General features: G+C 59.1%; 52 protein-coding genes (1 of these 52 running past the window's edge). 18 read left to right on the forward strand and 34 right to left on the reverse strand.

Annotated elements, in window-relative coordinates; translation table 11 throughout:
- The 4 genes from EJP67_RS29635 to EJP67_RS29650 all read left to right on the forward strand — a co-directional run.
- Positions 1-255: substrate-binding domain-containing protein (locus tag EJP67_RS29635; RefSeq protein ID WP_165909740.1), on the forward strand; the 255-nt coding region annotated here is incomplete at its 5' end.
- 22 nt (positions 256-277) lie between these two features.
- Entirely contained in the window at positions 278-1555 is a 1278-nt protein-coding gene (locus tag EJP67_RS29640) for an L-fuconate dehydratase (protein ID WP_126025299.1), read from the forward strand.
- A gap of 35 nt (positions 1556-1590) precedes the next feature.
- Positions 1591-2367: an SDR family oxidoreductase gene (locus EJP67_RS29645; RefSeq protein WP_126025300.1), complete on the forward strand. Its 777-nt coding sequence runs from the start codon at positions 1591-1593 to the stop codon at positions 2365-2367.
- 314 nt (positions 2368-2681) lie between these two features.
- Positions 2682-4220: an IS3 family transposase gene (locus EJP67_RS29650; protein WP_126025301.1), complete on the forward strand. Its 1539-nt coding sequence runs from the start codon at positions 2682-2684 to the stop codon at positions 4218-4220.
- A gap of 35 nt (positions 4221-4255) precedes the next feature.
- Here EJP67_RS29650 and EJP67_RS33755 read toward each other — a convergent pair whose 3' ends face one another.
- Positions 4256-4483, reverse strand: a complete 228-nt coding sequence (locus EJP67_RS33755) for a hypothetical protein (protein WP_165909741.1) — start codon at positions 4481-4483, stop codon at positions 4256-4258.
- 867 nt (positions 4484-5350) lie between these two features.
- Between EJP67_RS33755 and EJP67_RS29660 the strand changes: the two genes are divergently transcribed.
- Together EJP67_RS29660 and EJP67_RS29665 are read left to right on the forward strand one after the other, a co-directional pair.
- Entirely contained in the window at positions 5351-5566 is a 216-nt protein-coding gene (locus EJP67_RS29660) for a hypothetical protein (protein WP_126025302.1), read from the forward strand.
- A 202-nt stretch (positions 5567-5768) separates the two neighbouring features.
- Entirely contained in the window at positions 5769-6671 is a 903-nt protein-coding gene (locus tag EJP67_RS29665; RefSeq protein WP_126025303.1) for an OST-HTH/LOTUS domain-containing protein, read from the forward strand.
- A gap of 139 nt (positions 6672-6810) precedes the next feature.
- On the opposite strand, the gene EJP67_RS29670 is transcribed toward EJP67_RS29665, so the two are convergent.
- Positions 6811-7743: a LysR family transcriptional regulator gene (locus EJP67_RS29670; protein WP_126025304.1), complete on the reverse strand. Its 933-nt coding sequence runs from the start codon at positions 7741-7743 to the stop codon at positions 6811-6813.
- Between the two features lie 79 nt (positions 7744-7822).
- Between EJP67_RS29670 and EJP67_RS29675 the strand changes: the two genes are divergently transcribed.
- The 3 genes from EJP67_RS29675 to EJP67_RS29685 are packed head-to-tail and all read left to right on the forward strand — an operon-like array spanning position 7823 to position 9809.
- The gene (locus tag EJP67_RS29675; protein ID WP_126025305.1) at positions 7823-8461 is read left to right on the forward strand and encodes a DsbA family protein; all 639 of its coding nucleotides are present in this window, start codon (positions 7823-7825) and stop codon (positions 8459-8461) included.
- Between the two features lie 44 nt (positions 8462-8505).
- On the forward strand, positions 8506-9405 hold the full coding sequence (locus tag EJP67_RS29680) for an MBL fold metallo-hydrolase (RefSeq protein WP_126025306.1): 900 nt from the start codon (positions 8506-8508) through the stop codon (positions 9403-9405).
- An 11-nt stretch (positions 9406-9416) separates the two neighbouring features.
- Positions 9417-9809 (forward strand): nuclear transport factor 2 family protein, encoded by a 393-nt coding sequence (locus tag EJP67_RS29685; protein WP_126025307.1) that lies wholly within the window; start codon positions 9417-9419, stop codon positions 9807-9809.
- A gap of 104 nt (positions 9810-9913) precedes the next feature.
- Here EJP67_RS29685 and EJP67_RS29690 read toward each other — a convergent pair whose 3' ends face one another.
- Genes EJP67_RS29690 through EJP67_RS29720 form a run of 7 tightly spaced genes read right to left on the reverse strand, consistent with a single transcriptional unit; the run spans position 9914 to position 18248 of the window.
- Complete coding sequence (locus EJP67_RS29690) at positions 9914-10480, reverse strand: MarR family winged helix-turn-helix transcriptional regulator (RefSeq protein WP_126025308.1); 567 nt, start codon at positions 10478-10480, stop codon at positions 9914-9916.
- 55 nt (positions 10481-10535) lie between these two features.
- Positions 10536-14270 (reverse strand): molybdopterin cofactor-binding domain-containing protein, encoded by a 3735-nt coding sequence (locus EJP67_RS29695; protein ID WP_126025309.1) that lies wholly within the window; start codon positions 14268-14270, stop codon positions 10536-10538.
- Positions 14267-14794 (reverse strand): (2Fe-2S)-binding protein, encoded by a 528-nt coding sequence (locus EJP67_RS29700; protein WP_126025310.1) that lies wholly within the window; start codon positions 14792-14794, stop codon positions 14267-14269. Before EJP67_RS29700 ends, EJP67_RS29695 begins: the two co-directional genes overlap by 4 nt.
- Positions 14795-14828: 34 nt before the next feature.
- Positions 14829-15515, reverse strand: a complete 687-nt coding sequence (locus tag EJP67_RS29705) for an isochorismatase family protein (RefSeq protein ID WP_126025311.1) — start codon at positions 15513-15515, stop codon at positions 14829-14831.
- Positions 15512-16585 (reverse strand): 2,5-dihydroxypyridine 5,6-dioxygenase NicX family protein, encoded by a 1074-nt coding sequence (locus EJP67_RS29710; protein ID WP_126025312.1) that lies wholly within the window; start codon positions 16583-16585, stop codon positions 15512-15514. Before EJP67_RS29710 ends, EJP67_RS29705 begins: the two co-directional genes overlap by 4 nt.
- A gap of 44 nt (positions 16586-16629) precedes the next feature.
- Complete coding sequence (locus EJP67_RS29715; RefSeq protein WP_206169580.1) at positions 16630-17457, reverse strand: alpha/beta fold hydrolase; 828 nt, start codon at positions 17455-17457, stop codon at positions 16630-16632.
- A 23-nt stretch (positions 17458-17480) separates the two neighbouring features.
- Entirely contained in the window at positions 17481-18248 is a 768-nt protein-coding gene (locus EJP67_RS29720; protein WP_126025314.1) for a maleate cis-trans isomerase family protein, read from the reverse strand.
- A 210-nt stretch (positions 18249-18458) separates the two neighbouring features.
- Between EJP67_RS29720 and EJP67_RS29725 the strand changes: the two genes are divergently transcribed.
- On the forward strand, positions 18459-19613 hold the full coding sequence (locus EJP67_RS29725) for an FAD-dependent monooxygenase (RefSeq protein ID WP_126025315.1): 1155 nt from the start codon (positions 18459-18461) through the stop codon (positions 19611-19613).
- A gap of 176 nt (positions 19614-19789) precedes the next feature.
- A complete protein-coding gene (locus EJP67_RS29730; RefSeq protein ID WP_126025316.1) occupies positions 19790-21175 on the forward strand; it encodes an MFS transporter in 1386 nt (461 codons plus the stop codon).
- 424 nt (positions 21176-21599) lie between these two features.
- On the opposite strand, the gene EJP67_RS29735 is transcribed toward EJP67_RS29730, so the two are convergent.
- On the reverse strand, positions 21600-22154 hold the full coding sequence (locus tag EJP67_RS29735; protein ID WP_165909742.1) for a TetR/AcrR family transcriptional regulator: 555 nt from the start codon (positions 22152-22154) through the stop codon (positions 21600-21602).
- An 825-nt stretch (positions 22155-22979) separates the two neighbouring features.
- Here EJP67_RS29735 and EJP67_RS29740 point away from each other — a divergent pair.
- The 5 genes from EJP67_RS29740 (at position 22980) to EJP67_RS29760 (ending at position 26063) form a co-directional block, all read left to right on the forward strand.
- Entirely contained in the window at positions 22980-23666 is a 687-nt protein-coding gene (locus EJP67_RS29740; RefSeq protein ID WP_126025318.1) for a hypothetical protein, read from the forward strand.
- Positions 23663-24205: a GTP-binding protein gene (locus EJP67_RS29745; RefSeq protein ID WP_126025319.1), complete on the forward strand. Its 543-nt coding sequence runs from the start codon at positions 23663-23665 to the stop codon at positions 24203-24205. The genes EJP67_RS29740 and EJP67_RS29745 overlap by 4 nt, the downstream gene beginning before the upstream one ends.
- Positions 24202-24594 carry a roadblock/LC7 domain-containing protein gene (locus EJP67_RS29750; RefSeq protein ID WP_240650824.1) on the forward strand — a complete coding sequence of 131 codons (393 nt, stop codon included), beginning with the start codon at positions 24202-24204 and terminating at the stop codon, positions 24592-24594. Before EJP67_RS29745 ends, EJP67_RS29750 begins: the two co-directional genes overlap by 4 nt.
- Before the next feature lie 85 nt (positions 24595-24679).
- Complete coding sequence (locus tag EJP67_RS29755) at positions 24680-25039, forward strand: hypothetical protein (protein WP_126025320.1); 360 nt, start codon at positions 24680-24682, stop codon at positions 25037-25039.
- Positions 25040-25136: 97 nt separating this feature from the next.
- Positions 25137-26063: a LysR family transcriptional regulator gene (locus EJP67_RS29760; RefSeq protein WP_126025321.1), complete on the forward strand. Its 927-nt coding sequence runs from the start codon at positions 25137-25139 to the stop codon at positions 26061-26063.
- Between the two features lie 251 nt (positions 26064-26314).
- Here EJP67_RS29760 and EJP67_RS29765 read toward each other — a convergent pair whose 3' ends face one another.
- Positions 26315-27250 carry a TAXI family TRAP transporter solute-binding subunit gene (locus EJP67_RS29765; protein ID WP_126025322.1) on the reverse strand — a complete coding sequence of 312 codons (936 nt, stop codon included), beginning with the start codon at positions 27248-27250 and terminating at the stop codon, positions 26315-26317.
- 717 nt (positions 27251-27967) lie between these two features.
- Here EJP67_RS29765 and EJP67_RS29770 point away from each other — a divergent pair.
- Positions 27968-31150 carry a DUF1349 domain-containing protein gene (locus EJP67_RS29770; RefSeq protein WP_126025323.1) on the forward strand — a complete coding sequence of 1061 codons (3183 nt, stop codon included), beginning with the start codon at positions 27968-27970 and terminating at the stop codon, positions 31148-31150.
- A 285-nt stretch (positions 31151-31435) separates the two neighbouring features.
- Here EJP67_RS29770 and EJP67_RS29775 read toward each other — a convergent pair whose 3' ends face one another.
- The 16 genes from EJP67_RS29775 to EJP67_RS29850 all read right to left on the reverse strand — a co-directional run bounded on the left by EJP67_RS29775 (position 31436) and on the right by EJP67_RS29850 (position 47998).
- On the reverse strand, positions 31436-32194 hold the full coding sequence (locus EJP67_RS29775; protein WP_126025324.1) for a response regulator: 759 nt from the start codon (positions 32192-32194) through the stop codon (positions 31436-31438).
- 133 nt (positions 32195-32327) lie between these two features.
- Positions 32328-32987, reverse strand: a complete 660-nt coding sequence (locus EJP67_RS29780; protein ID WP_126025325.1) for a DUF2621 family protein — start codon at positions 32985-32987, stop codon at positions 32328-32330.
- Positions 32984-33412, reverse strand: a complete 429-nt coding sequence (locus EJP67_RS29785; RefSeq protein ID WP_126025326.1) for a roadblock/LC7 domain-containing protein — start codon at positions 33410-33412, stop codon at positions 32984-32986. Before EJP67_RS29785 ends, EJP67_RS29780 begins: the two co-directional genes overlap by 4 nt.
- A gap of 4 nt (positions 33413-33416) precedes the next feature.
- Entirely contained in the window at positions 33417-33968 is a 552-nt protein-coding gene (locus EJP67_RS29790; RefSeq protein ID WP_126025327.1) for a hypothetical protein, read from the reverse strand.
- Entirely contained in the window at positions 33965-34372 is a 408-nt protein-coding gene (locus tag EJP67_RS34250; protein WP_126025328.1) for a roadblock/LC7 domain-containing protein, read from the reverse strand. Before EJP67_RS34250 ends, EJP67_RS29790 begins: the two co-directional genes overlap by 4 nt.
- 18 nt (positions 34373-34390) lie before the next feature.
- Positions 34391-34795 (reverse strand): hypothetical protein, encoded by a 405-nt coding sequence (locus EJP67_RS29800; protein ID WP_126025329.1) that lies wholly within the window; start codon positions 34793-34795, stop codon positions 34391-34393.
- A gap of 40 nt (positions 34796-34835) precedes the next feature.
- Positions 34836-36173 (reverse strand): phosphatase domain-containing putative toxin, encoded by a 1338-nt coding sequence (locus EJP67_RS29805; RefSeq protein WP_206169573.1) that lies wholly within the window; start codon positions 36171-36173, stop codon positions 34836-34838.
- Between the two features lie 11 nt (positions 36174-36184).
- On the reverse strand, positions 36185-36763 hold the full coding sequence (locus EJP67_RS29810) for a GTP-binding protein (RefSeq protein ID WP_126025331.1): 579 nt from the start codon (positions 36761-36763) through the stop codon (positions 36185-36187).
- A gap of 943 nt (positions 36764-37706) precedes the next feature.
- Entirely contained in the window at positions 37707-39527 is a 1821-nt protein-coding gene (locus EJP67_RS29815; RefSeq protein WP_206169574.1) for a hypothetical protein, read from the reverse strand.
- A 74-nt stretch (positions 39528-39601) separates the two neighbouring features.
- The gene (locus EJP67_RS29820; protein WP_126025333.1) at positions 39602-40345 is read right to left on the reverse strand and encodes a hypothetical protein; all 744 of its coding nucleotides are present in this window, start codon (positions 40343-40345) and stop codon (positions 39602-39604) included.
- Positions 40342-40716 carry a hypothetical protein gene (locus EJP67_RS29825; RefSeq protein WP_126025334.1) on the reverse strand — a complete coding sequence of 125 codons (375 nt, stop codon included), beginning with the start codon at positions 40714-40716 and terminating at the stop codon, positions 40342-40344. Before EJP67_RS29825 ends, EJP67_RS29820 begins: the two co-directional genes overlap by 4 nt.
- A 37-nt stretch (positions 40717-40753) precedes the next feature.
- The gene (locus EJP67_RS29830; RefSeq protein WP_126025335.1) at positions 40754-41233 is read right to left on the reverse strand and encodes a pilus assembly FimT family protein; all 480 of its coding nucleotides are present in this window, start codon (positions 41231-41233) and stop codon (positions 40754-40756) included.
- Entirely contained in the window at positions 41227-41718 is a 492-nt protein-coding gene (locus tag EJP67_RS34160) for a type IV pilin protein (RefSeq protein ID WP_126025336.1), read from the reverse strand. Before EJP67_RS34160 ends, EJP67_RS29830 begins: the two co-directional genes overlap by 7 nt.
- 620 nt (positions 41719-42338) lie before the next feature.
- Positions 42339-43820: a TolC family protein gene (locus tag EJP67_RS29840; RefSeq protein ID WP_126025337.1), complete on the reverse strand. Its 1482-nt coding sequence runs from the start codon at positions 43818-43820 to the stop codon at positions 42339-42341.
- Between the two features lie 11 nt (positions 43821-43831).
- Positions 43832-46885 (reverse strand): efflux RND transporter permease subunit, encoded by a 3054-nt coding sequence (locus EJP67_RS29845; RefSeq protein WP_126025338.1) that lies wholly within the window; start codon positions 46883-46885, stop codon positions 43832-43834.
- Between the two features lie 9 nt (positions 46886-46894).
- Complete coding sequence (locus EJP67_RS29850; RefSeq protein ID WP_338067738.1) at positions 46895-47998, reverse strand: efflux RND transporter periplasmic adaptor subunit; 1104 nt, start codon at positions 47996-47998, stop codon at positions 46895-46897.
- Between the two features lie 543 nt (positions 47999-48541).
- Between EJP67_RS29850 and EJP67_RS29855 the strand changes: the two genes are divergently transcribed.
- Positions 48542-49594, forward strand: a complete 1053-nt coding sequence (locus EJP67_RS29855) for an AraC family transcriptional regulator (protein ID WP_126025339.1) — start codon at positions 48542-48544, stop codon at positions 49592-49594.
- A gap of 778 nt (positions 49595-50372) precedes the next feature.
- Here the strand turns inward: EJP67_RS29855 and EJP67_RS29860 are convergent.
- The 7 genes from EJP67_RS29860 to EJP67_RS29890 all read right to left on the reverse strand — a co-directional run.
- On the reverse strand, positions 50373-51131 hold the full coding sequence (locus EJP67_RS29860) for a response regulator (protein WP_126025340.1): 759 nt from the start codon (positions 51129-51131) through the stop codon (positions 50373-50375).
- A gap of 117 nt (positions 51132-51248) precedes the next feature.
- Positions 51249-52241 (reverse strand): LysR family transcriptional regulator, encoded by a 993-nt coding sequence (locus EJP67_RS29865; RefSeq protein ID WP_126025341.1) that lies wholly within the window; start codon positions 52239-52241, stop codon positions 51249-51251.
- Positions 52242-52402: 161 nt separating this feature from the next.
- Positions 52403-53911, reverse strand: a complete 1509-nt coding sequence (locus EJP67_RS29870; RefSeq protein ID WP_240650825.1) for a glycoside hydrolase family 28 protein — start codon at positions 53909-53911, stop codon at positions 52403-52405.
- Between the two features lie 732 nt (positions 53912-54643).
- A complete protein-coding gene (locus tag EJP67_RS29875) occupies positions 54644-55609 on the reverse strand; it encodes a Bug family tripartite tricarboxylate transporter substrate binding protein (protein WP_126025343.1) in 966 nt (321 codons plus the stop codon).
- On the reverse strand, positions 55606-56655 hold the full coding sequence (locus EJP67_RS29880) for an ABC transporter substrate-binding protein (protein ID WP_126025344.1): 1050 nt from the start codon (positions 56653-56655) through the stop codon (positions 55606-55608). The genes EJP67_RS29875 and EJP67_RS29880 overlap by 4 nt, the downstream gene beginning before the upstream one ends.
- A 41-nt stretch (positions 56656-56696) precedes the next feature.
- Entirely contained in the window at positions 56697-57509 is an 813-nt protein-coding gene (locus tag EJP67_RS29885; protein ID WP_240650831.1) for an ABC transporter permease, read from the reverse strand.
- Positions 57509-57671, reverse strand: partial view of an ABC transporter permease gene (locus EJP67_RS29890; RefSeq protein WP_126025346.1) — the end only. It continues 701 nt past the right edge of the window; only the last 163 of its 864 coding nucleotides appear in the window; its start codon lies beyond the right edge, outside the window — the gene reads right to left on this strand; its stop codon occupies positions 57509-57511. The genes EJP67_RS29885 and EJP67_RS29890 overlap by 1 nt, the downstream gene beginning before the upstream one ends.

The following is a 57671-nucleotide window of genomic DNA, read 5'->3' on the forward strand; positions in this document are numbered from 1 at the left end:
CGCGAGATGAAGCGCACCGGCAAGGTGGTGGTCATCGGCTACGACTCGGGCAAGCAGCAGAAGAACGCCATCATGGACGGCAGCATGGCCGGGGCCATCACGCAGAACCCGGTGGGCATGGGCTACAAGACCGTCGAGATGGCGGTGAAGGCCGTCAAGGGCGAGAAGCTGCCGAAGATCGTGGACACGGGCTTCTACTGGTACGACAAGACCAACATCGCCGATCCGAAGATCGCCGCTGTGCTGTACGACTGATCCGCTGGCGAAGAAGGAACCCATGACCATCGTCCGCTCCATGCGCGTGCTCGACGTGCGCTTTCCCACTTCGCAGCATCTGGACGGCTCGGATGCGATGAACCCCGATCCGGACTACTCGGCGGCGTACGTCGTGCTCGAGACCGATCAGCCGGGGCTGGAGGGCCATGGGCTCACCTTCACCATCGGGCGCGGCAACGAGATCTGCTGCGCGGCCATCGAGGCGATGCGGCACCTGGTTGTGGGGCTGGACCTTGCATGGGTGGCCGAGGACATGGGGCGCTTCTGGCGGCACGTGACCTCCGACAGCCAGCTGCGCTGGATCGGCCCCGACAAGGGCGCGATCCATCTTGCTACGGGGGCGATCGTCAACGCGATGTGGGACCTGTGGGCCAAGGCCGAGGGCAAGCCCGTGTGGCAACTGGTAGCCGACATGTCGCCCGAAGAGCTGGTGCGCTGCATCGACTTCCGTTACATCACCGACTGCATTGCGCCCGACGAAGCGCTCGCGCTGCTGCGGGAGGCATCGAAGGGCAAGGAAGAACGCATCGCCACGCTCAAGGCCGAGGGCTACCCTTGCTACACCACTTCGGCGGGCTGGCTGGGCTATTCCGACGAGAAGCTGCGACGCCTTGCGCAGGAAGCGATAGACGCAGGTTTCAGCCACATCAAGCTCAAGGTGGGGCGCGACCTGCAGGACGACATCCGCCGCCTGAAGGTGGCGCGCGAGGTGCTCGGGCCCGACAGGCATTTGATGATCGACGCCAACCAAGTGTGGGAAGTGGGGCAGGCCATCGACTGGGTGCGGCAGCTCGCGTTCGCGAAGCCGTGGTTCATCGAGGAGCCCACCAGCCCCGACGACGTGGAAGGCCACCGCAGGATCCGCGAAGGCATCTCGCCGGTGAAGGTGGCCACGGGCGAGATGTGCCAGAACCGCATCATGTTCAAACAGTTCATCATGCGCGGCGGCATCGACGTGGTGCAGATCGACGCCTGCCGGCTGGGGGGCGTGAACGAGATCCTGGCGGTGATGCTGATGGCCGCGAAGTACAGGTTGCCCGTGTGTCCGCACGCGGGCGGCGTGGGGCTGTGCGAGTACGTGCAGCACCTGTCGATGATCGACTACCTCTGCATCTCGGGCACGCGCGAGGGCCGGGTGGCCGAGTATGTCGACCATCTGCACGAACATTTCGTGGAGCCCTGCGAGGTTCGCAACGCGGCCTACATGCCGCCGAAGGGCGCGGGCTTCTCAATCACGATGAAGCCCGAATCGCTCGAGCGTTATCGCTTTCACGGGTAGATCGAAGAAGAGAAAAGGAAAGGCATCGCGCAGTCATGGATCTGAATTTGAAAGACAAGGTGGTGCTAGTCACCGGTGGTGGCAGCGGCATCGGCGCGGCCATCTCGCTCACGCTCGCGCGCGAAGGGGCGGTACCAGTGATCTGTGGGAAGAATCCGCTGGATGCGGCGTTCGAGGAAGAACTGCACTGGCTGCAGCCGCGGGCTCGGTTTCAGCAGTTCGAACTGATGGAGGAGGCGGCTTGCGGCAAGGCCATCGCAAGCACTGTCGCTGAGTTAGGGCGCATCGACGGGTTAGTCAACAACGCGGGCGTGAACGACAGCGTGGGGCTCGAAGCGGGGCGTGAGGCGTTCATTGCGTCGCTGGACCGGAATCTCATTCACTACTACGTGATGGCTCATTTCTGCCTGCCGCATTTGAAGGCGAGCCGCGGGGCCGTCGTGAACATCTCGTCGAAGACTGCGCTGACGGGACAGGGCCATACCAGCGGCTATACCGCTGCCAAGGGCGCGCAGTTGTCGCTGACGCGGGAATGGGCGGCTTCGTTACTGGAGGACGGTGTGCGCGTCAACGCGGTGATTCCCTCCGAGGTGATGACGCCGCTATACCAACGCTGGATCTCAGCCTTCGACGAGCCCGACCGCAAGCTCGCCGCCATTACCGGCAAGATACCCTTGGAACGGCGGATGACGACACCGCAGGAGATTGCGAACACCGTGGTGTTCCTGCTTTCCGAGCGGGCCTCGCACACGACGGGGCAGTGGGTGTTCGTAGACGGCGGGTATACGCATCTGGATCGGGCGTTGACTTGATTTCTTGTTTTTTCATCGCCCGGAGATCAAGCGACCAGGCAATGCTGATAGCCCTCCAGTTACGCGCGCTGAACTTCTGCGCACCGGTGCAGCCCCAAGACCCATCAGCCGGCCACTTGCATGGACCCGCAAGCCTGTCGCGGAAGGGGCCCCCCACGGCTCTCAGTAGCCGAGTAGCGCCTCTCGCTAAAGGCGGTCTCGCACGCACTTGGCCGCACACGCAGCTCCAGTATTAGGGGTAAGGGTGTTGATTTCCATGGAATCCTGACCCACGGGGGCTGCGGACGAAAACTTGGACTACCAGGAGGTAGTTCGTGTATTCCTACGAAGATCGGATTCGAGCCGTTGAGCTCTACATCAAGCTTGGCAAACGCGTCAGACCCACCATCCGCCAGCTGGGTTATCCAACAAAGAATTCTCTGAAAGGCTGGTACAGCGAATACCAGCAGAAGCTCGACTTGCCAGCGGGCTATGCGGGCCGGAGACCCAAGTTCTCGCAGGAACAAAAAGCGGCAGCTATCGAGCACTACCTCACTCACGACCGCTGCATTGCGGCCACCATGAGGGCATTGGGCTACCCCGGCAGGGGGACGCTAACTGCCTGGATTCGCGAGGCCCTTCCTGAGGCCAGAAGGGCTGTCGTCGGCAGTACGGGGCGACGAAGATATTCCGGGGAGCTGATGCAAGCGGGAGTCATGGAGCTTTGCACGCGTGAGGCAAGTGCGCAAGCTGTGGCCGACAAGTTCGGTGTGTGCCGGCCAACACTGTACAACTGGAAGAATCAACTTCTGGGACGTGAGGCACCCGCATCCATGAAACGCACCAATCAATCTCCGTCCTCGCAAGAGCGCGACGAGCTCGAGCGCCAGGTCGAGGCGCTGCGCCGCGAAGTCAGGCAACTTCGCCTTGAGCAGGACCTCTTGAACAAGGCCAATGAACTGTTAAAAAAAGGCCTGGGCGTCGACCTGCAGCTCCTGTCCAACCGGGAGAAGACACTGCTGATTGACGCCCTCAGGGAGCACTATGGTCTGCCAGAGCTCCTTGCACAGTTGGATCTTGCGCGTAGTTCGTACTTCTACCATCGAGCCCGTGCAGCGGTGGGCGACAAGTACCTGAAGGTACGGCAATCCATCATCGACATCTTTGAGGCGAACCACCGCTGCTATGGCTACCGCAGGCTGCAAGCTTCGCTCACCAGGCAGGACGTCACGATCTCCGAGAAGGTCGTGCAGCGGTTGATGAAGCAGGAAAGCCTGGTTGTTCCAAAGCCCAGGAAGCGCAGATATGCGTCATACCTTGGCGAGATCAGTCCAGCACCTGAAAACCTCATCAACCGCGACTTCCAGGCCGCGGTCCCCAACGCGAAATGGCTCACGGACATCACGGAGTTCCAGATCCCGGCTGGCAAGGTGTACCTCTCGCCGATCATCGACTGCTTCGACGGAATGGTCGTCAGTTGGACCATTGGGACCAGTCCGGACGCCGAGTTGGTCAACACCATGTTGGATGCAGCCATTGAGACTGTGGCCGAAACGACTGACCGGCCCGTGGTCCACTCCGATCGGGGCGGCCACTACCGCTGGCCAGGTTGGCTATCAAGGATGAACGACGCGAACCTCACACGCTCGATGTCTCGCAAAGCGTGCTCACCTGATAACGCCGCTTGCGAAGGCTTCTTCGGGCGGCTGAAGAACGAGCTGTTCTATCCTCGGGATTGGAAGAACGCCACCATTGAGCAATTCATCGCGGCGGTCGACTCGTACATCCGCTGGTACAACGAGAAGCGGATCAAGATCTCCCTTGGCTCTCTCAGCCCTATCGAATACCGGGTGAGCCTTGGACTTGCGGCATAGAAACAGTCCAAGTTTTTATCCGCACCCCCAGTGGGTCACTTCTGGATGGAAATCAACAGTGCACAGCGCTGCCAGCGCTGCCAGCGCTGCCAGCGCAGCAAGCACTCTGCTTTCCGTCGCGACTGCACTCGCTGCTGCGGTTTCCCGCGCAACAGCGCTTTTTTCTGCATCTCCCACTCCTCATCCCCCGGGTGTTGTTGTTTCTCTTTAAAGGGAGCCCTCCAACTGTTGAACTCTCCGTCCCAACAGTAGGTAAAAGACATAGTGCGCGGGAGATGTGACAAAAACATTACAAACCAGGTCCGAACTGCTGAAGTGATCAGTGAAGCAAAAGCATGCCGAGAAGGATCCGGGAAATCACGAATCCAAGCGTGATTTCCATTTGGCGGTAGCAAACTTGAGTCCGTCCGCGTTTTTCGACACCGCCTACAGCCGGTGGGACGCAGGGAGCTCGCTAGATGGCGCGCAATCCGTGGCTCCAGTGTCTTCCGACTGCGACCTGGACGTCTCCCGTACGACTGCGCGCGAGGATGGGGATGCTACGTTTCCCCGTATCCCGACTGTCTGAGGTGTTAGGAATGTTCGAGCCCAGCGGCGGCGAAATTGCAGGCCAGACCCGCGACAATAGGGCAGAAAATCCTCGAAAGGTTAGCCCGACGCTTGCCCCACCTCGCAGGCAAACCATCGAAAGATGTTGGTCCGGCTTCGTCCTCCATCGCCAAGCCGTACAAACAGAAATCCCTGCTCCGCTTGGCCCAATGCGTCGACGGGAATGCCGGCGGCCCGCAGGGCATCGACCTCTGCGCCAGCGGCAATGTCGGACGGCAGCTTCAATGTGATGGTCGCGTTGTGTATCGTCCGCTTGGGCATTACTGTGCTTTCACCATGCTTGATGTCCGTGCAGTGGACTCCAAGATGGGATGTTTTCAGAATCCCGCATTCATAGGAGGTCGCCAAATTGCTGCTCGGTCAACCTCATGCGGAACGCGGCCCCTCATCCCATGAACAAGGGATTGGCACCGAGCTTTCTTTTGGTGAGCCTATCCGCGAGCGGAGACCTCTGCGCGAAAACCAAATGCCAATGCACAGTCTTGCTGCACACCACGGCATTTCCACCACGAGGAAACATCATGAAGAAGGCCATCCTGTTTGGAGTTTTGTGCATTGCTGTGTTTGCCTCGCCGCTGGCTATTGCCAAGGGCGGTGGAGGGGGGCGCATCGCGTATGGAGGGGGGCATCACTCCGCGAGCCACGGAGGCTCCTATTCCGGCGGGCAAGGCAGCTCGCATCGCGGTGGAACCTACCGGAACAGCAGGACCGGCAACCAATACGGGACCCACAAGTAGCCGTAGTCAGGAGCAGCGCGACGAATAGCCGCTCGCGAAAGATCAATCTGGAAAAGGCGCAATGCTGATGATGGATGCCTTGCCTCACTGAACTCGAAAGATCCATCAACCAAATGCGTCGCGGGGCGCGCGAAGTGAGACGCCGAGCGAAATTTCATTCACAACACAGCAAGAAATTGATTCGTGTCAGCATGGGTAGAGCATGAGCAACGAGTCCCAGATCCAAGAAGCAGGCTTCGCGCCAGAACAGGTGCCAGACGAACCCGTCGCGAGCTTGCAGCGGGAAGTCCAACGCAAGCTCGGGCGCTGCATGATTCGGCTGCAGCAGTATGAGCGCCTGATCAAGGCGTTGGCGGTCGACTTCGAGATCGCGGGGCCGTCCGATGAACTTGAGCAAATCCGGCGCAAGCGTGGTGAAGCCGTGTCCAAGCTGACGCTCGGGCAGTTGGTCAACGAACTCACGGGTACCTACTTGCAGCCACATCAGGCTGAAATGACACAGGCCGAATGGGATCCAGGTGACTCCAGCCGCATCTGGTTTCGGATGCAAACACGCATGACGCTGGACCAGGCGGACTACGATCAGGTCGTCAATGGCCTGAAAGAATTGGTCGGGCTCCGCAATGAACTCGTACACCATTTCATCGAGCGCTTTGACGTCTGGTCGATCCCTGGATGCCAGGACGCCGACGCATACCTGGAGACCAGCATGGTCAAGGTAGATGGTCACTATGCCCGATTGCGCCATTGGGCACTGTCGATGAATGAAGCGCGCCGAAGGATGGGGGCCTTCCTTGCGAGCCCGGCCGGCACCGACTTTCTGTTCGATGGAATCCACCCGGATGGCTCCGTCGACTGGCCCAATAGCGGCATCGTGCGCAGCCTGCGTGCGACCGCTGCGGAGGTAGCAGTTGATGGCTGGGCCAGTCTCGACCAGGTCATCGCAAAGATGAACCTCGATCATCCTGAGCAGACCCTCAAGCGCTACGGCTGCACGTCATGGCGCCACGTGCTGCACGAATCCAAGCAGTTCAAGGTCCGCCGCGAGCCAGGATCTGCCCAACACTTGGGCCGAACGGAGTTTCAGAGCTTTCCGACCCCTTGAAAAGCTGGTTGTGAACTCAGTATCAAGCAAGTCCTGCTGGTACCTCCGCCTTTCGTCTAGACGCAGAGAACGCTGATCCAAGCTCGCAATAGATCCGTGCGATTTAGTAAACGCACAGTGTTTGGAACGTTGCCGCGGTCTACACGGAGCCCACTCGCGCCTCTAATAGATCGACGAAAGCGCGTACTTTCGCGGGCCGGAAACGCGCCGCAGGGAACACCGCATGAACGCCGCCTGACGGCAGCCCCCAGTGCGGCAAGACCCGGATGAGTTGGCCGCCGTCCAAATCTTTCGCGACGGCATAGTCCGGGAGCACCGACAACCCTGCGCCTTGAAGGACGGCCTCTCGGACAGCCAGTGTGGCATCCAGCGAAATCGCCGGCCGCACCACAACGCTCTGTCGCTCAAGTTCGTTGCGGGAGAAACTCCAGCGGGTGGGATCGCGCAGCGCGGTGTTTGCCACGAAGGGCAAAGCTTCAATGTCTCTCGGCTCCTTCAGTCGCGCCACCTGCCGATGCCACGAAGAGACCGCCACCAGCAGTTGCCTGAACGCCCCGATCTGCCGCGCCTGCACATTCAGATCCGTCAGCCAGCCCACACGGATCGCCAGTTCCACCTGTCCCGACATCAGGTCGATCGACTGATCGCTCAATATCGCGTCCACCTTGCATTGCGGGTATCGTTGTGTGAACTCGGTGATGGCGGGGACAACGACGCTGATGCCGTAGTCCAGCGGCGCTGTCAGTCGAAGCGTGCCAGAAGGCTCTATTGCCACCTCGCCTAACTCGGCGAACGCACCCTCGGCCTCCTTGAGGATCAAGGCGCAGCGTCCATAGAAAGCTTTTCCGGCGTCCGTGGGCACGACCTTGCGGGTCGTTCGCGTCAGCAACGTCGTGCGGAACTCCCGCTCTAGCCGTGCCACCTGCTGGCTGACCACAGCCTTGGTGATACCCATTCGATCGGCGGCGGCCGTGAAACTGCCAGTCTCCACCACCGCCGCGAAGTACGCCATGCGCTTGAGATTCGCCAAATGGCTTGAGCCCGACTCACCTTGATTGTTTGCCATTGACATACAGACTATCTATTTCATCTCCCTTTATCTGTCAATTCTTGATTCTTACCATCCCCAATCAAACAAGCCCAACCCCTCAATGCACAAAACCCTGTACTACGTGTTTGACCCGTTTTGCGGCTGGTGTTACGGTGCCGGCGATACGGTCGTGGCCCTCGCCGGCATGCCCGGCGTCGAGCTGCAGTTGCTGCCCAGCGGTCTTTTCGCCGGCGAGGGCGCACGTCCGATGGACGACGACTTCGCCGACTACGCGTGGAGCAACGACCAGCGCATCGAGCGGCTGACGAAGCAACGTTTCAGCGAACGCTATCGCAGCGAGGTTCTGGCCGACCGCCAACAGATGTTCGACAGCGGCCCGGCCACTGTGGCACTGACGGCTGTCGCACTGACGGAGCCGAGCCGTGAACTGAACGCGCTCAAGGCCATCCAGCAGGCTCGCTATGTTGACGGGCAAGACATCACGCGACGAAACACACTGGTCGCCGTGCTGCAGACGCGTGGTCTTGAGCGGGCGGCCGCACGTCTGACCCATCCCGATGCTGAGTTGCTCGCGGCCAACCGTGCCCGCATGGACAAGGCTCATGCCCTCTTGAAGCAGTTTGGCGCGCGCGGCGTACCCACCTTCGTCTTGGAGAAGCACGGGCAACGCGAACTGCTGCATTCCAGCGATGTTTTCTCCAACCCACAGGCCTTTGTCGACCAAGTGGCAGCGGCCTGAATCCTCCGTTTTCCTCACGTCAGTTTTTCCACACAAGGACCATCATGATGACTCGCCGAGATTTCGTTCAGACCGCTACCGCTGCCGGTGCAGCCTCCGCCCTGGCTGGTTGCGCAGCCGTCGCCAGTCCCTCCGCTCCACTGCAGTGGAAGCACTTTCCTGCAGGCGACAAGGGGTTTTTCCGCGCCCCAGTGCTGCTTTCCGGCACCAAGGAAGCCATCCTCATCGACGGAGGTTTCTCGCTGCCCGATGGTCGAGCCGTGGCCGAGGCGATCAAGACTTCGGGCAAGACGCTGAGCACGATCTACATCAGCCAAAGCGACCCCGACTACTACTTCAGCTTGGGCCCGATCAAGGCCGCCTTCCCACAGGCGAAAGTGATCGCGTCCGCCGAAACCATCGCAGCCATTCGCGCCAACGCGCAAAAGAAGATCGACACCTGGGCCCCTCAACTCAAGGAGAACGGACCTCAAAAGCTGTCCGATATCGTCTTTCCCGAAGCCTTCGACGGTCCTTCACTGAGCCTGGAAGGCCACACGATCGAGATCGTGAAGGCGCAGGGCCTGGATAACCGCCGCTACCTGTGGGTACCGTCGCTCAACGCCGTGTTCGGCGGCGTGCTGATCTTCTCGGGCCTGCACGTGTGGACAGCGGACACCCCCACTGCTGCGTCGCGCGCAGCATGGATCAAGAACCTGGAAGCAATTGCCGCGCGCAAGCCGGCTGTGGTGATCCCGGGTCACCTGGCTGCCGACGGTGCACTGGACGTCTCGGCCGTGAACTACACCCGCGACTACCTGCTGGCTTTCGAGCAGGAAGTGGCCAAGGCTGCCAACAGCGATGCGCTGATTGCGGCCATGAACAAGCGCTACCCGAACGCCGGCCTGGCTCCTGCCCTGCAAATCGGCGCCAAGGTGGCCAAGGGCGAGATGAAGTGGGGCTAAAAGGCACCGCCGTGAGCACACCAAGCAACCTGGAGATCATCCGCGCTACTTACGAGGGGCCTTCGGAGGAAAATGGCAAGAATCTTCTCGCTGTGCTGGCGCCCGACGCCGCATGGACGGAAGCTGCAGGCTTCCCCTATGCCGGCACCTACGTCGGCCCCGAGCAGATCGTTGCCGGCGTATTCCATCGACTCGGGACGGAGTGGGAGAGTTACCAGGCCAAAGTCCACACGTACCTGGCCGACGGTGACAACGTGGCTGCCTTCGGCGTCTACTCGGGAATCTACCGCCGGACCGGCAAGGCCATGACCGCAACCTTCGCACACCTCTATCGCCTTAAGGAAGGCAAGATCGTGAGCATGGAGCAGTTCGTGGACAGCCATATGGTTCAGCAAGCACTGTAGACTGCTTGAACCAGCGGGGGGCATCGATACGGTGTCATTCGATCGCTCTGACATCGTCTCGATCTGGATTCGCTATCGATATGCCATGAGGCACGATATCGAGGCTACGTTGAGGCGCACATCTTCTCAAGCAGATAAACCAGCGCGATACGCTCAGCCTCATTGAGGGAGCCGAGCGTTTGTTCGGTGATATCTTGTGCCACGCCTATAACCTGTTCGAGCAACTGCGCTCCCGCGGGAGTGAGCGAGACAGCCAGTTTTCGCCTGTCCGAAGGATCTTCCCCAACATCGATCAGCTTCCTCGATGACAGGCGATCGACCACGCCCCGTATCGTTGCCTGGTCAATGAAAGTTTGCGCCACGATCTCATTGAGCGAGCATGAGCCCAAATCCCGGATGGTGCAAAGGGCGACAAACTGAGGCATGGTCAGTTGAGAATCGGGAATGCCCTGCTGGAAGATCGATACGTGGCGCTGATAAGCGCGGCGCAGTTGGTGGCCGACTTGTTGCGTCACCTGGTAGCCCGCAGAAGGCGGATTTCCGGCTGTGCCGGCCGGCTTCACGGAAAGATTGGCTGCAACCTCAGAGGAACTGTCCTCGACGTGAACACGGCTTTTCTGCGACGGCTTGGTAGAGCGTGGCCGCGCGGTCTTTACTTGAATCGAGCGCATGCGTTGGATTTTATTGCCTCGGGCTTTTTCGAGCCGAGGCCGTCCAATTCCTCGTCTAGCGACCATGCGTTGGCGCACCATGTGCAGGTGCAGCTCTCACGCGCGCCGCCTGCGCCTCAAGGTTCTCCCATTGCGGCCTCTGGGGCGCAAAGCGTTGGCGCATGTAGCCGGCTAGCTCTGCAATCTGAGTGTCGTCGAGTGCGTCGCGAAAAGCTGGCATGAAGCCCAACTCCTGGGTCGCTGGATGACGCACGCCATCCAAAATGGTCCGCAGCAGGTTGTCTGGCCGATCGCTGGTCAATTGGCTGTTGAGCGCCAAGGGAGAATTGACGCCCAGAAGCGTGGGGCCGTTGCCATCGTGATGGCAGGAGCCACAGGCCGTTTCAAACATGCGCTGAGGCTGACCGAGGAGGCGCTGCCTGCTCTGGGAGGCAGTCTTGATCGCTTCTGCCGCAACCCTATCCAAGTCGACTTGCGGGGGCGTATATGAAGCCAGATAGGTTGCCATCGCACGAATGTCTTCATCAGGGAGATGCCGCATCTCCATCACGACCTCCGCCATAGGCCCGCCAGCCACACCATGCCGCGGCGAATGGCCTCGGCGAAGATACTTGTAGAGTGCATCTGCGTCCCAAGGTACGGCAGACTTCGAAAGCGCAGTAAGTGCGGGAGCTTCCCATCCATCAATCATTGCGCCAGACAGGAATGCACTTCCGGTCTTTTCCGCGCCCAGCGTGTTCCGTGGGGTATGGCATGCACCGCAGTGACCAAGGCCGTTGACGAGGTATGCGCCGCGGTTCCACTCTGCACTACGGGCCGGATCTTCGCGATAAGGTTGGCTCTCGTGAAATAAAGCGTTCCATCCTGCGAGCAGCGGCCGTAGATTGAACGGGAAGCGCAGATCGTTGGAGGGCGTCGGCGCCTTCACTGCGGGAAGCGACATGAAATAGGCATAGAGTGCCTGCAGGTCGTCATCGCTGGTCTTCGCAAATGCCGTGTAAGGGAAGGCTGGGTACAAGTGACGGCCATCCCTGGAAAGACCCTCTCTCATCGCGCGTTGAAATGCACTGAAGGACCAGCGTCCCAAGCCTGTTTCGGGCTCAGGCGTGAGGTTCGTGGTGTGGATGGTCCCGAAAGGCGTTTCCATGGCACGGCCACCCGTGTTCGGCTTGCCACCTGGCGCGGTATGACAGACGGCGCAATCACCAGCGGCAGCCAGAATTCGACCACGTTCGATGGTGGCCGCGCTGTACACGGGGGCACTGAAGTTCACCGGTGCGATGGCGGATCGCGAACCAAGCAGTCCTGCAAAGACACCTACAGCTCCTACGACCACTGCGACTGCTCCTGCCCACAGACCTTTGCGACGAGGAAGTTGAGCGTCAGCGGGCAACTCGACTGAAACCGTGCGGGTCGTCGCCGACATTGGTTCAGCGGCTGGATCATGCGGCAGCGCGCTTATGGCAGCCAGCACCTTTTCAGGCGTGAAAGGCGGCTCACGCAGTCGCACGCCGGTAGCATCGAATATTGCATTTGCAATTGCCGCCGTACCCGGCACCGAAGCAGACTCGCCGGCGCCCAAAGGCGGCTCGCCAGGGCGAGGCATCTGGAGCACCTCGATGACCGGCACCTCGCGGAAATTGATAATGGGATAACTGCCCCACTCTCGACTGGCGACGACACCCGTCGGCAGCACACCCGGCAACCTCTCGCTCGCCGATGAATGAGACGAAACCGGTGCGAAACGCAGTTCCTCCTTCAATGCTCGGCTTGTGGCCTGGATGACGTTCCCATGAATCTGGTGTTCCACACCCGCCGGGTTGATGGTCAGCCCCGCGTCGTGTCCAACCACGACGCGGCGCACATGGACCTCGCCCGTCTTTCGATTGACCTCCACATCCGCAACCCAAGCTGCCCAGGCAGCGCCGAAGCCTGGCCATGCGCTGTGGATGTAGCGCGCATAGGCAAAGCCTTGACCAAAAAGGATATCGCCACCAGCCCCCAAACCGCCGTCGGCGTTTTCTTGCGGTCCTGTACGCCAACGCCAACCCGCTTTTTGCGCAGTGGCTCGAATCAGATCTGTCGCTCGCGGGTCGCGTAGATGGCGCAGGCGGAATTGCACGGGATCCACACCTGCAGCCGTCGCCAGCTCATCGATGAAGCTCTCGTGCGCGAAGGAATTGGGTAGCGCCGATACTCCGCGCAGCCACGAAGCTCGCACGATAGGGGCCATATCGTTGACCTTCACGCGCAGGTTCTCGTACGCGTACGGGGGACTTGCAGTTCGGTCCCCCATCTCGTAGGCCTGTGCCCTGGGCTCGACAGCTCGGGTAAGCAGCAGGGCCAATGTTGGGGCGCCGTTGCTGGGGTAGGAGGTCTCAAAGTCATAGGCAGCGATGCCACCTTCGGGCGACAATCCACCCGCGACCTCCATCAGCTGTGCCGTTCCTTTGGGCTCCCACTGGTGCTCCTGTTCTCGGGTAAGCTGAACCCGTACAGGCGCACCGGCCCCACGTGCGAGCAGCGCGGCGTCGGCCGCCACGTCGTCTGCACCATTGCGCCCATAGCAGCCAGCAGCCTCCATGCGCACGACATCCACCTCGGTGTCCTGCAGGGCCATCAACTTCGCTAAATCAGCGCGCAAGATATGTGGGTTCTGCGTGCCGGCCCATACACGAAGCCTCGATCGGCCGTCTTCCGGCTCCCACTGAGCAACCGCGCACGAAGGACCGATGGATGCATGGAGTTGGTAGGGCCACAGGTAGGTACGCCGCATCGTTTCACTGGTTGCCAGCGCTGTTTCGATGTCGCCCTCATCCACCAATACGCGCTGCGTGGCTGGATTGGCACGGATGGCGTCGGCAATCCGTTCATTGCCGTTCAAATCGGGCATCGATGGCCAGGATTTCCATGCCACGCGCAGTTCGCGTGCCGCTTGCTCGGCATGTTCTTCACGCTCTGCCACCACGCCAACGAAGTCGCGGATCACCACCACTGCACGAATGCCTGGAATATGGGAAATGGAGGATTCGTCAACCGACTCCAGTGTGTTGCCAATGAAGTCGCCGTGGTCCGCGCCAGCATAGGGTGGGCGTACCACGCGACCATGCAGCATGCCTGGCAGCCGCATGTCGTGCACAAAGGTAAGTTCGCCCGCGAGCTTGGCCGGAATGTCGACGCGCGATTGAGCGGTCCCGACGATCCGGTAGTCCTCCGGAGATTTGGTCTTTGCACCCGAATCCAGTTTCAGCACGGTGCGTTGACCAGCTACCAGCGCTCCGAACGTCAAATGATGCGTTGATTTCTCGCGCACACGCACCACGCCCAAACGAGCCTCAAGTGCCTCCGGAGCCTCATCCAGCAGTTCACTTGCACGTTGGATCAGCCACGCTCGTGCCTGGGCTGCCGCCAATCGCAACGGCTGCGCATGAATCTGGATGGAAGAACTGGCGATCGTCGCCCCCTGGTTAGGCACTAAAGCCGTGCTGCCCAGCACCATGTGCACGCAGTTCAACGCCAGGTCCAGTTCCTCAGCCACGATCTGCGCCAGCGCGGTCTGGATGCCCGTTCCCAGGTCCACATGCCCGTTCAGCGCGCTGACACTGCCGTCGTCCCACACGACCAGGAGTACCTCGTCTCCCTCAGCAGGATTGCCCGGTACCGCCGCAGGTTGACCTCTGACCGGCGCGGGCGCTGCCGGCGTCTCTCGCGCGATAACAAGCACGCCTGCGGCTTGCAGGTAGTCCGCCCGACTGCGCGGCGTACAGGCGCGAAGCGTTGTATCCGTCACTGCTCTGCTCCGTCTGTCATCCGCATTGTTGCGATCTCCACCGCGCGCAGGATCTCAAGATGTGTGCCACAACGACACAGATTCCCAGATAGCTCGGCTCGGATCTTTTCCGGACTGGGTCGCTTCTCTCGCTGCAGAAGCGCAGCTGCCTGCATCACCATTCCATTCAGGCAGTAGCCGCACTGGGCGGCCTGAGCTTCTTCGAATGCCCGCTGCACGGGGTGAAAGTTCTGCCGTCCGCCAAGCCCCTCCAGTGTTGTGACTTTGCGTCCAGACACGCCGTGCGCCGGTATCACGCAAGCACGTGCGGCGACGCCATCTACATGCACGGTGCATGCGCCACACTGTCCCAGCCCGCAACCGTACTTCGGCCCGTTCAATCCGAACTCATTGCGCAGCAAATGAAGCAATGTCGCTTGGGCCGACACCTTCGCTTCAACGGCTCGACCATTCACGATCAACGACAGCACTTCAGATGCTCCTTGGAATTGGCCGAGATTTGTGCCCAGTATTGCCGCGTGCATTTCTTAGAAAGCCAGGTCAAACCCAGCTTCCATTTCAACTTGCAGCACCTGTCGCGCAGGCCGCAGCGATTGCCGCGACCGCGTCTTCCAACGGCATGACCGCGGCATACTTCTGCGCCATGTCGAACAGGTTGGCCTGATGCGGCCCGATCGCCCGATCGCCGACGCAATCCGAGACCACCAAGGGGCGAAAGCCCGCTTGCATGGCATCCACAACACTGGCGCGCACGCAACCGCTGGTGGTAGTACCCGCGATCACCAGCGTCTGGACACCTCGCTGACTCAGCCACGGAGCGAGCATCGTGCCGTAGAAGGCGGAAGGCGTGCTTTTTCGCACCACATACTCGCCATGCTTCGGAGCGAGTTCCGGAACGATCGCGCTGTCATGGCTATGCTCCTTGAGCGCGAGCATGCCAGGCACCTTCAGACAGAAGATGTTCGTATCGGCATCGTCGTCGGAGAATACGATCCGGCTGTGCGCGATCGGCCAACTTTGCTCTCGAGCATGAGACAGCAACTGCTTCGTTTGCGCAATCGCCTCGGGAATATTCCCCCCACCAAAGACCAAGGGGTCGGCGAACCCGTTCACGAAGTCGATGATCAGAAGTCCAAACGGCGGCTTCAACGGCAACGGGGCACCAAAGCCTTGGCGGGCATACGCGGAGACGTCGCCCGAAACACCTTCTGCCGCCACGGTTTGCTGGAAAGGAGCCGAACTCATATGGCCTCCTTGAGCATCTTCCCGCGAGCCAATCCTTCGGTGTCCTGAACCACCCCGTCCACAACCACAGGCTCTCCGTCCAGCTTGACCGTGCACCGACGCATCGGAATATCGATGTGACAGGCCGTTGTGCGCGAGCCGCCTGCCTCATTGTTCGGGCCCAGCGAGAACAGAAAATTTCCCTCAAAGGCGCGCCCATCCATCCCAATAGTGGCCTCGCGGTTGTACTGAGCGAGCGTGGACCAGTGAGCACGTGGCTGTAGTCCCCAGCCGATGTGTGACATGGCGTAAGCCTCGGGGTCGTTGAAAGATGCCATGTATTCAGACAGCAGATCCGCGTGCAAACCGCCCGTGATCGAACGCGCATACCCCTCGCGGACGATGATCTCGATCGGGTCAGTGATATAGCACTTCATCGGCAGCAGGATGTCGCCTCGATCGAGGACGATGCGCCCCTCCGTGCCACCTTCGTTCGGCCACGTCAGGGCGAAGCCGCTAGGCCAGTGGTCCCAGCGTCCAGGTTCGTCGACAAACCCATACTCCGCGATGGCTGGAAACTCGCCCATCGTGCATCGCAACTCAGTGCCCGCTTTGGAAGAGATCCTCATTTCTCGTGCCTGCCGGATGCGATCGGTGGCCCGGAGCACGCGCGTTCGGTCGGCTTCCGTCGGGACGATGCGGCAAAGAACTTCCGGCGGCTCGACCGCCAACAGGATCTTTGTACCGGTCTGGAGGATCTCATGCTGCTCAGGAGAAAACAGCAAGGTCATGAGGTCCAGAACCAGGTCGCTGGCCTTGAGTGCCGCGATCGCGGCAGGATTGCCCGTCAGGGGAGTCGTGCCCAGATAGGACAGCGCGTCGCGGCTCAACGCCTTCTCGGCATTCACGGGAGGAAGGTCCAATCGGTTGACTCGTGCCCCAAGATCACTCGCCGCAATCACGGCACAACGCAACGTCTGTGGATGCGTGTCCGCTCCTGTCAGTACTGTGACCGTCTGTCCTTGCTTGAGCCGGGACAGCGTCAGAACCTGTTTCCAAGCCCGAATGAGATCAATATCGCTTACCGACATGATTTGTTCCTTCGAAGAAGTGAGATAGAACTTCGCACTTGGAGTCAAACCAGAGAGCGACCTAGAAAGTCGCCGAATGCAGCATAGAAGCCCGGCTCGTTGTCCCACGGGATCATGTGACCCGCGTTGGGAACCCGAACGTGCAGGGTTTGAGATGCCAAGGAGGTCCATTCGTCGACATCTTCGTCACGCACGACATCGCCGCGCTCGGCGGTCATCAGCAGCATGGGATGACCGATGTGCGGAAGGTCCGAATGAATGTCGTCGCGACCAAAGTCTTCAAAGCTCCGAACGATCGCCGGCTCGAAGCACGTGTGAAGCCATTGCGCGCGAAGCTGCAACTGTTCCTCTGTCCATGTCGGACAGAACGCGCGCATATCCTGCGCGGACATCCCCTGCGCAGCCTGTCGGATCGAATCGACATACCAAGGCAGCTTCGCGGGATAGGCTCGTCGGCCTGGGCCCGAGACGGGCGGGTCGACGATCACCAGCCGATCCAGGCCTTCGGGATTGGCGCGTGCGGCACGTACTGCGATGCGCCCCCCCATGGAATGGCCCACCAGCGCGTAACGCTTCAACCCCAGAGCGTTCGCCAACGCGACCACATCGCCCGCCTGAGCGTCGAGACTGTAGTCAAGGCCTTCGCCAGATGAGGACAAGCCACGTCCGCGCACGTCGAGCACATAGGTGTCGAACTTGCGCCCGAACTGCTCCGCCACAAACCCCCAGGTCACCGCTGGGCTGGTGATGCCCGGGATGATGATCACGGCGTCGCGCTCGCCGTGCTCGGTATCCCCCCCTCCGAAGCGAAGATAGTGCTGTCGAATTCCATTGGCGCACACGTGCCCGCCATAGAGATAAGTGCTCGTCATGGTGATGTTCTCCATCTTGGGGTTCAAGCGTTCGGCACGTAGGCGCCGGACAGGAGCGCGCCAGCGCCAGGCACCACGGGCGGCAGTCCGAGTTCCGTCAGGATGGCGTAGGTCGTGGCGATGGAGGCGGTGACAACGGGCTTGCCCGTCAGCGCTTCTACTTTGGCTACCGCCGGTAGCGAAGGCATCTGTACACAGGCCGACAGCACGATCACATCGGCATCCGCGTAGTTCATGGTCGACACGATGTCGGGCAGCTTGGCGGGGTCATGTCGACCGACATCCAGGTTGTCAGGTATCTCCAGGGCCCGCCAATCCACGATCTCGAAGCCTTCGTTCGCGATGTAGTCCATCACGAGTCGCGTCAAAGGAATCATGTACGGCGCGACCAAGGCGATTTTCTTGGCGCCCATGACTTTGAGTGCATTGACGAGCGCGCCGGCGCTGGTGATGACCGGTGCCGTCGCACCGTTGGCTGCGGTGCACTCCGTCAGGCGCTTCTGCGATATGCGGTGATATCCGTGGCCCATCGCCATGATGGCCACCAGACACGCGTAGCCGAGCACGTCCACCTGCGCATCGCTGAGCTCCATGGCGCACCGGTCACTTTCGGCGTCCATGGCAGCCAATTCATCCTTTTCCACCTTTTTCATTCGCATCCGGCTGGAGTGGAACGTGAATCGATCGTTCGGATAGAGATGCGAGTGCGCCTGCAGCATCGCGGGCACTTCGGTTTCCATGGTCGTGTTCGAGCTGGGCACGATCTGGCCGATACGTAAATGTCTGGTCATGAGAAGGCTCCTGGTGCAGATAATTAAAGCGTAGACACTCTATTACAGCAACCGCCCAGGACACATTCAAGTACGGGTTTGCACCTATTTTCCTAAGCCAACACAGAAATAGACTTCGATTAATTCAAGTGTATACGCTCTGTTTTGTGCAGCGTATACGCTCGATAGATCCATTTCTGCAAGTAACCCCGTGCTCAAGGAGAAACACTCATGCCTCAACAATCCCGGATAGCCGTGATCGGCGCTGGACTTGGCGGCGCCGCCGCCGCCGCACTGCTGCTCAAAGCCGGATTCAACGTCCGGGTTTATGAACAAGCTCCGTCCTTCTCTCGCTTGGGCGCGGGCATTCACGTCGGCCCGAACGTCATGAAGATCATGCGACGCATTGGCATCGAAGATGCGATGAACCGCGAGGGATCGCATCCGGACTACTGGTACAGCCGTCATTGGCAGACAGGCGATGTCATGGCAAAGATTCCGCTGGGTGACCACGCGATCAAAGAGTACGGCGCAAGCTACCTGACCGTGCACCGCGGGGATTTCCACGCCCTGCTCATGGAAGCGCTGCCTTCGAGCGCCGTCTCCTTTGGCAAGCAACTGACCAAAGTCGACGACCGTGGTGATGTTGTGCGACTGGAGTTCGCTGACGGCTCGACGGAGGAAGCGGACCTCGTGGTAGGCGCCGACGGGGTGAATTCATGCATCCGCGAGGCACTGCTGGGCGTGGAGCCGCCAAAATACGCCGGCTACCTGGCCCATCGCGCCGTGTTTCCGACTCCACCCGTCAAACCGGGAATGCTGCCCTTTGATGCCTGCGTGAAGTGGTGGAGCGAAGACCAGCACATGATGACCTACTTCGTCACGAGCAAGCAGGACGAGATCTACTACGTCACCGGGGTGCCCGCGAATCAGTGGAATCTCAACGATCGCTGGCTACCAAGCAGCAAGGACGAGATGCGAGAGCTCTACAAGGGGTGGCATCCGACGGTTCAGGCGCTGATCGAAAACACGAAGGAGGTAACCAAGTGGTCGTTGCTCGAGCGGGATCCGCTGCCCCTGTGGAGCCAAGGCCGCCTGGTTCTCCTGGGCGACGCCTGCCATCCCATGAAACCGCACATGGCTCAAGGCGCGGCCATGGCTATCGAAGATGCTGCCATGCTTGTGCGCTGCCTTGAGGAAGTCGGCGTATCCGACCATAGATTGGCCTTCGAACTGTACGAAGCCAATCGCGCCGAGCGCGCCAGCAAGGTGCAACGGATCTCGCACGACAACACATGGCTGCGAACGAACGAAGACCCTGCATGGTGCTTCGGATACGACGTGTTCAATGTCCCGCTGGTTGAGCCGGCGACCGCAGCGTTGTAGCCCTTGACGACGTCGGGCGGCCGAGCTTCTCTTGCAAAGGTTTCGGATCCCCCACTACTTCTGGTCGCGCACCGTACAAGCCGCGCGACTGTGTCTTGCTCTATCCAAACTGCCATTGACCCAGCGGCAATTGCAGACTCCGAGTTCACAACCCAATTGAGACAGAGGAGACGATCATGTCTTCGTCCGCAATCACAATTCCCGTTCCAAATCAGGCCCCCACTGCATCGCTCGGGCGGCAACGCTCGAATTCGACAACCATCACCATCGAGGAAGGAATTCGGGCCGCGGGGGTTGGCCGATTCCAGTACAGGCTATTTGCCATCTTCGGCTTGGTGTGGCTCGCAGATGCAATGCAGGTGCTGTCGATCGGGTTTACCGCCCCATCGATCGCAGCCACATTCGGCCTCGCTGTGCCCGCAGCTCTGCAAGTCGGTACCACGTTCTTCATCGGCATGCTGATCGGGGCATTCGTGTTCGGCCGCCTGGCCGACCGGATCGGACGCCGGCCCGTGCTGATGATTGCCGTGATCATTGACGCGATATGCGGTATCGGGTCCGCCTTTGCCCCGGAATTCCAGTGGCTGCTCGTGCTTCGTTTCCTGACCGGCATCGGGGTGGGCGGCACTTTGCCCGTGGACTACACAATGATGGCCGAATTCCTTCCCTCCGACCGACGGGGGCGGTGGCTTGTCCTGCTCGAGTCGTTCTGGGCTGTCGGCACCATCTTGCTCGCAGTATTGGCTTTGGCTGCGCTGTCGCATGGCCACGATGCGTGGCGTGTAATCTTCTTCGTCACGGGGCTGCCCGCACTGATCGGCCTTTTCATGCGCCTTTTCGTCCCCGAGTCACCCCTTTTCCTGAATCAATCAGGTCGTTCGGAAGAAGCGCGCGCGGTGCTTCAACGTGTAGCCGTGGCCAACGGCGTGCAAGTGCATATCGCCCCCCTCGAACCACAGCAGAAGGAACGCAAGTCATTCTTTGCACTGTTTGACGCGGAATGCCGACGTCGCAGCATTTGCCTGCTGGCCGCATGGATGTTGATCTCGGTCGCCTACTACGGTGTTTTTGTCTACCTCCCAGTGAAACTGTCCGGAGAGGGTTTTGGTTTCATGCGGGGTCAAGTGTTCTTGATCTTTCTCGCCCTCGTTCAACTTCCCGGCTTCGCGCTCTCGGCTTACGGGGTAGAGCGATGGGGTCGCAAGCCCACCTTGATCGGCTTCCTGCTTCTCAGCGCCTTCGGATGTTTGCTCTACAGCCTCGGCCAATCGACGACAGTCGTTGTCGGCTCGACCTTGCTTATGAGCTTCTCCCTTCTTGGGACCTGGGGCGCCCTGTACGCCTTCACTCCGGAGGTATATCCCACCGCTTTGAGAGCCAGTGGAATGGGGATGGCAGGTGCAATGGCACGCTTCGGTGGATTGTTTGCACCTGCGATCATTGCACCAATCATGGCGACACAGTTCACCATGGCACTGATTCTTCTTTCTTCGTTCCTTGCAGTTGCCTCCGTGGCAATCTGGATGGTGGATATCGAATCGAAAGATCGGGCACTCGAGTAACGAGCGGCTCACCGCCTCAAAGAACGAACCAGCGCGGCCTGTCGTCCTCCAGCACAAAGGGGACAGACCGCCCTGCCAAGCTCAGCCGAAATCCCGGAATTCCGCGTGAAGCAGATGGCACCATGAAAAGCGCCGCAGAAGATCGCCGGACCATTCCCGGGCACGGTCAACGCTCTCCGAGAGAGAAGTAATGCTGCAAGTGCAGTTGCTCACGTCCTGAATCACATGGGACATGATGCCAACTCAAGCGCCCGAAAGGAGGAGTCCACCTGAAAGCTGTGTATTGACCATGAACATCGGCTGCGCCCATCTCAAGCAATCTCGCGCAATCTCTACGACGCGTAGCGTGCGCCAAGGCCGCCAATTTCGGATAGCCCAGGGCAGCCTTTGGATGTCATCTGACCCACAAAGCCTTGCCGGAGCTCTAGATGATCTCCTTGGCCATCGCGTGAAGCGTGCGGCGCATCGCCTCGCGTTGCTGCTTGCTGAACCGATGGAAGTTGAGTAAATCAAGCATCGCGATGCCATCCAGCGCTGCAACAACTACCATCGCGATCCCGGTCTGAGAGCCAGACTGCGTGAAGTCGCTGTAGGTACGGCTGTACAACTGGCGCACCGGCCCAAGCAGATGCGGGTAGCTGGATGCAGCCGCGAGCAGATTGCCCATCAGTTGCTTTTCTTCTGATGACCTTTCGAAGGTATCGTCGATCAATGCCCGCAGCAACGCTCCCTTGGTGTTTCCCGCCTTGGCCGCGTTGATCCGACTTCCCTGATCCAACTCGTCGACCATCGTCTGCACGAGTGCGCCCAGCAGATCGTCTTTGGTCTTGAAGTGATAGATCAGGCCGCCCTTCGTAACACCGGCCATGGCGGCGACCCCTTCCAGAGTCAGTTCCTGGACGCCCTGCGTTGAAACGATCTTGGCGGCGGCATCAATGAGTCGCTGCTTGGAACTGTTACGCGTCGATGAATGTGGCATGGCTATTCGGATTATTGAAAATGTACTATACATACAGTATAGTAATCAAAACACATTAAAACCTGGGGCGTTCGCCCCACGGAGATGCTTCTCACGCCACTGATATTTGTTGGTGGCCACATCGGGCTCATGTCGAGACTCACATGAATGTTAAAGAGGTGATAGTGATACCGAAAAAAGCCAATCGAGCGCGTCGCAAAGACTGATGGCGCATCGATCCTAAGCGAGTCCGCCGGTCTCGCAGCCCCGTCTTGGTGCGAATGCACATCTCTAGTGCATGCTTTGTTGTGTGAACTTATCGAGGCAGACCGGCGAGTCTTTTCATCATCGCGTCGGAGAAAGATTGCAGCCCACGAAGCCACGACTCATCAGGCGGCAAGCAGCAACATCAGTGGTAGTGCTCTCTTGCGCAAACTCCCCGCAAACCGATTGCGGATCACAACTCAGGCAGCAAGAGTTCTTGCCAGCACTGGAGAGTTCGGTCTAGGCGCAAGTGGTACTGAGGCCCGCATTCGCACCTTGGGTTGTTGATCAAATCGGACGACTGCTGAAGCGCAAGTTCATGGCAGCGACCGGCCGCCTGTCGATCCATGCCCTCCAGCGCGATGCACCGGGAAGGTCAGGTCAGCCTTCGCTGCCCAACACGTACTCAGGATTCGGATGCTGGATGAGTACAGGTAGACGCATAGAGAAAGTAAACCCGCAAAGGTCGTCACCTGCTGGAAATGGATAACTGCTGTACGAAATCCTCTGTAGTAATACAGGTCTGCGGAAGTGACAATTTGTGAACGAAACACTCGAGTGAATCCACCATTTGGACAACATATGCTTCCGCTCAGGCTTGGGGTACATCGCGTGCCGGCGATCGAGCGCGTCGTGATTCAAACCATTGTTCGCTTATCTGCGCACGATACAGATTTTGCTTGGCTCCTGGTAGATGCACCACCGTATGACGCGTTGCTGGTTGACGAAACCACGGTCGGAGGCATGGATGACATTTCTCGCTTAGCGAGAGTGATTATCAGGCTCACTCGTGCAGGCGCGAGTGAGTACCCGGATGTTTTGGAGCGCCCCATCCGTGCCGAAAAGCTGCAGCAGTTGCTGAAGCGCATCGGAGATAACTTGCACGGAGAGCGACTTCCGCATTCGGGAGCAGGGGGCGAGGAAATGAAGATCGAGGTTTCCGATTCGGTGCGCTTCATGCTTCGTCGTTGGCCTTCTGCGCTGCTGCTAGGCAATGACCCGGGAAAGGTACGGATGGCGAGTTTGCTCGTGCGACGCGAATTAAATGCAATCGAGTTGGCCGAACTCAGCGAACAGTCTCTTTCCCAATGCGCGACGTTCTTGCACGCACTGAGACAGGCCGGCGTGCTCGAGCTGTATCCCGAAGTGATTGTTCCGCGAGGACAAAGACACATCGATCTTCCGACTCAGACCCGCTCGCCGGCCATTCACCTTGGACGCGGCTTCTTCAAAAGTATCCGACGCCGGCTTGGCCTTTTTTCAGCATGAAGGAGTACAAGATCCTCTTCACGGGTGCCGTCGGTGCCGGAAAGACGACAGCGATCGGTTGCGTGAGCGAAACCGCGCCGATAGTCACCGACGTTGCTAACACCGATACATCAATAGCAAAGGCGAGCACGACAGTCGGCCTGGATTTCGGCTGCTTTACGCTGGAGAACGGTGATCGTGTTCGGATGTTTGGAACTCCGGGTCAAACGCGTTTTCAGTTCTTGTGGGAGATCCTCGCCAAGAATGCCTTAGGCGTGGTCATCCTCATAGACAACTCCAATCCGGATCCCTTGGGAGAGCTATCCATATATCTAGATGGATTCGCCGAAACATTGAAGCTCTTGCCCTGCGTGATTGGGATTGGTCGCATGGAAACTCATCCCGCGCCGACACTGGATGCCTATGCCGAGCGAATTCTTGCGATGGGGCGAGTGCTCCCACTTCTCGCCGTGGATGTCCGCCGGAAGGAGGACGTGACCCTTCTGATCGACACGCTTCTGGCGCAGCTGGAAGCCGACATGTTAGGGACTGCAGAGTGAACGCGACAGCTCTTCCTAATGCTGCAACTTTGCTGATGCGACGCGAAGTACAGAAGCTATTCGATGAACTGAATGGCGTGACAGCCGTAGTCGTTACGACCATAGATGGCTATGACGTGGCTTCTGCGACCCGAGGCTTCGTGGACCCTTCCCGTGTCGCCGCGATGAGCAGTTCGATCGCCGCAATCGGTCAGGTCGTTTCGCAAGAGGCTCAGATTGGGCCCAACAGAACCATGATGATAGTGACGGAGCTGGGCCTCGCAGTTTTTCACAGGGTCCACAGAGCCGACGGTGAACTCATCATCAGCGTGCTGGCGCGCGAGGACGCTGTTCTTGCGCTGGTCGCCCATCGTACCTCTCAGTTGGCCAAGATGCTCACCGATGCATAGCTTCACGAGATATCGCTTGGTACTTCCGAAATCATCCCTGCGCATCTCGCGGCAAGGCTCTCACATCTTTTAATCGGAGATTCAGTTGGCATCGATCAAACAAACACTCACCGAAATCCTGACCATTGAAGGCGCGATTTGTGCAGCCGTCGTCGATTCCGGGAGCGGCATGATTCTTGGGTCCGAGGGATCAGGCGTAGACATCGAGATGGCGGCTGCCGGCAACACAGAGGTTGTCCGGTCGAAATTGAAGACCATGAGATCCCTAGGCTTGGACGATGTGATCGAGGACATGCTGATCACCCTGGGCAAGCAATATCACATCATCCGCCCATCTGCCTCCAAGGACGGAGTCTTCCTCTATGTCGTGCTGGACAAGCAGCGAGCCAATCTGGCATTGGCCCGCCGCAAGACCCTCGACGTGGAAAAGCAAATGGCTTTTTAAGTCGACGACTCGTTTCGACCGAGGTACACATCCACATGCTTCATCCGGACTTCAGACTTGAACGTTCTTCACTACTGATCCCAGTTCAGAGAACCGAATGCTCGACTTCAATGAAATAGCCATGTTCGTCAATGTCGTCGACGCGGGCAGCTTTGCCGAGGCCGCTCGACGTCTTGGCGTTCCGGCGAATACGTTGAGTCGACGCGTGCAGTGGCTCGAGCAACGTTTCGGTGTCCGGCTTATGCACCGCTCAACGCGCCAGTTGTGCCTGACAGAGGCAGGGCGCGAATTCTATGAACAGTGCAGCAGTTCGATTCGAGACATTTCGCTTGCCGGCAAGCAGATGCTTGAAGGCAAGGGAGTGCCTTCAGGATCAGTGCGCATTGCGGCCCCCGTAGGCTTCTTCAAGCCGGAATGGGTAGCGGACTTCCTTGCCGAGTACAACCAAGTAAAACTCGAGTTCAAGCTGAGCGATGCCGCCGTCGATCTGATCGCGGAACGCATCGATGTTGCCTTTCGCGAAGGTCACTTGCCCGACTCAAGTCTTGTCGCCCGCAGAATCGACAAGGCATTTGGAATTCTGGTGGCGAGCCCGTCCTACGTCCGCTCCCGAGGAATGCCTCCAACGGTATATACGCTGGCTGATCACGACTGCATCGTTCTGCCGCATCCGGCCAGATGCCGAAGATGGTTGCTGATGGGGCCGGAGGGGCCCGTGGGGATTGAGGTCAATGGTCGCCTCAGTGTCGACAATCATGAAGCCATGACAACCTCAGCGTTGGCGGGCATGGGCATAGCTTTGATCCCGGCCATACTCGCCGTGGACCACGTACGCGAAGGGCGGCTTGTCCACGTTCTACCCGACTATCGGCGAGAGAACGAAGGCTTGTATGCCATTCTGCCAAGTCGCAATCACCCCCCTCTTGCCGTGGCACTGTTCATCGATTTCGTGGCACAACGCCTTGCCCATTTCTGGAAGGAGAGAGCCCCAGCAATCGAAGCACCGGCTGTCGAGCTTGCCTGATTGGGAGACATCGTCCAGGTCGCATGTAGAGAGAACGGCTGCGGGAAGTCGAACGCTTCTATGCGCACAGAGGCTGCTCACTGAAGGTGAAGAGTTCATCTGCAGTACAGGGACGAAGCCGTCTAAAGGAGCGCACTGCACGCACCCGGTAGTCCTCGGCGCCAAGGTGGCGCGATAGGCTGGTCGAAGCTTCAAAGCTCGGATCACACTGCGAGCCAGCGCCACCACATCGGCCTCCAGACTGGCGAAGCTCAGAGTGCTTGCTCGTCCAGGATGAATCCTGCCTCGCGATAGGCGCGGGCGGCGCCCGGATGCAATGACACTGGGGGGTTCTTCCACGCGTTGGCAGCAGAAAATCGCGCGAGTGCCTGATGAATGCTGCTCGGGGCACTGACCGCGATCAATGCCTTGGTGATCAGAGAGACCGTGCTTGTCGGCACCTCCGCGGACACGAGAAAGACAGTTTCCATGAAAAGGGTTCGTATCGGCGTTTCCTGCATCTGCGGATAAGTGCCTGCTGGAATATCGCCTTGCCCATAGCCAAAGGAAGCGCTGAGGCTGGCGATCAGATCGGCCGGAAGCGGCGACAGCTTGCCTCTTCGCGGTCCGCGCCCCATTGCGGCAATGGCTTCCGCGGGCATCGTCGTCGCACCAAATGCGTGGTCGACCACTCCGGACGCAAGCGCCCCGACGATTGAATCGTAGCTACCGTGGAAGATGACGCTGCCACCCTTATCGAGTCTGTGGTAATCGGAGCCAAAGAACGCAAGCACACGCCGGAAAGTCAACTCGTCGGATGTGGTCGGCGGCGGCACAGCGATGCGCAGCTTGCCGCTCTTGATCGCGGCTACCAGGTCCGTCCCGACGTTGTCCGCGTGCACGACGTGAAAAGGCAATGGTGACCAGCCCACGCCGATGCATCGCAATTTGTCGTGCACCTCGCCGGCGTATGGCTCATCCCCCTTCGAGGCTGCAGCGCAGAGGTAGTCAACGCTAGTGCCGAATTCGACCACCCCGTGCTGCACCAGCGTCGGGTTATCGCGACCGCCGCCTGCGAGCAGCTCTATCTTCAAATGAGGCACCGCCTGCTCGATGAACGAACAGATTGCCTGATTGAGTGCATACCATCCACCACCATCAGGGCCCGTGGCCCAGCGCAAGGTTTGAGCATCGGCTGGTGTTTTCATACGCGATGTGATGAAGATGGAGAACGCTTCTTGGAAGCCAGCGCCGCGGCTTAGCAAGAGATCGGCCTAGTGTGTCCAATACGACAAGCTGTTCAGGGCCGTCCTACGCGAGAGAAGACAAGCATCTCAGCCCCCAGTCTTTGTGCGATGAACGCAACGTCGCACGATCCTACTCGATGACCTGTCTGCATGGTCCCGCGAATTGCGGCCTGCCACTGTGCACATCACTCCTCTGAAGCTCTCGTTCCTTCAATCGAAGTGCTTGACTCAAGCGGGTCATCGAATCATTTGCCCACAGCCCTGTGAATAGCACAGTAAGTCACATTGACAATTGGTGTCACCAACACTCAAGGATGGTGACAAATTTGCACGATGCGTCCCGATTTATCGCGACTTTCGCGTCGACGGAAAAGGGGCTTGCAACTTGCTTTGTTCGAAGAGTAAGACTTTCCGCGACCTACGACGCCGAGACCTGCAGCAAGTGATGCGGCGGCGCTTGGTGGCTTCCCATTTCATGCATCACGAAGCTCAATCCTCCTTATGAGAAAGCCGCTCCCCTTCAAAGAAGGAAGAAGTTCCTATTTCCGATCCTTGACTTCGGTCACTTTTGCATTGATCACCTTCGCCTTGGTTAGTTCTTGTGGAGGTGGAGGCGGTGGAGGCAGTGCACCAGTTGGGGCCTTCACACTCCCGGCGTCTGCAAGTACGCCGCCTACCTTGAGTGCAGACACGGGTGCTGCATCTCCCATCACAGCCAAGACACTTGACACTTTGATCTTCGGGGATACGAAAGACGAGTCCTCGCATTCATTTTCCGCGGGCTTCTTCGCACCACAGGCCACCGTCGATCCCATACCCACGGAGCTCTCCGCCTCTGTCGCGAGCGATGTGGTCGCAGGCCAGTTCGGCCTCAAGGGACGACGGATGCTGCCACGGACACCCAACCCGGACTACTATGGCGGAGAACTTTCGTTCAAGATGGCGGTGGATCCAGCGCGGGTCAACCATTTCACCATCAAGACATTCGGGTCCGACCCATCGTCATCCTGGATGGTGCTGAACGTCGAAGGACTCGAGGTCGGGTGGCGACACGACTATCTCGCCACCGATGAAATGATCCTTCATCAGGACAACGGCTGGTACAACGGCGCGTTCGTATACCGAACCGTACGCCTGCCTTTCCACCTCACGCGAGGGAAATCGACCGTCACGATCAGACTGCGTTCAATCGGCACGATCAACTACTACGCGGGCGGAATCTATGATCAGTACCAGAGCCGCATGAAGGCTCCGACAGTCCCCGTGTACGCGGCTTACACACACACCGGCGCGCAGTTGGACATATCCGGCGAGCGCCAGGGCACCTTGATTGGAGGGCCTGCACGGGCCGCCGAATCGGGCACAACGGCGGTCGACAAATGGAAGACCGATGCCAACAGCCTGATCACCAGATTGCTCGCGAGTTCGGTCACGGATCTATCGAATGACAACGTGCAACTCCTCGCGCAATCGTACGACGTCGCGTGGTCTACCGGTTATCAGAACCCGGCCGTGTTGACGAGCGTACGCGACAGCTTCGACGCGATGGTCAAGGCCTATGCGGGCTCACCCACCACATACTTTGACGGCTTCGGCACGAACGGCTGGGGCGGATATCTGGGGCCCGTCGGCGAAGCTGCGCGCTTGCTCGCTGTGCGACTCGCCGCCGATCTGGACGCTCAGGTCGACTATGGTGGAAGCATCGGCGTCACCACTCGCCGCTCGGCTTGGGCGGCCGCTTTGCGCGCGAGCGTGGACTACGGTCGCGTTCACCGGCTGACCGTCAGCAACCAGGCGATGTGGGTGGCCTGGCGTATCTATCTGGGCAATCGTGCGCTCCTGACACTGGAACCAGGTTCGGCTCTCAAGGAATCCGAAGCCAAACGCTACCTGCATGAAGCAGCAGGGATCAGTCCATGGTTGGGCAACGACAAAGCGGGCGGCGGCGATACCCCGGTACGCGGAGATCCGCCTTACGGCCCCAACTGGTTCATGACGACCAGCGACGGGACCACCAAGGAAGATTGTCTGGTGGGTGGTGACTATGGGGAGCAGGGCAGCGAGATCATGCAATGGGCAGTCAGCACGAATGACGCGGCACTGAAAGCCCAGGCCATCAAGATGCTACGTGCTCGCGCGGCCCTGCGTTATCCAGCATTGGATGAGAAAGGGAGGAAGACGTTCATCGTCACCGAGCCCATTGGTTGCCGAAACCCCTACGAGATCGGTTGGCACATCGCCTACCTTGGACGCGGCACGGTTTCGGATCTGCTGGTCGCGAGTCTCGGACCCGAGGTCGTTGGCCGCGATCTCGTGGGCTACGTCCAACAAGCCGTGGCGGACGGGCAATTCATGTCTCGCATGACAGTTTCCTCGAACATGATGGGCTGGACCGAGGGTCTTCGGATGCCGGACCTCTACGCCAAGTTCGCGAGCCTTGGACCAACAGGCGTCAATCTACCGATGGGCAGCGATCAACCTGACTTCGCATGGGCTGATCGCGACAACATGGCGATCGCGGCCAAGCATGGTGAGGAACGCTTCTGGGCCGTGCTCAATTGGCGCGGAGCGATAGCCATGAATCGGTTGGCTCGCGTTTTTGTGACGAAACCGTCCGCCGCCTTCACAGGAGACGTGGAGATCGACGACGTGCAATACACACCCGCGGGCTCCAACTATCTCGCCACGGCCAAAGTCGAAGGCTACGACCCCCTCACGCCACCGGACAATCCCGTCAATGCGAACAACGGCCAGTTCTTTCCCGTGGCGATGAGGCCCGATCTAAGCACGCCGCCGGTCAACAGCCGGGATGGCGGGCGAGCCGACGCCTACACATTGAGGTACGGCCGCTGGCTCGTCGCGCTCAATGCCCACCCTAGCCGCAGTTATTCGCCCAAGCTGCCCGCGGGATTCAAGTCGGCCGTCGACCTGGCTTCAGGCAAGACTTATAGCGGCACGGTAACTCTCGCGCCCAGGTCGTACGCGGTGTTCTACTTCGATGCGACAACACCTGTCACGCTGGATGCCGGGAATCCGCTTTCCGTTGTGGCGTTAGGCGGCAACGAAAGCGCGAAGTTGAGCTGGGCCGCTTCAGCAGGGGCAACAAGCTACTCGGTGGCCCGGTCGAACAGCCCCGATGGCCCGTTCACAGTCATTGCCAAAGACCTGACAACCACCAGTTTCACGGACACATCGGTTGCCGCAGGGAAGTACTACTACAAGGTCATCGCGCATGCAGTGGCTGGAGACTCGGGAAGCGCCTCCCCGCCGACGGCAGTGACAGTTGCGGCAGCCGCCCTTCCTGCCCCTTGGCTCGCCTCGGATATCGGCGCAGTGGGGACACCTGGCTCCTCAAAATTTGCGAACGGCATCTTCACCATCCAGGCCTCTGGCTGGGACATCTCGCAAAGGGCCGACTCATTCCACGCAGCGCTTGCACCGGTCATGGGGGATGCAGTTTTGACTGCCCGCGTCCTATCTCAGCAGAACGTCAACGGCTGGGCAAAGGCAGGCGTGATGTTCCGCCAGAGTCTCTCAGCATCTTCGGCGTTCGCTGGCGTGTTTGTGACGCCCTCCAATGGCATCCAGTTCGTTACTCGAGCCTCCGACGGCGTAACTGCACTTGTAGCTGGCACCCTCAAAGGTGCTGAAAACGGCGCGGGAAGTTGGGTTCGTCTGGCGCGTTCTGGCGATACCTTTACGGCATTCACATCGATCGATGGACGGCAATGGACGAAAGTTGGCATCGTTTCGCTCAAAAACAGTCCAAGCCTTCTATATGCGGCCATCGCCTCAGATTCCAACAAGGACCCGGAGTTGAGCACCACAACCCTGGACCAAGTAGTTCTTGCACAGCCCTGAGCTCGCTGTTGTGAAAGAGCCGTGCGCGAAAACCAGCGCGCGGGCTCTATTCAGGCCGTTCGCTTTAGATTCACTTCGATCTAGAAGCGCGGTCCAGGCAGGCATCATCGCGAACAGCGACTCGACCAACTATCAGGCCTTGCGCAAGAGGATCGTTCAGCATCGGTGTTCGCTACGCAAGGCGTTGATGAGCATTGACTATCTCCATCATGCGGCGAGAAGGCTCGATCCCCAAGCCGCCTCGAGAATCATCACCGAACTCGATCGATTCGCAGCTCTTCTCAATCAATAGGACCCGGCCCACTCGCGGCGGTGAATGATGTCGCTTCTTCCGCTGGGCTCAAACATATACCCAATACCCCAGACCGTCTGGATATAGGAAGACGCCCCATCCTTGAGGAGCTTGCGAAGTCGGCAGACCTGTATATCAAGACTGCGATCAACCACGCCAAGTTCGCGGCCTTGCGCGACTTGAGCAAGCCTCTCCCGCGAAAGTGCCTGCCCCGCATGACGAACAAGGGCTTTGAGTATCGCAATCTGAACCGTCGTGATACTCAGAACGCGTTCGTCTCTGCGAAGCGTGCGCGTTCCAATGTTGAACTCGAATGACCCAAATCGAACCACCTCGTTTCCGATGGAGGGACCGCCAGGCACCTCCCTCGGGGGGCTGCGCCGCAAGATCGCCTGAATACGAGCACGCAATTCACGAGGATTGAAGGGCTTTCGCACATAGTCGTCGGCCCCCATCATCAAACCCGCAATCCGATCAGAATCTTCTGCTCTTGCGCTAAGAATGATGATCGGTGTTCGCACGCCGGTACCGCGCAATCTCCTGCAGATCGAGAAGCCATCCTCTCCTTGAAGCAGCAAGTCGAGAACGATGAGGTCAATTGGGCGTCGATGCAGGATCGACGAAAGCGACGCGCTATTCTCGGCCTCGAATACGCTGTAGCCCTCCTGCGAGAGATAGTGCGCGAGCAGATTTCGCACACGCAGGTCGTCATCAACGATCGCAATGGCGTCGGCACGATGGGGCGTGATCATAAGAACAGTCTCCGAGAGCTAAAGGGCAAACAATTTCCGTGCTATAGCGGCGGAGCAAGGCATGTTCCATCGCGCACGGCCAGGTCCGCGTGGTGCCAAATCCTGCTGCTCTCGACTTGCCAATCGTCGATCCTCAGTCGGCATTCCAGTCATCTTGATAGCGATGAACGTCGATGCCTGCAGCTATCAGAGGTTGGCGATTGCGTTCCCGCGTGATTCGCGGGCTTGCCAAGATAAATCCTCGGATCACCTCCTCGCGCATCACGATACGGTGATTCACGGCGAGTTCTTCCACTACTCGCACGATCTTGCGCCTTGCGATGCCACGAAAAAGGGCGGGCACGCTTTTGAGTAATTGCTTGAGCAAAGCGTCGGCGTCGTCATGCCATGGCAGTGCTTTGGGTAGCTCTGGCACAACGTCATACTCGTCTTCAGTCAACTTGCGCCACACGACCAGCAAATGACCATCTGCATCACATACGGATGCGGTGAGTGTCATCTCCGCTGTTCTGGTTGCATCATTGATCAACCGGCATCCGCCCCTGAGCAATAGGGCTTCCAGCGTAGCGCTCACGTCAGCTGCCAAAAGTCTAAGGCAAGCACGTTGGTCTGTTTGCTCGGATTCCACGAGAAGCAAGCTGATGGTTCCGCCTGCGTCCAGTTCACACCACCCTGCGCCCTCGTCTCGCGTCTCGAATCCCAGTACGCCGCCATAGAGGGACTTTGAACGGTTAACACTGGACACGGGAAGTTGGACGTGACTTACGCCAAAGACGACAAGGGCCTGATTCATTGCGGGTTGTCCGGTTCGATTGGATGCTCAGCGAGCGAAGCGAGCACAGGGACGAGGCGTTTCGATGCCAGGGCCCCTGCGTGACGCAACGCCGCAGCAGGCGCCTGACCGTCTGCGAAGAGTCCGATTACATACGGCAGCGAGGCGATGCGCGCTACATAGCACGGCCCGGAGCTGGTCCAGATCATTACTTCGCGTGCATGGCCAGCCTGCAAGATTCCCAAGTGGGTATTGAGCCAACTGAGCAGAAAGGCAGCTGTCGCGCAGGCCACGTCAGACAATGAATCAGCCGACGTGCACAGGGGCAGACCATCATCAGTAGCGATGATCGCCGCTCGGAGGTCGCTGCACATCTCGTGCAAGCGGCGCATTTCAGACTGCAGTTGAATTTCCAGCGACATGACTTCGCGAACCTCGATCGCCAAGGATTCACAGGCATGCATGAGTCGCCCGTATACGAAAGAGGCAACGTAAGAACCCCGCCAACGACGAGCACTTTGCTATCGCTATTCCGTGCAGCGCCAGCCCATAGACCGTACTCATCGCTCCTTCACCGACGTGCAATCGCACAAGATCCGTCGGCAGAGCGGCCAAGGGATCATCGGGCAGCAAACTGCCGCCTCCCGCCTGCGCGATGACGAAACCGTCCTGATCGAACAGTGCCGCCGACGACGCACCCTCATCGATCAGTGGTTGAAGGGCGATGGTCAGCGAAGCTCCTAGCCTTTCGTAGGGCGCGGGTTGCGTCAAGCTGACTTCGATGCAGCCCTCGTGGTGCAGACGAAAGAGCGTCCGGGCCATCATGCTTGCCGGCTCATCCGGAAAAAGTCGCGCGAGCTCTTCGCCATGCCACGGCAGATACGGCTTGCGCAAAAGCAGGGCGCGCAGCAGCCTTCCCGGTATGTCGGTCACTGGACCAGAGACGCATGCAAGAGCGCCCGGTGCAGTGAGGTCGATGAAACGGGGGACTTCCACTGTCATGGCGGCGATTCACTATCGAAGATCGTGGCCAAGGTCTGCGCAGTTGCCTTCGCATCCAGAATAAGTCGGCCTAGCGGGCACTGAGGCTTGGCTGAGACGGAAAGTACACCGTATATGCCAGCATGAGTAACCAGCATTGGACCGTTCCGGCCTTCGATGATCAATTGCAGAAGATCTCCGCGCGCAGATTCATGCGCGGCCCTTGATGCCAATGCGATGAGCGCGGCACACATCGCTCCGAAACGGTCGGGATCCATGCCCGGACCAAGAGCTGACGCGACGACTCGGCCGTCGCGTGTCACGAAAGCACAGCCCTCAATGGCACCATGAGTGCTTCTCAGAGCACGCAACACCGACCGTGCTTTACTGGCTTGCAAGGGCGCCGCTGCAACAGAGTCGACCACAGATCCGCCGGTTGACTCTTACAGGCCTGCTTCGATTTCCGGCATCGCGATGCGAGCCTTGGCGAGCACCATCCCGAGGTTGGCCCCCTTTCGGCACACAAAGGCTGCCACCTGCTGCTGGCGCTTTCCTCGCAGAAACACGTGGATCAGGTTGTTGCTATTGACGATAACTTCCTGGAAGTAGTGTTGGCCGTCTTCCGGAACCCCTCGCGCCGTGCGAAAAAGTTTCTCGATCGCGACCACATTGGCCCCTTGGAAGAGATCGGCCGTTGCCGCAGCGAGGAGTTCGACCACCTCCTGCGGATGTGAGTCGACCGTTTTCACCCCTAGCAACATGCCGGAGGCGAGATCGATGAATCCGGCGGCTACACACTCTGGCACAGTGGTCACTGCCTTTTGCAACATATTGTCGAGCTGGGACATTTCTTTTTTCCTTTCGTGGGTTGTTTTCTGAGTCTTATCGCTATGGATCTTGATGAAGAGGCAGTACGACAGATTTCGCGACCAACGAAGATCCTGTAGTCACACTCCTCATGCGCTCGATGGCTGGTGCGAACGCACGGAGAAAGTCAATTTGGGCCACTGATTGGACCCAGCCTGGATGGATGCGACGAACCTGCTGCAAGGCAACCTCGCCAGAAATGCGTCCCTGATGCCGCCAGATCCAATAGGCAGCCAGCATGGTTCCGGTACGCCCGAGCCCTGCGTGACAGTGCACGGCGATGACCTCTCCGCTGGCCATCAGCGCTTCGATGCGTTGGCACAATTTGATGGCCTGCGATACCTCAGGGGGCTGCATATCGGTGATCGGGCTGTTCTCGACCACCAAGCCGTGGCTCCTGGCCAATTCGCCAGGGAACGGTCGGTCTGTGAGCGAAAGCAGTCTGGTTACGCCACAAGCCTGGAGCAGATCGAGATCGTATGTAGCGGACCGCAGCAGACCAGGCCACGGCATGCCTGCAAGCTGCCCGGGAACAAGCCATACGAAACCATTGGGGCCAAGCGGGCGAGGCGGCTGCGGCCCGAGCGCGATAGCAGCCAGCTCCGGGGCAGAGCTCCTGTCGGCCGAATGCCGCGCCCCCTCTGGACATGAGCCCGTGCATAGGAACAGTCGACCAGCCTCGCTGAGCGGCCTGTTGAAGAATAGACGCGCGCCGCTGTGCTCCTGTACGTGCCGGCTGGCAAGCAATACGACCCCATCGGCGATCGATCGACTTTGACTGAGATTGTGCATAGCGACGAGCACCGAGCGTTGCTGTCGAAATCGACGCAACAACGCGAGGATTGGCCCAGCCTGTTCGCTTGAAAGGCCTGCTGTCGGCTCGTCCAGAAGCAGCAACGGGGAGTCCACCATCGCGCGGCGAAGCAGCGGCATGAGGCGCTGGTCTGCCAGCGGCAAACCGACGACCGGCATGTGCAGGTTCGGCAACAGATGCTCAAGCTGCAGTTCGGCCAGCCAACGTGTCACGCGGACGTACTGCTGTTTGTGGGTCAGACGTGCCCGTTCCGGCCAGTCGTGGACGAGGTTTTCGAATACGGTTGCCAGCAGCAGCTTGGCCTTCTGCATCACCAGCGGCGGATGCTGTCCCTGCAATACGTAGTCAATGCGCCCCTCAACACGGATAGAAGGATGATCGGTGTTCTCGCCCGCGATCGTCCGCAGCAGAGTCGACTTTCCTGTGCCGCTGGGGCCAAGCAACACAGTGATTCCCTTTTCGGGGATCTCCAGATTGACCTGGCTCAAGACCTGATGGTCTCCGTAGGAGATGCAAAGTCCGCGCAACGACAGCACGCTACCCATAGCGGCGCCCCTCATGCAACGCAGGGCTTAATCGGCAAACGCTGCGACACTTCCAGCATCGCAGCCAGCGTCACCAGAGCCGCACGCACATCCGAGCGCTCGCGTGTGTCCATGGTGAGCACCGGTGGCGTGCACATCATGCATCCGCATCGTGCTCTCGCCGCGTGGAGATAGTCGTCGTAGACCGACAGAGGTAGCTGAGGCGCGCAATCGACGTGGGTAAGACCAACTGCCATCGGTAGACGTTGTCTCGGCACCTGCATCAGCGCCGTGTGATAGCGGCGGAAGTCGGCAACAGGGTCTGCAGCGGAATGATCGAGCACCAGAAGCACTGCATCGCTCTGTTCCAGAAGAATCTCCCACATGAAGTCGAAGCGATCCTGGCCTGGAGCTCCATAAAGGACCACGCGCTCGGTATCGCTCAGCTGCAAGATCCCCATGTCCATGGCCACTGTGGTCGTTCGCTTGAGATCGGCGACCTCGTCGGACGCTTGAACGTCGGTGTCGACGGCCTCAATGTCGCTGATCGTGCGAACTGCAGTAGTCTTGCCTGCCCCCACCGGGCCGAGGAAAAGAATGCGGCTCTCCATGATCAGCTCAACAACTTGGTCAAGAGCTTTCCCCAGAGGGTGACTCGAGGCGGAACCTGGGGCTGATCGGTCGCAGCTTTTTCTGCGAGGAGCACCTCGTCGTTGCGCTGGTGCGGTCCGCTGCTCACCCTTAGATGCCCCTCATCATGCAAGGCACGAAGTACGTGCTGCACGTCATCACTCCGAAGTCCAAGTCGACGATGAATCAGATAACCAACAGAGGGGGTGTAAGCCAGGAGAACGCAAATTCGCGCATAGATTCCAAGTCTCTCCGCCGGCAGTCGCCGCAGCTGTGGCCAGCTCGCCAAAGTCAGCATCTCAGTTTCGAATGCGCTTTTGGCTATGTCGGTTCTGGATGACGGGAGATTCATACTCAAGCGACGTGGCTAGAACCTGCAACGGATAGGGGAGGAGTCATCTTTTCCAAGGTAGGGCGGACTCAAGATGACGACGGATAACCTAAGGCGTCATTGTTATCAAAAAGTCTTAAGTTGATTAGGACGAAGTTGGAATTTCATTCGTCCGCTTTCGAAAGGAATCTGGAACGACCTATGCCATCTCCCCATCAAAGACAATTCGTATTCCGGTTGCCATGCCCATCGCCAGACAGCAATTGGCCTCAGCAAGCCATCGAGATCCATCGACGATGAAGAAGCTAGGACTTCCCCCCAACACGCGCGTCGGCAAACTCGCCAACCAGCAGGCGATCTCAGCTACCAGTGGATTTGTCATCCACGACACTTGATACGCCATCGTTGAACTACCAGGGGACATAGCTCCGATGTCACGCCTACGCCAACAGTCGGACATCCAATTGATGGCTCAAGTACATCGCTCGCGCTAAGAACTGCCACAGGCCTCGGCTGTACTCGCGCGAGAGCTGGAAGCATCACGATTCGGCACGCCACCCGAAGTCGACGGGGCAGCGCTTGCCTCAATCAATCTAGAGGTATCGTGCCCACATCACTTTCACAGACGCACTGCTGGATGCACTGCCTGTTGAGCTCGTGTCTTGTCCTGCAGGCTGCCGCAAGCGAGATTGATCGATGACCGTTTTGGCGCCAAAGGAGTTCGATAAACCTGAGCGCCCAAGATACCCGGAGTTCACCAATCCGGAAATGGTTGTGTTGCCAGCTGTCTGAATGACGTCGCCTGCGATGACGTTGCCCGTGATCTCATTTCGAGAACCGAGATTGATCACGCCTCCCGAATACTGCTTGTTGGCATCGTAGCTTCCGGCGAGCAGCGCGACATCCCCAAGTCTGAGCTCCACCAGTGCGCCTTTTTTGCAGAGATTAGAGGGATAGACGTTGGGGAAGACGGTGTTCTGACAAATGATGTCGAAGCCGGCGTAGTTCGGCGAGATGACGAAAGTATCGCTCGATGTCGAAATATTTCCGGTAGACAACACGGTGTTGTAGTAGTGGCCGGATCCCAGATTGACGTTGCCCTTGAAAAGTACGGTGCCAGGCACGAGGATCGTGCTTCCCGAAGGGCCATTGAGGTTCCAGGTGTTGTTCCAATAGCCGAAGCAAGTGTTCTGTGCCGAATAGCCGTTGCATATCTTGATGCTGCATGATTTGGCATCGTAGGTAGCCGTGTCGCAGAGGTAGTCCTGCTGTCCTCCCGAACCTGCGACGAAATAGGTTTTCCCCTCTGTGAGCCCTGACACGCTATGAACCGTGACCTTGATGTGACCATCGGCGTCCCGGTCAAAGACGAAGTTCGCAGAAGACATGAAGGACAAGGCATCAATTACCGGGGCGCTGGTCGCCTGCGGTTTCACTGGGTCGATGCTGACTTTCAGATCGGGATCGACAGTGAGATGTATGTCCTTGCTATAGCTTGCGATCGGCTTGACTGCTCCTGCGACCATGCCTGCTGCGATATGACTGCAGCAGCCGGTCTCCTCGAAGTTTCCTTGCGCAAGGAGTTCAGTGTTGACGGTCGATTGGCGCCCAAAGACGGTTCCCTTCGAATGCACCGTGTCTGCCTTCGTGCCATCTGTGAGCGTGACGTTGCCGATGGCCTCGATGACACCGTAGGTCCCGCCATTGGAGTCAATGACGTTGCCATTGGCCTTCAGGGCCGTAACCTTCAGAGCGCCTCCATGACCCGTGATGTTCTTCATCGACTGTACGGTTCCGTAGTTCCCTTCCAGATCGACGTCACCCTCCGCTACAAGCGACTTTGCGTCACCGTATCCTCTCAATGACACACTGCCTGAGGAATACACGGAGTCATAGCCGGAGATGCTTCCGCTGCCGGATATATTGCCGTCAACGTATATCTTTCCGTCCCCTGAGCCTCTGTACTTGTTCTCTCCACCGATATCCAGTGGGCCGCGGATGTTGTTCCCGGTAGGCAACTGCGATGTCTCATCACCATTGCCTGGGGCTGCGCCGGCGCAATAGACGACATCCAGCGTACTGGTGGCCGGCCCTGCCGGCGCGGTGATCGTCGCTCGCACACGAGAGAGTCCCCCACAGTAGGTCGAATCTGCAAGCACGACGTCCAGCAGCTTGCCGGAGACTGCCTTGAGATCCCCATTGAAAGCGATCGCATCTCCCGATTTGAGGGAGCTGATTTCCGCCCCCGTTTGCAAAAGATACTGACGAACAGCCTCTGCCCCCGACCATGCGCCCAGTTGGGCTTGCGTCGCGGCATGCGAGGTCAACGACTTGGACTTGAATCCCTTGTCGTAGCTCATGGCCGCAAAGACCATCACGCTCAACGAAAACCCGATCAGCAGGACCATGAGCACTGTGGCAATGCCTCGTTGAACACTGCTGCGAGAATGGCGCGCTCGGTACGGCGACGGGATCAGGTGCTTACCTGTCATGATTGAATGTTCGTCAAGCAGAGGATGAGTGTGGTTGGACTGCCCGCAACGCCTTTGCCCAATGTACTGTTGCGATACGTTATCGAGAGCTGAAGAGGAGCGGTTGCGGGATCAATGCCAGTGATGGATTTCGATACACTCCCAAATGGCCAACAGTCAACACTGTTACGCGCATTGAACGCTATCGAAGAAGGCTGCGAGCGGTCGGCAACAAGAGGAAATGCTTTCCAGGTCAACGAATTGAAGTTGCTGCCAATAGGACTGCATGGCGCTGCAGCCCTGAGGAGATACAAGCCATGACCATCGCCAGCATCGCTCCACAATGCCATGCACTCACGTGTGGCAGCATCACCCGAAAGAGCTGGATCCATCTCAAAGGCGATCGCATTTCCTGACGTGTCTGTCACGGCGATCGGCTGGACCGTACCGCTTAGGCGCTGAGTCTTGGCGTCGAAGGAAGCGTTCTGCAGGAAGACAATCTCCTTTCCGAATGCAGCCCCTGGCACGCCAAAACCGGCCGACTGTAGCGCTAACTGGGCACTCAGCAGACCGGATGCCAACTGCCCATCCTGTTGGGCGCTGGGTACCAAGCCCGGCTGCTCCTTGGTTCCGAAGACGCTGTTGAGAACTCCGCGATACACAAACAGCATCGAGAGAACGACCAACAGCGAGATCAATAGGCCAACCATCAGCCCGACGATCGTGAATCCTTGGATTCGATGACGCATGACCATCTTCAATTCTTCAGAAGCAGTGGATCGCTGCTGCCGAATCGAACGGGATCGACAGCGCGGAACTCCACATGCGGGACCTTGACGGTCTTGCTGACCCCGCTGGCTGTGACAGTACTCTCGGCGATAGAGCAGCTGCGGTCCACCGACTTCAGTTCTATCCCTTCGGCAAGGGTCAGCTGCAAGGAGGTTTGGTTGTTACCTGCATCGGGACACCCATCCGCAAATCCCGTCGCCTGCAACTGCGATCGCAAAGCACCAACTGCCAGGTTCTGCGCATTGCCTGTACGCTGCGCAGCGGCGGAACGCGCCGCAGCGTAGGCGAGGGCAAAGCCAAAGCTCCCCACGAGGATGGTGGCCACCAATGCTTCGAGAAGCATGGCGCCTCGCTGCTTGCGCCTCGGGAGATGCGCTTGTCTAGTTGAGTGCATTGCTTCCATCGCTTGGGTACTTTTCATTCCCTCGGCTCACGACATAGGAACCTGCGCCGCAAGTGACCGAATTGATCACTGCCGTCACCTGCAGCGCCAGGTTATTCAATGCAACACACTGCACACTCTGTCCGTTGAGGACGACATTGGCACTCGTCTCTGCGATCCAGACTGCATCACCATTGCATGCCAGCTTGCTGGGCACTCGGTCATAGACACAGAGCTTCGCGTCAGCAGCCACCAGCACGGAGGACGGAGCATCCCCGGACACCGAGTTTCCGTTGCGCAGCGCAACACTCTTGGCGTGTGCCATCGCCTCCACCAATCGGTGTGTGCTCTGGCGTACGCGTGCCGCATCAACCCATGCGGTTGTAAATGGCGCGGCGATCAGCGCCAGAAAAGCCATGATCGCGACGACCACCAGCATCTCTATAAGCGTGAAGCCATCACTGACCGATTTCACCATGTCGAGAACCCGCAGGCAGAACTCGCAGACTTGACACCCGCGTTATCAAGTGACAATTCGCAGCCGGCAGAGCCGCTGATGCCCGACGCCTTCAACAGGTATGTTGAAGCGGTGCTCTCCACCGTATAGCTGAAGTACTGGCTCATCGAAGCACTCCAGCCTGAAAAAACCTTCGAGTCCGCTTTGGTGCCGCGAGCAAAGACCTTGTAGTCAAGCTGAAGCTGGCGAACGTTTTCCATATTGAGCGCCAAGGCACCCAGATCAGCTCCAGCGGCACGAGCTCGACTCTTCCTTACATAGGATTCATAGGATGGGAGAGCAATAGCCGCCAAGATCGCAATCAAGGCGACCACGATCATCATTTCAATCAGCGTGAATCCCGCCTCACTCGATCGATAGCGCGAATGCGGCGACGAATGATTCGGCCATTGCGAAGCAGCTATGCCCGTTGGCTTCAATTTGATTTCCCTGAATGTATGAGGCATGTGAGGGGGATTGAAGAATCCGTGATCACTTCGAACCAACGAAATCGCTTGCTTAACCCAGAAGGCGCTTGAGACAGTCCGCACCTCATCGCCCTCCGCATGCCGTCCTATCGATAAGGTGAAACCAACGCCCAGCAGAACGCAAGAGTTGGAAAAGCACGAAGTCTTTCCTAAATTGCCGGGGACGACTAGAGCGGATTCAGGACTTCAATCGTCCATTTGGGGATGAAAATCTTTGCTGGGCCGGCCTGCGAGTTGAGCCGGCCTTTCGTTGCCGCAGAAGCAGAGATGTGCCAGGCGCTCAACTCGGCCCAAGGCCTCAGTTCATTTGCGCAACGGAATTCGACAGGCGTTCACCGCGACGGTGCATGGCGAGATCCACTGGCAGAGCTCAGGCGACAAGCTCCCCGGAGCGCGGGGCAGCGCGCTATATGGATGCCTTGCCCCACCTCGACGCAATGAGCATCCGTACCCCATCTTGAGCTGTTGCGCGCAGATCATTGATTCTGAAGTTGTGCCCTGACCAATGCAGCCCGTTCGACGAGGTTGAGCGCCGACAGGAGCAGGAGCTTGCGGGCGTCGGTCCGCACGCTCAAGAGGGATGCCGTGTGTTTTGTCGATCAGTTTCCGGAAGCAGTTACTTCGGGCTGCCATGCAGCCAGAGCCAGTTGCGTCTGGACATAAGCCAGGATGCTGTCAGCCTGCGCGGCCAGTTCAGAGCGCGCGGCTCGTATGTGAGCTACGCGGTGTTCCAGTGCCTGCGTCGGCGCCTCCATACCCGCGTCCGCACGGATCGATGCGTATTCCTGTGCAGCGCGAGCGCTGGAGCGCGCCGCATGTGCTTGCGCCAGCGCACCCCGTGCGGCGGACCAATTGCGCAGCGCACCTTCGCTGTCTTCCAGAGCCTTGAGCACAGTCTGCTCGAATGTGTGCCAGGCACGCTCGCTTCCCGCCCGCCCAGCGGCAGCGCGTGCCGCAATTCGCCCCGCATCGAGCCAGTCCCACTGCAGGGCGGGGCCGGCGGCGTAGCGCAGAGAACTCCCACGACCAAGCTGGCCTAGAGGAGCACTGAGGCCCATACTGAGGTCCAGGCTCACGCGCGGCAAATGGGCACGCTCGGCAAGTACGGTGTTGCCCAAGCTTGCCCGCAAAAGAGCGTCCGCCTTGGCTACGTCCGGTCGCTTGGCAAGCAGTTCGCCCGGCTGCGCAATCTGCATGGTCGTCGGAGAATCTGGAAGCTCCGCCGCGGCGACGCGATGGTCCCAGTCCGGATCCGAGGTCAAGGGAGAGCGCCCGGCAAGAACCGCCAAGGCGGCCACGCTGACGTGGCAAGCAGCCAGCAACTGACCGCGTTCTGCCTCTGCTCGGGCGATCGCTGCGTCGGCCGCGATCACCTCGCGGCGATCTGTCAGACCCGCCAGTGCGCGCTGCTCCAGCAGGTTGGCACGTTGGCGCAGGAGGACGAGTTCCTCGTCTACTCGCAAAGCCTCCTGCTGATGGCGGCGCAACTGCACGTAGCTACGCACCACTTCTGCCTGTAGTAGAGCGGTGGCCGCGCGGGCATCGGCTTGGGCCGCATCGAGCTGACGTTCGGCGATGGCCGAAGCCGTGCCGATCCGACCGAAAAGGTCAAGTTCCCACGACAAGCCCTGTGAAATCATTCCGATCCGCCGAGACGGCGGACGGGACAGGCCCTGCCCGTAGGGATCTGTCTCGGCCACGGAAGGCCGCGTGGCCAGGCTCTGGGCCGACAGACGACCTTGCGGCAAGACTTCTCGCTCAGCGACGTCCGCCATCGCACGAGCTTCTTTGATCACGGCAAGTGCGGCCTGGAGCTCGTGATTCCGTGCCATGGCCTGCTCGACCAAGATATTCAACTGTGGGTCTTTCAAGTCCCGCCACCAATGTCGACTGGGAACGCCGACGGGCAAGCCAGCATCGCCGGCAGCGGGGCTGGTGACGTCGAAGTCCGCATGACGCTGGACAGCACTGGGCACAGCGCTGGGCGGTGCTATGGCCGCGCATCCTGCCAGCAACGAGGCGAGCAAGAGAGGCGCGCCCACACGCAAAGAACCCTGAAAGTAAGGGAGGAATAGTGACATGTTGGGGCTCCTCAGGCAGCAGGGGCTTGAACCCGGTAGGCAATGGCATAGAGCGCAGGGATCAATCCGAGTGTGATCAATGTGCCGAGGGCGAGGCCTCCCATCATCACGATAGACAGGCTGGTCCAGATAGCCCCGCCAAACAACCACAGCGGCACCAGCCCCAGAATGCACACCAGCTTGGTCATGACAATGGGACGCAGGCGCTTGGAGGCGGCCTCCTCAATGGCTTCCGCAGCCGGCATGCCGGAACTCCCGGCTTCCTCGATGGCATCGATCAGCAGTACTGCGTTATTGACAATGATTCCCGCCAAAGCCAGCAGACCGAGCGTACCAACGAAGGTAAGGGTGGTGCCCGTCAGAGCCAGAGCCAACGCAGCGCCGATCGCAACGAACGGGATGCTGGCCATCACAATGAGGCTTTTGCGCACACTCTCGAATTGCCAAACGAACAGCAGGAACATGGCAATCATGCAAGCGGGCAGCAACTGCGCAATGGCCGCATTGGCGTCGATGTTCTCCTCGATCTCGCCACCCAGCGCTATTTGCACCGTACCTCCCCCGCGGATTTCCTGCAGTACCGGTGCGACCTGGTCAGCGATGCCTTGCGCGGTCAGTGCGACGTGGCGAGCGCTCACGGTGATGGCCCGCTCCTGGTTGTATCGCTGGATCACGGAAGGTTGTGGTTTCAGGGCCAAAACAGCCACCTGTCCCAGTGGCACACTGCCCTGACCATCGGCTTTCTGTATCGGCAGAGTCGTCAACTGATCGATCTGGGCACGCAATGCGCCGTCGCCTCGCAGGATCACTGGCAACACGGTGTCACCTTCGCGGTACCGACCAATAGCCGTCCCAGCCAGCAGCATGTCCAGGCTGCGCGCGATGTCTGCGGTACTCACGCCGGCGGCATGCGCCTTGGCCTGGTTCACCTGAACGTCCAACTGCATCACCATTCGCTCCGCATCAGTCTGGACATCGCGCATCCGGGCATCGGTCTGCAAGGCGGCCGCCAGCTTTTCAGCTGCTTGCCTGTGACTTTGACCATCGGTGCTGGTGAGACGGAATACGGCCAATCCAGCATCCGAAGCCCCCATGGAGAACCGCTTGGGCTCGAAGCGTACGTCGGGAAAGCGCTCGCTCAGGCCCGAGCGCACGCGCTCAATCACGGCGGCATGAGTCATACCGGGAGACATTGTCAGCACGGCATAGGCCCGGTTTGCGGCGGGCGTGGGTGGATTGAGTGCAAGGATGAATCGAGGACCACCGTCGCCGACATACACCGCATGGCTCGCCAGTTCGGGAAAGGCTGCGCGATCGGCCAATGTCTTGCTGACCGCAGCAACCTTGTCGAGCGTGTGCGCCGTGCTTGTGCCTGGAGCAAGTTCGATCGACATCTGCAGTTGCCGCCGTTCCGACGCAGGCATTAGTTCAGAGGGAATTTGTCCAAACAGCCATCCCGCTCCGCACAGCAGCAGCACCATCGTGCTCACATACAACGCCCGATGGCGCAGCACCCAACGCACCCTCACGCGATACCACCCGGTCAACGCCTCCACGGCACGGGCGGTCCGACTAAGTTCTGCATGGTGCTGCGCGAATCGCTGACTCAGCAGTGGGGTGACCGTCACCGCCAGCATCAACGACAACATCAAGGCAATTGCCATCACGATGCCCATGCTGCGCAGGTATTCGCCCATCTCGGTGCTGCTCAACACGAGAGGCAGGAAGGTCAGAATGATGGCGAGCGAGGACACCAACAGCGGTACCAGCATTGAATGGCCGGCCTTCGCTGCTGCATGTTCGCGGGTTTCGCCCAGCGAGAGACGCCGCTCCATGTCCTCAGCGACAACGATCGCGTTGTCGACGAAAAGACCGAGAGCGATGATGATCGCCCCCACCGAGATGATATGCAGATCGATGCTCAACAGCCGCATGATCGCGAGGGTCCCCAGCACAGTGGTGGGGACGATGGCCCCTACGATCAAGCCGGTTCGCCAGCCAAGGAACAGTACGACCACGCCCATGACGATCATGGTCGTTTCGACGAAGACTTGGCCCACTTGTTTGAGCTGCTTGGTCACGATCTGTGCCTGGTCCGTGATAGGCACCAGGGTCATGCCTGCCGGCAACCCGGCTTCGAGCTCGTGCACCCTGTCACGCAGCCGATCGGCAAAGCTGACAACGTTCAGGCCAGGATCCATGGAGATGGCGATTACTGCTGCCGGCGTTCCGTTCACGAAGGCGCCGCTCATTGGTGGATCCTGGGTAACGCGCTCAACGCGAGCGATCTCACCCAGGGGCACGGTGCCGCCGCCGGGCAGCGGAACCGGCGTGGTGCGAAGTTGTGCGGGATTTTGGGCATCACCGGTCACGTTCAGCGACATTTCAGCTCCGCCGACCTCGAGGAAACCGGCTGAGGCGATCACATTGCGAGTTGCGACCGCCTTCGAGATAGCGCTCGGAGTGAGCCCCTTGACCGCGAGCGCCGGGATATCCAGGATGATCTGAACTTGCTCGTCACGGATGCCGTGCAAAGAGACTCGCTCCACGCCTGCAAGGCCATAGAGCGCGTCGCGTAGGCGACGTGCGTGCTCGCGAACCTCGCCCGCGGTGTAGCCGGGGCCAGCCAATCCCATCGTGAGCACCGCGACTCGACCGAATTCGTCATCCACCATTGGCCCCGAAGTCCCCTCCGGCAAAGATGAATGCAGATCCGCCATGCGCAAGCGCAGGCGTTGCCACACACCCGGCAGCTTGTCGGGAGATACGGTGGGATGGAGTTCAACGTAGGTAAATGCAAAGCCGGATCGCACCGTTGTCTTTACGCGCCTGACCTCAGGCATGCCGAGCACGCTCTCCTCGGTTGGACGCGCAACAAGCTGTTCCATGCGCTCCACGGTAGCGCCCGGCATCACGCTCATCACAGTGGCAGTCCGGACTGTGACCTGCGGCTCCTCGGTGGAAGGGAAGTCGAGTGCAAGCCAGAGCCCCGCGAGCACGAGGCCCATCGCGGCCAAGAGAGTAAAGCGAGGTCGCTTCAACGCGTATTGAGAAATGCCGAACATGGCCGCTCCTTACTGAGAGACCACCACTGGAATGACTTTGGCGCCGGGAGTGATAGATGCGCCACCCGCAACGACCACCTGGTCGCCAGCCTGCAAGCCTGTCGCGACTTCGATCCAGCCTCCCCGCACAGTGCCCAACTGGACGGCTGCAAGTTCTGTAGTCCGGCCGTCTGCTTTCAATCGCAGCACGCTGCCCGCATCACCGGTTTGCCCCGGCAGGAGTGCACGCAGTGGCACCTGTACGCCGACTTTGTTGGTAGCCATGGCGCGTGGAAAAACTGTGGCCGCCCACGTAGAGCCAACTTGCGCGACGTCAGGGACAGACAGAAATACCTGCCGCAGCCCCCCAACCTCGAGGCGCCCGGAGACCCGCAGGACTCTGCTCTCCAGCAGGCTTGTACCGCGGCGAAGTTGGACCAGCTGACCGGGCTGCAAGTCCAAGTGCTCGGGTACCCTGACTGAAAGCTCCCGGCCACTGCCGTCGATCGTCATCACTGGCGCTCCGGGCCCAGCCGTCTGTCCCGGCTCAAGAATACGCGTGGCCACTACGCCTGCCGCAGGCGCGCGCAGCTTGGCGTGCCCCAGGGACCAACCAGCCAGGTCACGCTGAGCCCGCGCGCTGCGCAGAGCCGCCTCGGCAACGATAAGCTCAGCCTGGACGGCACTCCATTCACCTTCGCTCGTTGCTCCGGCCGAGTGGGCTGCCCGGGCTCGCTCGACGCGTAAACCGGCTTCGGTGGCCTGTGCTTCCGTTCTTGCTACATCGCTAGCAGCGACCGTAAATTGCGCCTGCAGCGGTTCCTCATCAAGCATGGCCAAGATCTGGCCTTGTCGAACCGCGGCGCCCGGCTCTACCAGTACTTGTGCCACGAGACCCGAGATCGGAAATGCCAATTCAATGCGCTGAGTGGCGCGCACTTCGCCGACGTATTCCAAGGCCGTTGAGGCACTATCTCGAACCGGAACAACGTATGCGGGACGGCCCTTCTCGGCCACGAGATCAGGCTGCGTCCGAGAGCATGCCGTTACAGCAGCCAAGCTCACGGCGACGGCGACCAAGCGCACTGATCGGGATTCAAAAAGACTTTGCTTCACAAAAAAACTCCGAGGCACTCAAGCAAGGATGGGTTGTGCGGGACAGCTCGACTTGCTGCTGGGGCGGACCAACGCCGGGCCACGAGACTGCATGGATGCCGCGCACTGAACTGTAAGAAGCTCAGGGGTCATGCGAGGGGACAAAACTGGCCACACAAGGGAACCAATTGGGACACAACGGCCTGTCTTGGGACAGTGCTGCGCTGGAGCGAGCTGCGTTCCACCCCCCTCACGATACGCTCTCCCTCAACGACAGATGCTCTCTCACGGGGCCCGATTCTTTGTCCCTTGGCGTAAGGAATCTATGCCAAGTCTCAAGCTCTGGAACGGCACTTCTGTCCATCGAGGGTAAGGACAATCTCGGCCACTTGGGTAGTTTTTGGTCTAGGATCACCACAACCAGAGTGATTGAAGCCGTCCCTCGTTGAGACATGCCATTGGGGAGCAGAAAGACACGCTTCTATGCCTTCATTGGAAAAGCAAGATTGCCGGTGGCACCAGTGCCAGCACTGGCTCCTCTCTCCCGTTTTCGTTCAGCCGCTTCACCCGCAGACTTGACTGATGCCTAAGCTGCTCAACAAGGCACCCGCAACTCCAATTCCCGACTCGCGGACGCTGGCCAATAACGTTCCCCATGTGACCCAAGCGCTGCTCGGCTTCATCGAGGAACGAGGACTGGCTCCGGAGCGCTTGTGCCGCGGTTTGGGCTTCACCTACCAAGACCTGATGAGCCGCGAGTTGCTGCTCTCATACGATCAGGTCAGAACCGTAATCCTGCGCGCGCAGCTCCTCCTCGGAGATGAGCCCGCGCTCGGTTTGGCAGTTGGCGCTCGCGAGACACTGGTGTCGTGGGGTGTTGCAGGCCTGGCAATGCTGACGTGCGAGACTTTCGGTGAGGCGATGCTCTTTGGCATTGAGCACCAGAATGAAGGCGGCGCAATGGTGGATCATCGATTCGAGGTACACGGTCGGCGCATGTTCTTGGACGCGGTACCCCGAGTCTTCGATCTGCTCGTCGAACCTTTTCTGGTCGAAGAGTCATTTGCTGGCGCGGTGGCTGTAGCTCGCTCAGTTGTCAGCAAAGAGTTCAGCCCAGTGCGCGTGGATCTGGGCTTCCCAGCGCCGGCGAATTCAGCTGTCTATCGCAGGTTCTTCCGCTGTCCCGTTCGATTCGATGCAGGCTGTCACCGCATGACCTTCGATGCTCATTGGCTGGATGCACGGGTGCCTGGCTACGACCGAATCACCTGCGGCTTGCTACGCCAGCAATTGAATACGCTGCTCAAGCGTCCGATTGGCAAATCCGACCTTGTGGAGTCGATGTCGAATCGGCTGCGCTTCGATATCGACGCACGCCCCAGGCAGAAAGACTTGGCACAGATGATCAACGTCAGTGACCGCACGCTGCGGCGGCGTCTGAACCAGCAGAACGTGAACTACACCCAGTTGCGGGATGGCACTCGTTTTGAACGCGCGTGCGACCTGCTGAGCCACACGCAGATGACGATCGCGCAGATCGCCGATGCGGTTGGCTATTCAGATGCTCGCGCCTTCCGTCGCGCATTCAAGCGATGGTCAGGACAGTTGCCTGGAGAGTTTCGCAGCGATCGATAGCCTCCGTTTGGTCAACGCTCATCAAGGTAGCACCGGCAACTGATTCAGCCTCATTGTGAGGCACGGCTATTGAAGGCGTGGACTGGCGAACCACCACGTTGCAAACCATTGGAGGCCAAAGTTCATCAGCACTCGACGATATTGAAAATGCGGGCCATGAGCGTTTGACGGAATGCAATGAGGGCGGCTCCTCTCTCCGCAGGACTTCCCAGTTGCTCTTTTTTTGAACCGAAGCCTCCCCCTGATCTCGCCTTTTGCTTCTGCTGCTCAAGTCCGTAGATGGAAATGAGAAAGTGCAAGCAACTATCGAAGGCGACCTCACCTCATATCCTAGTCCAGCGTGCCAATTTTTATACGGCTTTCTCTGTGGATAAACGAAACAATTGTCTCCCTCATGCGATGGAGTATCGGCAGGAAGAAACCTGATCTCCGCGATGCAACCTACGTTCTTCGACGATTCGTGTGACAGCAAATCGCACGAATTATGTCGCGCTACGAGTTCATCAATTCTGTCGAATCGCGAGTTTCAGTTGCTTATTTGTGGATGACAAAGAGGGCACCGTAAGATCGGATGAGATTTCTGCCCAAGAGCAAATCCCTTAGCATCCGAGCTTGGCTTCCGCCGCCCCACGAGTGGGCCGACCAGGAAGCTTTCAAGTCCGACGGTGATGTGTTCCCATAGCCGCTGGAATCGCATCCTCGACTTCTCCACGGGCGCCGCAAAGATTGATACATAGCCAAATGAGATGCATCGGCGATGCCCAAGACACGTGAGTGATCAGACGCGAGCTCTTTTCGGAAAGAGGCAAGCGACCTCGCTCTTGCCACTCGGGACAAACATGTATCCCACACCCCGGATCGTCTGGATGTAAGAAAGCGACCCATCTTCCAGCAGTTTCCGAAGATGCGAGATTTGCATGTCCAATCCCCGATCAAAAGCACTGTGTTCCCGACACCGGGCGACCTGAGCCAGCTTATCCCGAGAAAGCGGTTGCCCCGGATGGCGGGCAAGTACTTTGAATATTGCAAACTGAGCAGTTGTGATATTCAGAATGCGGCCATTCTTTCTAAGCGTACGCGTGCCCATATTGAAATGGAACGGTCCGAAGCGGGCAACCTCGTTACTGATCGATGGTGCCCACGGCTCCTCTCTTGGTGGGCTTCGCCGCAAGATAGCATCGATACGGGCACGCAGCTCGCGTGGATTGAATGGCTTGCGGACATAGTCGTCAGCGCCCATCGTCAGACCCGCAATGCGATCAGCATCTTGTGCTTTCGTGCTGAGGATGATGATTGGTATCCGTACACCCGTGGCGCGCAACCGCCGACAGATCGACAAGCCATCCTCCCCAGGCAACAGCAGTTCGAGCACGATAAGGGCAATCGCGCGACGACTCAAAATCACCGAGAGCGATTCGCCATCGTTGGCCTCAAAAACATCAAAGCCTTCCTGCAAGAGATGACTCCCGAGCAACTCCCTGGCGAACGGATCTCCATCCACGATCGCGATTGCGCGGTCACCACGAACTGTCTTCATGGAAAGCGAATCCTCGCGCGCGAGGGGCAATGACGACGCACAACGTTGAACTTGCCGAGAGGCCTCGCGATTCTTGCCCCCTTCAAACCCATATCGTTTTCACGCAGCAACACAACGCTATCCGGCATCTATTCGGATCAGTTCCGCTTGAGCTTGGTCTGAGGAACGACAGATCTGCGGTGATTCACCTGCTTGACTTACGGTACTGTCCCCCCAGTCGTGAAGGCTGAGCTTTTCCACGGCCATATCTCCAAAAGCGCACACTGCCTTCGGAAGCTGTTGACGGCTCGTATAGAGAACACTCAGGCCGCGACCGGTCCGCTTGTACTGCGGCAAGACAGGAACCAGCTTGCCCGACGCCACGTCGGACGAGGTCAAGACAGACGGAAGCGCCACGATCCCCATCCCAGCGCACGCCGCCAGACGCTGAACGTCCTGCGAGTTGCTGATGAAACGTCCGCTCACTTTGACGTCAATCTCTTCATCCCCCGGCCCCCGCAAGCGCCAGGTGGCGCAGTTACCAGAATCCGATTGCGAGATTACGCACTCGTGCTTCGACAGTTCTTGCAGAGTCTTGGGCGCTCCGTGCGCCGCGAGATAGGCCGGGCTGGCAAGCAAGCCTCCGTAGCCATGGAGGATCTTTCGTACGGCATAGCTTGAGTCCGACAAGGAACCACCTCGGAAGGCAATGTCAATCCGCTCCGCGATCAGGTCGACCAGGAAGTCGCTGAGCACGAATTCAAGCTTCACCAAGGGATATTCAATCAGAAATGCATGGACCCATTCCATTCGAAAAACCTGGAAGAAATTGGCCGGCGCCGCTATCCGCACCAACCCTCTTGGGTCCAGACTGTCCATCCTCTGCCAACGGCCGGCCTTCACCAGCGCCTGCACCGCAGAACTGCACTGCTCTTGAAAAGCCTCCCCTTCGCTGGTCAAAAGCAACTTTCGGGTGGAGCGCTGCATCAGTCGAACGCCAAGGTGTTCCTCGAGTTGCTGAATGCGTCGGCTGACAGTCGCTGATGGCATCCGCAGGCGTCGGCCCGCTTCGGTGAAACTTCCACAGGACGCAACTTCTACGAATATTGCAACGTCATTGAGATCAAGCACGGGGTACTTTCGTCAAAGAGTAGGGCGTCGCTTTCCATCAGGTTTTTTCAGTCCCGCAGGCCTACCTGAGCTCCGGGACGGGACCAATTTCGGGGCGTTTCGGACTTCGAACAGGGGTGGGAAGCGCGCGGATTCGTACTGGCTGGTTGTCCTGAGTCTCTCTAGATGCTCGGAGAACTGGTCAGCACGGAGCTCAAGGGGACAAATGCTTCGCTGCAATCGACAGGCGTCGAGGCTCCGGGGAGCCCAGTCACGGTGACATCTCTCGTATCCGATGAAACGATCGAAGAGGCGAAGCTCACCGCCCCCGGCCCAAGCACAAAATGAGTGGCGGCAGGCAGCGTACTTGGTCCACCGTTGTGACCCGCGGCAAAGGTGGGAACGACATCGAATACGACATTGTCCAATGCAATGCCTAGCGGATTCTTCTGCCCATTCACCTCGTACCCCGCAAACGTGAGTTGCCCCCCTCCGTATTTGGCGCTGCCGAGATTGCGCAGGCCACGTACTTTGACATCGCTGAAACTGGGGTATCGAGTCCCGCTATCGCTGCTGTAGAAGGAATCAAATACCAATGGCTGCCTCACACCGCGCATGCAGATTTGACTGTAGGTCACACCGGAGACGTTGCCTCCTCGTGTGGAGTCTGACTTGATGCGAAGCCCGATACCACCTGCACTGTCAAAGCCATCGATTGAAAGATCGTTCACCATCACGTCGCTCAGGCCAGCGTAGGTCTCGCTGCCAATTGACATTCCGTGGCCGTAGTAGAAGCGGTTGTGCAAGAAAGCGAGTTGCGTTGACGGATTCTTGCCATTCGCTTTGATGGCGACGTGATCGTCGCCGACACTGACGTAGGAATAGGCCAGCAGAACTTGTTTTGATCCCATTGGATCAAAGCCATCGGTGTTTTTTACCGTCTCAGGTGTGAAGCAGGTCGCCGGCGTTGCGACATCTGGAGTTGAACCCTCCGGGCAAGCATAGCCAGGCCGCGTATAGCCTCGTGTCGGGGAGACAATCTTGATGCCCCATGCGGTGACTCCAGTGACACCGGTAGGCACGACATGGAACCCGGGCGAATTCACAACAGCTGTGCGATACAACGTGAAATTGCTTCCGTTGCGAATTTCAAGAAGGCGCGGAACCTGTTGGTGCAGGCCCGAAGACTTGTTTTGGTAGGCGACATCCCACCAACTCCTCCGCCCCGCGTTAGGCCCACTCGTCAATATGCTGCCGCCACGGCCATCAATGGTCCCGTTCCCCAAAACACCGCTCCCAGCGGTATCCTTGGCCAGGATGAACGGAGCGCATGCTGAGGCGTCTGTTGAGGTCGCCGTGCCGCAAGCTCCAGATCCGTCGTCGTAGTCGACGGGATTGCGCGACGCAAATAGCGTGACACCTTCGTCGACCCACAGTTGGACGCCGGACTTCAGCACCAATGGACCGCTGAGAAATCCTGAGGAGCCTGATGTATCGGAGATTAATTTGACCGCTTGACCCGCTGGGCATGCGCTTATGGCAGCCTGGATGCGTTGAGTGTCTGGCTGCGAATTCGATGGATCTTCATCGCTTTGATCAAGCGATTCCTGAACCGGCTTCAGCTTGGCCGACAACGTGGCACAAACCACGCTCGGCAGCATAGGCTCAGCAACGGTTCCCCACTGAGTCACGACTGTTGCCCTGGCACCTGCCAGCACAGGAGCAGCGGGAGGCATTACATCTGGCAGGTTTGGCGTGGTCCCCGTGGTAGCAGAAGCCGGTACCCACGCTCCTGAGTAGCTTGGCGCCCCACCACCACCACCACCACCGCAAGCTGCCAACAAAGCGCAACCAGCGATGATGAATATTGTCCACCACACTTGCTCAAAGCAGATGCCTTTCCCTTTACGTTGATTGCAGTCACTCGCACGAGCAGCAGAGTGATGACTTGAGGCAACCATTGAAGGAAGCACAGAACACGTCAGAGATCCGTGCATGAGCAGCCCGAAGAAAGTGAGAACAAAGCCAGCGCTGAGGGGCTGCAGGAGTTAGATCCAGCAGCCTTGAAGAGAGCAAAGGCGATTGGAAATAACATACACAAGCCGCCAACAGGTTAATAGAGCAGGGACGCGCCTGCATCCGGGAAGGACTCACCCCGCATCGAGGACATGAATCACTCGAACTGGGCTTCGCGCACTTCCTTCAAGCCGAAATGCGCATCGGGTGCGCATTCGGAAGGTGCCGACATACGGCAGGCGGATTTTTCACTGAACGCAGACGCGCCACTAGCGCAGGATGCGGAGTTCAATCATCCATTTCTGAGCGAATGACAGAATCGACGCGTGCAACTTGACAGCAAGAGCGTGCATCGGGCGCCCCGAAATTGAGTGAGTTACAGGAGCCGCTCTTCGATCAATGTCCCGCTACTCCGGCTCAATCTGGGCCAGGCGCAGCGCCTCCTTCAATCGTGCGTCCTCTCTCTCGAGATATGACCTGAATGCCTGGGGCTCCCCGCCAACAACGCGAAGCCCGATGGTATTCATGCTTTTAACCAGCTCCGGGGCCGCGAGCGCGGAGGCGGCGGAGGCATTCAGCTCGCGCACTTGTTCCTTCGCAGTAGCACGACGGACTGTCAGACCGAACCAGGACTCCGACTCGAATCCGAGGACGCCCGCTTCGGGGAACGTTGGCACCTCCGGCAAGGACATATCACGTTGTACCGAACCTACCGCAAGAGCCTTCAGCTTGCCACTGCGCACGAAGGGGAGCGCCTGAGGAAGGTCCGTGAGCATGGCGGAAACCTCGCCTCCCACAAGCGCCTGCAGCGCAGGGGCCCCTCCCTTGTAAGGCACATGGAGCATGTCAAAGCCGGCTTTTTTCTTCAGCAATTCAAAGCCGAGGTGCCCAGAAGACCCCCGGCCGAAGGACGCATATGCTCCTTTGCCCGTGTTCGCTCTCGCCCAAGCAATGAAATCCCGCAAGCTTCCCACGGGTACGCTCGGATGCACCGCAAGCAAATGCGCATTGGAAGCACAAAGGATCACTGGGTCGAAGTCCTTCAGCGCATCGTATGGTGCTTTGACCAAGAGGCGAGGCTGCACCAGAAAGCTCGCTCCGATCAGTAACAGCGTCTGGCCGTCGGCCGGTGCCTGCAACGCGGCCTGGGTTGCAATCACCGTGCCGCCCCCCGGGCGGTTATCCACAAGCGCTGCCGATCCACCCGACGAGCTCAAGCGCTCTGCCAAGGCGCGAGCCAACGTATCGGCTGCACCTCCTGGTGCATAGGGCACGAGGATCCTCAGGTGTCCAGGATTTGCATACACCCTCGTTGCCCCTGCAAACGGGAGCAATGCCCCCATGGCCAACAATTGCCGGCGCGAAGCATTCATCGGTTCACCACTTTGTTCCACTGATCGACAATCGCAGAGCGCTTTTCCGCAAAGAAGCCCCAATCCACACTGCGCAGTTTGTCGGCCGTCGGAACTGTGGCTGCCACTTCTTCGGGTACTTTGGCCTTGCCGTTCACCGGACGGGCATTGCCGATACGTGCCCAAGCCTCTTGCGCCTCGAGACCGAGCATGTGATTGATGAAACGCTCTGGTTGATCCCCGGCGGTCGGATTGACCACCCGGGCTACGCTCATGGGCAGAGCGTAGCCCCCTTCGCTCGGCACACAGAAGCGCAGGTCCGCAAGATCAGGATCGCGCATCATGGCCAGCACGTTGCCGCTGAAGTATGGTGTGGCCCAGATCTCCCCACTCTTGAGCCAGCCAACCGCAATGCTCTCCTGGTCCCACAGACCTGGGCCACGAGTACGCAGTTGGTACATCGCCTCCATGCCTGCGTCCGGTGTTCGAATGCTCCCCCCTTTGAGTGAGGCCAGGGCATCCAGCGTGTACACAGAAGAGTTGTAGGTGATATTCGGTGCGGAGACATGGCCCTTGAGATCATCACGCAACAGATCTGCCCAGCCAGCAATGGGTTTGGCAACCTTCTTGGCGTTGTAGGCAATTCCCCAGGTCCCATAGGTGACGGGCAATGCGAAGCGGCCCACAGGCAGGCGCACCCGCTCGTCGAGCTGCGAGAAGTTGGGGATCTTCGACGGATCCATCTCCGCCACCAAACCGGACTTGGCAAGCAGCGGCAGCAACACGTCGGTAAAAACGCCGACGTGCAGGCTCGGCTGGGCGCGGTTAGCCTGCATCTGCGTGAAGCGTGCATTGTCGAATGACTCGATCACCCTGGCCTCCTTGCCCGAAGCATAGGTATCAAGAAAGCTGCGTCGAAAGTTGCCTCCCAGCAGGCCGGGATACCACCCGATGGTCAATGGAGCGGGTTGTGCCAGGGCGGATGCAGACAGTGTCGAGAGAAGGCTTGCGGCGGGCAGAGAAATGGCACCGCCGAGGATTTGGCGCCGATTGAGGACTTGAAGCATGGTTGTTCCGGAGAGTTAGCAAGAGGTTCTTCAGGAAAGCATCAAGTGCTGCTTCCCGCGAGATGACGCAGCCATCCCAGCCGATCGATGACGACCGCGGCGAGCAACCCGAAGACGACCAGCATCGTGGAGACTGCTGCGGCGACCGGATCGTTCACGTCAAAAAGATACTTGTAGAGCGCAACCGGCAGTACGATCTGCTCAGACTGGGTCACAAACAGACTTACGGTGAACTGATCGAGTGAGACGATCACGGAGAAGATGCCCCCGGCCACGAGTCCCGGGACCAGACCTGGTAAGACCACACGGCGGAAAGTGGTGGCGGGACTGGCCCCGAGGACCTCGGACGCTTCGAGCAGGGACGGCCGCAATGCCAAGGCGCTGGTCAGCAGCGCCCGAAACATGAACGGGAAAACGAGCAAGAGATGAGCGGCCAGCAAGCCAGCAAACGTGTCGACCAGGCGCAACCGCGTGAGCGAGTAAAGCAACGCAATGCCGATAATCAACGCCGGCACGATCAGCGGAGAAAGGCACGCAAATTCAACAGCTCCGCGCAAGATACCTGGCTGCATCCGGCGCACGCCTAGCGCGGCGGGCAACGCCAGAAGAGCTCCCAGCAACGTAGCTAGCACTGCCAGAACCAGGCTGCGAATGGCCGGCACAAGGAAAAGACCTGAATCCCAGGCGGCGGCGTACCATTTGAAAGAGAAACCCGTCGGTGGAAATGTGAAGTACGAGCGCTCGCTGAAGCTGAACAGCACCACGACAAGCAGTGGCAGCATCAGGAAGAAGGTCACGAGACCGGCGAGCACCCATGCTGTCACGCGCCAGAGGCGATCACACGAAGGCAACATCAACCGTTCCTCCCTTCGATGCGTCGTACCCCTCGCTTGTGAGCGGCATATGCGACCAATACCACCACGGTAAGGATCAACGAAAGTGCAGTGGCACGGGGCAGATTGAAAAGCACCAACGCATCGGTGTAGACCTGCACGGAGACGTATTTCACAGCGCTT

Source organism: Variovorax guangxiensis, from assembly GCF_003952165.1.
Taxonomy (GTDB): Bacteria; Pseudomonadota; Gammaproteobacteria; order Burkholderiales; family Burkholderiaceae_C; genus Variovorax; species Variovorax guangxiensis.

Excerpts from the sequence above, each read along its gene's own strand:
- EJP67_RS29830 (WP_126025335.1), bottom strand. The coding sequence starts at position 41,233 with ATGGTGAAATCGGTCAGTGATGGCTTCACGCTTATAGAGATGCTGGTG.
- EJP67_RS29710 (WP_126025312.1), bottom strand. The coding sequence starts at position 16,585 with ATGTCGGTAAGCGATATTGATCTCATTCGGGCTTGGAAACAGGTTCTG.
- EJP67_RS29700 (WP_126025310.1), bottom strand. The coding sequence starts at position 14,794 with ATGCACGCGGCAATACTGGGCACAAATCTCGGCCAATTCCAAGGAGCA.
- EJP67_RS29705 (WP_126025311.1), bottom strand. The coding sequence starts at position 15,515 with ATGAGTTCGGCTCCTTTCCAGCAAACCGTGGCGGCAGAAGGTGTTTCG.
- EJP67_RS29660 (WP_126025302.1), top strand. The coding sequence starts at position 5,351 with ATGAAGAAGGCCATCCTGTTTGGAGTTTTGTGCATTGCTGTGTTTGCC.
- EJP67_RS29790 (WP_126025327.1), bottom strand. The coding sequence starts at position 33,968 with ATGACAGTGGAAGTCCCCCGTTTCATCGACCTCACTGCACCGGGCGCT.
- EJP67_RS29840 (WP_126025337.1), bottom strand. The coding sequence starts at position 43,820 with ATGTCACTATTCCTCCCTTACTTTCAGGGTTCTTTGCGTGTGGGCGCG.
- EJP67_RS29665 (WP_126025303.1), top strand. The coding sequence starts at position 5,769 with ATGAGCAACGAGTCCCAGATCCAAGAAGCAGGCTTCGCGCCAGAACAG.
- EJP67_RS29640 (WP_126025299.1), top strand. The coding sequence starts at position 278 with ATGACCATCGTCCGCTCCATGCGCGTGCTCGACGTGCGCTTTCCCACT.
- EJP67_RS29715 (WP_206169580.1), bottom strand. The coding sequence starts at position 17,457 with ATGACGAGCACTTATCTCTATGGCGGGCACGTGTGCGCCAATGGAATT.
- EJP67_RS29690 (WP_126025308.1), bottom strand. The coding sequence starts at position 10,480 with ATGCGCTCGATTCAAGTAAAGACCGCGCGGCCACGCTCTACCAAGCCG.
- EJP67_RS29885 (WP_240650831.1), bottom strand. The coding sequence starts at position 57,509 with ATGTTGCCTTCGTGTGATCGCCTCTGGCGCGTGACAGCATGGGTGCTC.
- EJP67_RS29645 (WP_126025300.1), top strand. The coding sequence starts at position 1,591 with ATGGATCTGAATTTGAAAGACAAGGTGGTGCTAGTCACCGGTGGTGGC.
- EJP67_RS33755 (WP_165909741.1), bottom strand. The coding sequence starts at position 4,483 with ATGTCTTTTACCTACTGTTGGGACGGAGAGTTCAACAGTTGGAGGGCT.
- EJP67_RS29740 (WP_126025318.1), top strand. The coding sequence starts at position 22,980 with ATGCTTCCGCTCAGGCTTGGGGTACATCGCGTGCCGGCGATCGAGCGC.
- EJP67_RS29725 (WP_126025315.1), top strand. The coding sequence starts at position 18,459 with ATGCCTCAACAATCCCGGATAGCCGTGATCGGCGCTGGACTTGGCGGC.
- EJP67_RS29775 (WP_126025324.1), bottom strand. The coding sequence starts at position 32,194 with ATGATCACGCCCCATCGTGCCGACGCCATTGCGATCGTTGATGACGAC.
- EJP67_RS34160 (WP_126025336.1), bottom strand. The coding sequence starts at position 41,718 with ATGCCTCATACATTCAGGGAAATCAAATTGAAGCCAACGGGCATAGCT.
- EJP67_RS29875 (WP_126025343.1), bottom strand. The coding sequence starts at position 55,609 with ATGAATGCTTCGCGCCGGCAATTGTTGGCCATGGGGGCATTGCTCCCG.
- EJP67_RS29735 (WP_165909742.1), bottom strand. The coding sequence starts at position 22,154 with ATGCCACATTCATCGACGCGTAACAGTTCCAAGCAGCGACTCATTGAT.
- EJP67_RS29825 (WP_126025334.1), bottom strand. The coding sequence starts at position 40,716 with ATGCTTCTCGAAGCATTGGTGGCCACCATCCTCGTGGGGAGCTTTGGC.
- EJP67_RS29760 (WP_126025321.1), top strand. The coding sequence starts at position 25,137 with ATGCTCGACTTCAATGAAATAGCCATGTTCGTCAATGTCGTCGACGCG.
- EJP67_RS29810 (WP_126025331.1), bottom strand. The coding sequence starts at position 36,763 with ATGGAGAGCCGCATTCTTTTCCTCGGCCCGGTGGGGGCAGGCAAGACT.
- EJP67_RS29805 (WP_206169573.1), bottom strand. The coding sequence starts at position 36,173 with ATGGGTAGCGTGCTGTCGTTGCGCGGACTTTGCATCTCCTACGGAGAC.
- EJP67_RS29765 (WP_126025322.1), bottom strand. The coding sequence starts at position 27,250 with ATGAAAACACCAGCCGATGCTCAAACCTTGCGCTGGGCCACGGGCCCT.
- EJP67_RS29670 (WP_126025304.1), bottom strand. The coding sequence starts at position 7,743 with ATGTCAATGGCAAACAATCAAGGTGAGTCGGGCTCAAGCCATTTGGCG.
- EJP67_RS29780 (WP_126025325.1), bottom strand. The coding sequence starts at position 32,987 with ATGAATCAGGCCCTTGTCGTCTTTGGCGTAAGTCACGTCCAACTTCCC.
- EJP67_RS29855 (WP_126025339.1), top strand. The coding sequence starts at position 48,542 with ATGCCTAAGCTGCTCAACAAGGCACCCGCAACTCCAATTCCCGACTCG.
- EJP67_RS29845 (WP_126025338.1), bottom strand. The coding sequence starts at position 46,885 with ATGTTCGGCATTTCTCAATACGCGTTGAAGCGACCTCGCTTTACTCTC.
- EJP67_RS29860 (WP_126025340.1), bottom strand. The coding sequence starts at position 51,131 with ATGAAGACAGTTCGTGGTGACCGCGCAATCGCGATCGTGGATGGAGAT.
- EJP67_RS29675 (WP_126025305.1), top strand. The coding sequence starts at position 7,823 with ATGCACAAAACCCTGTACTACGTGTTTGACCCGTTTTGCGGCTGGTGT.
- EJP67_RS29800 (WP_126025329.1), bottom strand. The coding sequence starts at position 34,795 with ATGTCCCAGCTCGACAATATGTTGCAAAAGGCAGTGACCACTGTGCCA.
- EJP67_RS29880 (WP_126025344.1), bottom strand. The coding sequence starts at position 56,655 with ATGCTTCAAGTCCTCAATCGGCGCCAAATCCTCGGCGGTGCCATTTCT.
- EJP67_RS29720 (WP_126025314.1), bottom strand. The coding sequence starts at position 18,248 with ATGACCAGACATTTACGTATCGGCCAGATCGTGCCCAGCTCGAACACG.
- EJP67_RS29730 (WP_126025316.1), top strand. The coding sequence starts at position 19,790 with ATGTCTTCGTCCGCAATCACAATTCCCGTTCCAAATCAGGCCCCCACT.
- EJP67_RS29680 (WP_126025306.1), top strand. The coding sequence starts at position 8,506 with ATGATGACTCGCCGAGATTTCGTTCAGACCGCTACCGCTGCCGGTGCA.
- EJP67_RS29745 (WP_126025319.1), top strand. The coding sequence starts at position 23,663 with ATGAAGGAGTACAAGATCCTCTTCACGGGTGCCGTCGGTGCCGGAAAG.